The 57,671-nt window shown below is 59.8% G+C and carries 52 protein-coding genes and 1 tRNA gene (2 of these 53 cut by a window edge); 28 read left to right on the plus strand and 25 right to left on the minus strand.

Annotation, left to right across the window (positions count from 1 at the left end; all coding sequences use genetic code 11):
* Positions 1-653: the 5' portion of a LysR substrate-binding domain-containing protein gene (locus ACZ5C3_RS00255; protein ID WP_464034387.1), read on the minus strand. 259 nt of this gene lie to the left of the window's left edge; only the first 653 of its 912 coding nucleotides appear in the window; the start codon lies at positions 651-653; its stop codon lies beyond the left edge, outside the window.
* A 379-nt stretch (positions 654-1,032) separates the two neighbouring features.
* Between ACZ5C3_RS00255 and katG the strand changes: the two genes are divergently transcribed.
* The 3 genes from katG (at position 1,033) to ACZ5C3_RS00270 (ending at position 4,923) form a co-directional block, all read left to right on the plus strand.
* Complete coding sequence (katG, locus tag ACZ5C3_RS00260; RefSeq protein ID WP_464034388.1) at positions 1,033-3,216, plus strand: catalase/peroxidase HPI; 2,184 nt, start codon at positions 1,033-1,035, stop codon at positions 3,214-3,216.
* A gap of 382 nt (positions 3,217-3,598) precedes the next feature.
* The gene (locus ACZ5C3_RS00265; protein WP_464034390.1) at positions 3,599-4,234 is read left to right on the plus strand and encodes a hypothetical protein; all 636 of its coding nucleotides are present in this window, start codon (positions 3,599-3,601) and stop codon (positions 4,232-4,234) included.
* A gap of 92 nt (positions 4,235-4,326) precedes the next feature.
* The gene (locus ACZ5C3_RS00270) at positions 4,327-4,923 is read left to right on the plus strand and encodes a glutathione S-transferase family protein (protein ID WP_464034392.1); all 597 of its coding nucleotides are present in this window, start codon (positions 4,327-4,329) and stop codon (positions 4,921-4,923) included.
* Positions 4,924-4,955: 32 nt separating this feature from the next.
* Here ACZ5C3_RS00270 and ACZ5C3_RS00275 read toward each other — a convergent pair whose 3' ends face one another.
* From ACZ5C3_RS00275 to fabA, 4 genes are all read right to left on the minus strand, one after another.
* The gene (locus ACZ5C3_RS00275) at positions 4,956-5,423 is read right to left on the minus strand and encodes a DUF1579 family protein (protein WP_464034394.1); all 468 of its coding nucleotides are present in this window, start codon (positions 5,421-5,423) and stop codon (positions 4,956-4,958) included.
* A gap of 18 nt (positions 5,424-5,441) precedes the next feature.
* The gene (gene fabI, locus ACZ5C3_RS00280) at positions 5,442-6,245 is read right to left on the minus strand and encodes an enoyl-ACP reductase FabI (RefSeq protein WP_464044413.1); all 804 of its coding nucleotides are present in this window, start codon (positions 6,243-6,245) and stop codon (positions 5,442-5,444) included.
* Between the two features lie 133 nt (positions 6,246-6,378).
* Positions 6,379-7,602, minus strand: a complete 1,224-nt coding sequence (gene fabB, locus ACZ5C3_RS00285; RefSeq protein ID WP_464034397.1) for a beta-ketoacyl-ACP synthase I — start codon at positions 7,600-7,602, stop codon at positions 6,379-6,381.
* A 76-nt stretch (positions 7,603-7,678) separates the two neighbouring features.
* On the minus strand, positions 7,679-8,209 hold the full coding sequence (fabA, locus tag ACZ5C3_RS00290; RefSeq protein WP_464034399.1) for a 3-hydroxyacyl-[acyl-carrier-protein] dehydratase FabA: 531 nt from the start codon (positions 8,207-8,209) through the stop codon (positions 7,679-7,681).
* 220 nt (positions 8,210-8,429) lie between these two features.
* Here fabA and irrA point away from each other — a divergent pair, with 220 nt between their 5' ends.
* Positions 8,430-8,912, plus strand: a complete 483-nt coding sequence (gene irrA, locus ACZ5C3_RS00295) for an iron response transcriptional regulator IrrA (protein ID WP_464034400.1) — start codon at positions 8,430-8,432, stop codon at positions 8,910-8,912.
* Between the two features lie 82 nt (positions 8,913-8,994).
* On the opposite strand, the gene ACZ5C3_RS00300 is transcribed toward irrA, so the two are convergent.
* Entirely contained in the window at positions 8,995-9,522 is a 528-nt protein-coding gene (locus ACZ5C3_RS00300) for an SH3 domain-containing protein (RefSeq protein WP_464044414.1), read from the minus strand.
* A 278-nt stretch (positions 9,523-9,800) separates the two neighbouring features.
* Here ACZ5C3_RS00300 and ACZ5C3_RS00305 point away from each other — a divergent pair, with 278 nt between their 5' ends.
* Both ACZ5C3_RS00305 and ACZ5C3_RS00310 read left to right on the plus strand, forming a co-directional pair.
* Positions 9,801-10,805: a 2-hydroxyacid dehydrogenase gene (locus tag ACZ5C3_RS00305; protein ID WP_464038456.1), complete on the plus strand. Its 1,005-nt coding sequence runs from the start codon at positions 9,801-9,803 to the stop codon at positions 10,803-10,805.
* A 232-nt stretch (positions 10,806-11,037) separates the two neighbouring features.
* On the plus strand, positions 11,038-12,663 hold the full coding sequence (locus ACZ5C3_RS00310; RefSeq protein WP_464034402.1) for an NADP-dependent glyceraldehyde-3-phosphate dehydrogenase: 1,626 nt from the start codon (positions 11,038-11,040) through the stop codon (positions 12,661-12,663).
* 60 nt (positions 12,664-12,723) lie between these two features.
* Here ACZ5C3_RS00310 and ACZ5C3_RS00315 read toward each other — a convergent pair whose 3' ends face one another.
* Positions 12,724-13,521, minus strand: a complete 798-nt coding sequence (locus ACZ5C3_RS00315; RefSeq protein ID WP_464034404.1) for a HesA/MoeB/ThiF family protein — start codon at positions 13,519-13,521, stop codon at positions 12,724-12,726.
* A gap of 146 nt (positions 13,522-13,667) precedes the next feature.
* Between ACZ5C3_RS00315 and ACZ5C3_RS00320 the strand changes: the two genes are divergently transcribed.
* Positions 13,668-15,029: a peptidoglycan-binding protein gene (locus tag ACZ5C3_RS00320; protein WP_464044415.1), complete on the plus strand. Its 1,362-nt coding sequence runs from the start codon at positions 13,668-13,670 to the stop codon at positions 15,027-15,029.
* Between the two features lie 67 nt (positions 15,030-15,096).
* Here the strand turns inward: ACZ5C3_RS00320 and mutM are convergent, their stop codons facing one another.
* Together mutM and ACZ5C3_RS00330 are read right to left on the minus strand one after the other, a co-directional pair.
* Positions 15,097-15,978 carry a bifunctional DNA-formamidopyrimidine glycosylase/DNA-(apurinic or apyrimidinic site) lyase gene (mutM, locus tag ACZ5C3_RS00325; RefSeq protein ID WP_464034405.1) on the minus strand — a complete coding sequence of 294 codons (882 nt, stop codon included), beginning with the start codon at positions 15,976-15,978 and terminating at the stop codon, positions 15,097-15,099.
* 35 nt (positions 15,979-16,013) lie between these two features.
* The gene (locus tag ACZ5C3_RS00330; protein WP_464034407.1) at positions 16,014-16,388 is read right to left on the minus strand and encodes a glyoxalase superfamily protein; all 375 of its coding nucleotides are present in this window, start codon (positions 16,386-16,388) and stop codon (positions 16,014-16,016) included.
* 152 nt (positions 16,389-16,540) lie between these two features.
* Here ACZ5C3_RS00330 and ubiE point away from each other — a divergent pair, with 152 nt between their 5' ends.
* From ubiE to trxA, 11 genes are all read left to right on the plus strand, one after another.
* Positions 16,541-17,302, plus strand: a complete 762-nt coding sequence (gene ubiE / locus ACZ5C3_RS00335; protein ID WP_464044416.1) for a bifunctional demethylmenaquinone methyltransferase/2-methoxy-6-polyprenyl-1,4-benzoquinol methylase UbiE — start codon at positions 16,541-16,543, stop codon at positions 17,300-17,302.
* A complete protein-coding gene (ubiB, locus tag ACZ5C3_RS00340) occupies positions 17,299-18,870 on the plus strand; it encodes a 2-polyprenylphenol 6-hydroxylase (protein ID WP_464034408.1) in 1,572 nt (523 codons plus the stop codon). The genes ubiE and ubiB overlap by 4 nt, the downstream gene beginning before the upstream one ends.
* A gap of 76 nt (positions 18,871-18,946) precedes the next feature.
* A complete protein-coding gene (gene coaBC / locus ACZ5C3_RS00345; RefSeq protein WP_464034410.1) occupies positions 18,947-20,365 on the plus strand; it encodes a bifunctional phosphopantothenoylcysteine decarboxylase/phosphopantothenate--cysteine ligase CoaBC in 1,419 nt (472 codons plus the stop codon).
* On the plus strand, positions 20,362-20,820 hold the full coding sequence (gene dut, locus ACZ5C3_RS00350) for a dUTP diphosphatase (RefSeq protein ID WP_464034411.1): 459 nt from the start codon (positions 20,362-20,364) through the stop codon (positions 20,818-20,820). Before coaBC ends, dut begins: the two co-directional genes overlap by 4 nt.
* 152 nt (positions 20,821-20,972) lie before the next feature.
* Entirely contained in the window at positions 20,973-23,489 is a 2,517-nt protein-coding gene (locus ACZ5C3_RS00355; protein ID WP_464034413.1) for a PAS domain-containing sensor histidine kinase, read from the plus strand.
* Positions 23,486-25,009, plus strand: a complete 1,524-nt coding sequence (tsaE, locus tag ACZ5C3_RS00360; RefSeq protein WP_464034415.1) for a tRNA (adenosine(37)-N6)-threonylcarbamoyltransferase complex ATPase subunit type 1 TsaE — start codon at positions 23,486-23,488, stop codon at positions 25,007-25,009. Before ACZ5C3_RS00355 ends, tsaE begins: the two co-directional genes overlap by 4 nt.
* A gap of 141 nt (positions 25,010-25,150) precedes the next feature.
* Positions 25,151-25,471, plus strand: coding sequence for a PilZ domain-containing protein (locus ACZ5C3_RS00365; protein WP_464034417.1), 321 nt, complete (start codon positions 25,151-25,153; stop codon positions 25,469-25,471).
* A 170-nt stretch (positions 25,472-25,641) separates the two neighbouring features.
* Positions 25,642-26,364 carry a nucleotidyltransferase family protein gene (locus ACZ5C3_RS00370; RefSeq protein ID WP_464034419.1) on the plus strand — a complete coding sequence of 241 codons (723 nt, stop codon included), beginning with the start codon at positions 25,642-25,644 and terminating at the stop codon, positions 26,362-26,364.
* Between the two features lie 69 nt (positions 26,365-26,433).
* Entirely contained in the window at positions 26,434-29,604 is a 3,171-nt protein-coding gene (addB, locus tag ACZ5C3_RS00375; protein ID WP_464034421.1) for a double-strand break repair protein AddB, read from the plus strand.
* Complete coding sequence (gene addA, locus ACZ5C3_RS00380) at positions 29,601-33,104, plus strand: double-strand break repair helicase AddA (protein WP_464044417.1); 3,504 nt, start codon at positions 29,601-29,603, stop codon at positions 33,102-33,104. The genes addB and addA overlap by 4 nt, the downstream gene beginning before the upstream one ends.
* A 207-nt stretch (positions 33,105-33,311) precedes the next feature.
* Positions 33,312-33,632, plus strand: a complete 321-nt coding sequence (gene trxA, locus ACZ5C3_RS00385; protein WP_464034424.1) for a thioredoxin — start codon at positions 33,312-33,314, stop codon at positions 33,630-33,632.
* Between the two features lie 72 nt (positions 33,633-33,704).
* On the opposite strand, the gene ACZ5C3_RS00390 is transcribed toward trxA, so the two are convergent.
* The 11 genes from ACZ5C3_RS00390 to aroA form a co-directional block, all read right to left on the minus strand.
* Positions 33,705-34,949, minus strand: a complete 1,245-nt coding sequence (locus ACZ5C3_RS00390) for a bifunctional folylpolyglutamate synthase/dihydrofolate synthase (protein WP_464044807.1) — start codon at positions 34,947-34,949, stop codon at positions 33,705-33,707.
* A gap of 95 nt (positions 34,950-35,044) precedes the next feature.
* Complete coding sequence (gene accD / locus ACZ5C3_RS00395) at positions 35,045-35,959, minus strand: acetyl-CoA carboxylase, carboxyltransferase subunit beta (protein ID WP_464044418.1); 915 nt, start codon at positions 35,957-35,959, stop codon at positions 35,045-35,047.
* A gap of 65 nt (positions 35,960-36,024) precedes the next feature.
* Positions 36,025-36,861, minus strand: a complete 837-nt coding sequence (gene trpA, locus ACZ5C3_RS00400; RefSeq protein WP_464034427.1) for a tryptophan synthase subunit alpha — start codon at positions 36,859-36,861, stop codon at positions 36,025-36,027.
* Positions 36,858-38,075, minus strand: a complete 1,218-nt coding sequence (gene trpB / locus ACZ5C3_RS00405; protein WP_464044419.1) for a tryptophan synthase subunit beta — start codon at positions 38,073-38,075, stop codon at positions 36,858-36,860. Before trpB ends, trpA begins: the two co-directional genes overlap by 4 nt.
* Positions 38,072-38,752, minus strand: a complete 681-nt coding sequence (locus ACZ5C3_RS00410) for a phosphoribosylanthranilate isomerase (RefSeq protein ID WP_464034431.1) — start codon at positions 38,750-38,752, stop codon at positions 38,072-38,074. Before ACZ5C3_RS00410 ends, trpB begins: the two co-directional genes overlap by 4 nt.
* A 65-nt stretch (positions 38,753-38,817) precedes the next feature.
* Positions 38,818-39,213, minus strand: a complete 396-nt coding sequence (locus ACZ5C3_RS00415) for a lipopolysaccharide assembly protein LapA domain-containing protein (protein WP_464034432.1) — start codon at positions 39,211-39,213, stop codon at positions 38,818-38,820.
* A 93-nt stretch (positions 39,214-39,306) separates the two neighbouring features.
* Positions 39,307-39,627 (minus strand): integration host factor subunit beta, encoded by a 321-nt coding sequence (locus ACZ5C3_RS00420; RefSeq protein ID WP_464044808.1) that lies wholly within the window; start codon positions 39,625-39,627, stop codon positions 39,307-39,309.
* Positions 39,628-39,784: 157 nt separating this feature from the next.
* Positions 39,785-40,765, minus strand: coding sequence for a signal peptide peptidase SppA (sppA, locus tag ACZ5C3_RS00425; RefSeq protein ID WP_464034434.1), 981 nt, complete (start codon positions 40,763-40,765; stop codon positions 39,785-39,787).
* A gap of 340 nt (positions 40,766-41,105) precedes the next feature.
* Positions 41,106-42,806: a 30S ribosomal protein S1 gene (gene rpsA, locus ACZ5C3_RS00430; protein ID WP_464034435.1), complete on the minus strand. Its 1,701-nt coding sequence runs from the start codon at positions 42,804-42,806 to the stop codon at positions 41,106-41,108.
* A gap of 257 nt (positions 42,807-43,063) precedes the next feature.
* The gene (gene cmk / locus ACZ5C3_RS00435) at positions 43,064-43,702 is read right to left on the minus strand and encodes a (d)CMP kinase (protein WP_464034437.1); all 639 of its coding nucleotides are present in this window, start codon (positions 43,700-43,702) and stop codon (positions 43,064-43,066) included.
* Positions 43,699-45,036 carry a 3-phosphoshikimate 1-carboxyvinyltransferase gene (aroA, locus tag ACZ5C3_RS00440; protein ID WP_464034439.1) on the minus strand — a complete coding sequence of 446 codons (1,338 nt, stop codon included), beginning with the start codon at positions 45,034-45,036 and terminating at the stop codon, positions 43,699-43,701. Before aroA ends, cmk begins: the two co-directional genes overlap by 4 nt.
* A gap of 148 nt (positions 45,037-45,184) precedes the next feature.
* Between aroA and ACZ5C3_RS00445 the strand changes: the two genes are divergently transcribed.
* The 10 genes from ACZ5C3_RS00445 (at position 45,185) to ACZ5C3_RS00490 (ending at position 52,856) form a co-directional block, all read left to right on the plus strand.
* Positions 45,185-45,595, plus strand: coding sequence for a TIGR02300 family protein (locus ACZ5C3_RS00445; protein ID WP_464034441.1), 411 nt, complete (start codon positions 45,185-45,187; stop codon positions 45,593-45,595).
* A gap of 63 nt (positions 45,596-45,658) precedes the next feature.
* Positions 45,659-45,734: transfer RNA gene (locus tag ACZ5C3_RS00450), tRNA-Ala, on the plus strand.
* Between the two features lie 199 nt (positions 45,735-45,933).
* Positions 45,934-47,133 carry a CaiB/BaiF CoA transferase family protein gene (locus ACZ5C3_RS00455; RefSeq protein WP_464044420.1) on the plus strand — a complete coding sequence of 400 codons (1,200 nt, stop codon included), beginning with the start codon at positions 45,934-45,936 and terminating at the stop codon, positions 47,131-47,133.
* 211 nt (positions 47,134-47,344) lie between these two features.
* Positions 47,345-48,661 carry a sn-glycerol-3-phosphate ABC transporter substrate-binding protein UgpB gene (gene ugpB / locus ACZ5C3_RS00460; RefSeq protein ID WP_464034442.1) on the plus strand — a complete coding sequence of 439 codons (1,317 nt, stop codon included), beginning with the start codon at positions 47,345-47,347 and terminating at the stop codon, positions 48,659-48,661.
* Positions 48,662-48,718: 57 nt separating this feature from the next.
* Entirely contained in the window at positions 48,719-49,117 is a 399-nt protein-coding gene (locus ACZ5C3_RS00465; protein WP_464034444.1) for a VOC family protein, read from the plus strand.
* Positions 49,117-49,998 (plus strand): sn-glycerol-3-phosphate ABC transporter permease UgpA, encoded by an 882-nt coding sequence (gene ugpA, locus ACZ5C3_RS00470; protein ID WP_464034446.1) that lies wholly within the window; start codon positions 49,117-49,119, stop codon positions 49,996-49,998. The genes ACZ5C3_RS00465 and ugpA overlap by 1 nt, the downstream gene beginning before the upstream one ends.
* Positions 49,998-50,846: a sn-glycerol-3-phosphate ABC transporter permease UgpE gene (gene ugpE / locus ACZ5C3_RS00475; RefSeq protein WP_464034448.1), complete on the plus strand. Its 849-nt coding sequence runs from the start codon at positions 49,998-50,000 to the stop codon at positions 50,844-50,846. Before ugpA ends, ugpE begins: the two co-directional genes overlap by 1 nt.
* A 10-nt stretch (positions 50,847-50,856) precedes the next feature.
* On the plus strand, positions 50,857-51,954 hold the full coding sequence (locus tag ACZ5C3_RS00480) for a sn-glycerol-3-phosphate import ATP-binding protein UgpC (RefSeq protein WP_464044421.1): 1,098 nt from the start codon (positions 50,857-50,859) through the stop codon (positions 51,952-51,954).
* 162 nt (positions 51,955-52,116) lie between these two features.
* Entirely contained in the window at positions 52,117-52,542 is a 426-nt protein-coding gene (locus ACZ5C3_RS00485) for an Hsp20 family protein (protein WP_464034452.1), read from the plus strand.
* 50 nt (positions 52,543-52,592) lie between these two features.
* The gene (locus ACZ5C3_RS00490; protein ID WP_464034453.1) at positions 52,593-52,856 is read left to right on the plus strand and encodes a BQ00720 family protein; all 264 of its coding nucleotides are present in this window, start codon (positions 52,593-52,595) and stop codon (positions 52,854-52,856) included.
* 100 nt (positions 52,857-52,956) lie between these two features.
* On the opposite strand, the gene ptsN is transcribed toward ACZ5C3_RS00490, so the two are convergent.
* The 5 genes from ptsN to ACZ5C3_RS00515 all read right to left on the minus strand — a co-directional run.
* Positions 52,957-53,418: a PTS IIA-like nitrogen regulatory protein PtsN gene (ptsN, locus tag ACZ5C3_RS00495; RefSeq protein ID WP_424628735.1), complete on the minus strand. Its 462-nt coding sequence runs from the start codon at positions 53,416-53,418 to the stop codon at positions 52,957-52,959.
* Between the two features lie 139 nt (positions 53,419-53,557).
* Positions 53,558-54,172, minus strand: coding sequence for a ribosome hibernation-promoting factor, HPF/YfiA family (gene hpf, locus ACZ5C3_RS00500; RefSeq protein WP_464034455.1), 615 nt, complete (start codon positions 54,170-54,172; stop codon positions 53,558-53,560).
* Positions 54,173-54,243: 71 nt separating this feature from the next.
* Entirely contained in the window at positions 54,244-55,872 is a 1,629-nt protein-coding gene (gene rpoN / locus ACZ5C3_RS00505; protein ID WP_464034457.1) for an RNA polymerase factor sigma-54, read from the minus strand.
* A gap of 161 nt (positions 55,873-56,033) precedes the next feature.
* Positions 56,034-57,149 carry an LPS export ABC transporter ATP-binding protein gene (gene lptB, locus ACZ5C3_RS00510; protein WP_464044422.1) on the minus strand — a complete coding sequence of 372 codons (1,116 nt, stop codon included), beginning with the start codon at positions 57,147-57,149 and terminating at the stop codon, positions 56,034-56,036.
* Between the two features lie 150 nt (positions 57,150-57,299).
* On the minus strand, positions 57,300-57,671 hold the 3' portion of the coding sequence (locus tag ACZ5C3_RS00515; RefSeq protein ID WP_464044423.1) for an LptA/OstA family protein. 357 nt of this gene lie beyond the right edge of the window; only the last 372 of its 729 coding nucleotides appear in the window; its start codon lies off the right edge, out of view; the stop codon is at positions 57,300-57,302.

Raw genomic sequence — 57,671 nt, forward strand, 5'->3', positions numbered from 1 at the left:
TTTGTGCGGGCGCGCGGCACTGTCGCGCAGAATGCAAGCGCCTGATCACGCAAACAATGTCCGTCCTCAAGCAGGATCAGACGGCTTTGATCGATATCGTGGGCGGCGACACGCTTGTTCTCGGCACGAGTATCGTCCAGTGGCACTGCCAGCAGAAATTCGTCGTTGAACAGATGAATGGTCGCGAGGTCTGCTTCGTGGATTGGCAACGCCAGCATCGCCACATCGAGCGCGCCGCTTTTGACTTCGTCGAGCAACTGCCGCGTCTGGGTTTCGCGCAGTTCGAGCCGCAGTTCAGGGAAGCGCCCCTGCAAGCGCGGGAGGATTTTCGGCAGCACATAGGGAGCTAACGATGGAATGACTCCTAGCGTGAGACGCCCTACCAACGGCCGCGCTCGCTGACGCGCAAAATCCATCAGGTCGCGTGACTTGGCCAACACCTCGTCGCCACGTCGCACAATCTCCGCACCCGCTTCGGTCAGCGTCACATCACCAGGCCGACGCTCGACCAGCGCAAGTCCCAGCATTTTTTCGAGATCGCGAATCTGCATCGAGAGCGCCGGCTGGGTCACCGCACAATCCTCGGCAGCGCGGCCGAAATGGCCGTGCCGGGCCAGCGCGGACAAATATTTAAGCTGTCGCAGGGTGATCATATCGATCAGATAAACTTATCGAGACGCCAAAGCAAATCGACTGGACCTGATCTTAGATATCTTCCAAAATCTCACTTACGCGGTGAATGAAGGTCGCGCCTTGACCTCAGCTAAGCGACTGAAATCAGAGAGCTTTTGAACTCATCCCGGGTTCAGCCAGACCCGTTCACCGCCTGAAGCGATATAAGCTCTGCCGGAAGGAGATCGTCCCGCGCCAACGGCCATGCACGGCCGGCTACCGAATGCCGACACCCGGAAATAATCCGAGCGCTGATCTACCTGATTCAGCTAGCTCCGGCAGGCTCGCAGCTCATGGAAGTCAGAGTCATTCGATACGGATCACCACGAAGAAACTTGCAGAACAGCATTGGAGAGAATCATGGACAAGAAAACTGATGAGACGAGCACCGGCAAGTGTCCGGTCAACCACGGAGCGGGCGGCGGCACCCAGAGCAGCGCTTGGTGGCCTAACCAGTTGCGCGTCGACCTGCTCAACCAGCATTCGTCAAAATCCGATCCGCTGGGCCGGACGTTCAACTATCGGGAAGAATTCAAGAAGCTCGATTACGAAGCGCTGAAGAATGACCTGCGCAAGCTGATGACTGATTCGCAGAGCTGGTGGCCTGCCGACTTCGGACATTACGGTCCGCAGTTCGTCCGTATGTCCTGGCACGCTGCCGGCACCTATCGCCTGAGCGACGGTCGCGGCGGAGGTGGCCGTGGCCAGCAGCGCTTTGCTCCGCTCAACTCTTGGCCGGACAACGTCAACATCGATAAGTCACGCCGTCTGCTGTGGCCGATCAAGCAGAAGTACGGTCAGAAGATTTCTTGGGCGGACCTGCTGATCCTCACCGGCAACGTGGCGTTGGAGACGATGGGGTTTCGCACGTTCGGTTTTGCCGCGGGCCGCGAGGACACCTGGGAGCCGGATCACGACGTGAACTGGGGCTCCGAGACTGAGTGGCTGAAGCACCGACCGCTCGACAAGCTCACGACTCACCTCGGCGCCACCGAAATGGGCCTGATCTACGTCAATCCGGAAGGTCCGGGCGCCAATGGTGATCCGGTGTCCGCAGCCGCGTTCATCCGTGAAACCTTCGCGCGAATGGCGATGAACGATGAAGAGACCGTCGCGCTGATTGGCGGTGGTCACACCTTCGGCAAGACCCACGGCGCTGCGGCAGAGTCTCACAAAGGTCCAAACCCCGAAGCCGCAGACATCGAGGCGCAGGGCTTGGGCTGGGTCAGCAGCTACGGTTCCGGTAGCGCCGGCGATGCGATCGGCAGCGGTATCGAAGTCACCTGGACGCAGACGCCTGCGCAGTGGAGCAACTTCTTCTTCGAAAACCTGTTCAAGTACGAATGGGTGCAGACCCGCAGCCCTGCCGGCGCCATCCAGTGGGAAGCCAAGGACGCTGAAGCGGTCATCCCAGATGCGCACGATCCGTCGAAAAAGCACAAGCCGACCATGCTGACCACTGACCTGTCGCTGCGCATGGACCCGGCCTACGAGAAGATCTCGCGCCGGTTCCTGGAGAACCCGCAGGCGTTTGCTGAAGCCTTCGCACGTGCATGGTTCAAGTTGACCCATCGCGATCTGGGCCCGCGCGCGCGCTATCTGGGTCCGGAAGCGCCGAAGGAAGTGCTGATCTGGCAAGATCCCGTGCCCGCCGTCGATCATCCGTTGATTGACGAGGCCGATGTCGCCGCATTGAAGGCTAAGATAAAGACCGCCGGTCTGACCGTGTCCGAACTCGTTGGCACGGCCTGGGCCTCGGCCTCGACCTTCCGCGGTGGGGACAAGCGTGGCGGCGCCAACGGTGCGCGCGTCCGTTTTGCGCCGCAGAAGGATTGGGCAGTCAACGAGTCTGCGCAGCTTGCGAAGGTTATCTCTCGTCTCGAGGAGATTCAGAGGGAGTTCAACGCGTCGCAGTCTGGCGGCAAGAGGGTTTCGCTGGCCGACCTGATCGTGCTCGCGGGCAATGTTGGCGTCGAACTGGCGGCGAAAGCTGCTGGCCATGATGCGGCCGTGCCTTTCACTCCTGGCCGCACGGATGCCTCGGAAGAACAGACCGATGTCCACGCCTTCTCCGTCATGGAGCCTTTCGCAGACGGTTTCCGTAACTATGAGAAGGACGGACTCTCGGTACCGGCCGAGGTGGCCCTGATCGATAAAGCGCAATTGCTGACATTGACCGCGCCGGAGATGACAGCATTGATCGGAGGTCTGCGCACGATCAACATCAATACTGGCGGAGCCAAGCATGGCGTGTTCACTGACAAGCCGGGAGCGCTGACGAACGACTTCTTCGTCAACCTGCTGGACATGAGCACGCAGTGGAAGGCAATCCCTGACGCACAGAATGTGTTCGAAGGGCGTGACCGCAAGACCGGTGCCGTCAAATGGACCGGTACCCGTACCGACCTTGTGTTCGGCTCGAATTCGGTCCTGCGTGCTTTGGCCGAGGTGTACGCCAGTTCAGACGCGAAGGAAAAGTTCGCGAAGGATTTCGTTGCCGCGTGGACCAAGGTGATGAATCTCGATCGCTTCGATCTCAAGTGATCGCTGAACTTGGTTGACTGAACTGCAGCCCTCGCGACTTTGTCGCGAGGGCTGTTTCTTTTCCGGGTGCTGCATTCCTTTGGAGGGCCGCATCGAAGTATTGCCTTGGCGGGAACCGAACTCTAGGTTGCACGCGTCCTTGCCTGCAGCAACAGACCCTCCTCTGTGTCAGCCGAAGGCGAAATCTTCGGAGTCCACTATGGTTCGGCTGATCATTGCATTCCTTGTGTGTTGCTTGGCGACTCCGGGATGGACGCAAACTCAGCCATCGCCTCCCGCAGTCACCAAGCCGGCCGTCAAGAAGTCTGCACCGAAAGCCAAAGCCGCTCAGAAGCCTCCGCAGGCGACAGAGAGCGGCCCATGCCGCATCGGCGTTATCGCCATGATTGGCGAGAAAATCTCAGTTCAAAAAGTCGGCTTCACGGTGTTCGGCAATGAACTAAATGAGGTGGTCACAACCGGATGGGGCCTTGACGATCTCGTGGTCGCAAGAGTCCGAACCGCTGCTGGTGGGAGCGGTGTGCGGCGAGTTACTTACGCCAAAGACGCATTCGTCGGCGTCCGACTGCCTGGCTTGTTTGGAAGCACCAGCGCCGAACTCAAGAACGTTTTTCAACAGGTAACAGCGGGTCTAAGTTGTGAACGTTATGTGCTCGTAACACCTATTGCCAGCAGATTTAGCGGTACCAACCAGTCAGTTAGCGGCATTGGCTTGGTCCATTGGAACGCACTACCGAACCGAGCCTATATTTTCGCCCTGACACACATTTATGTCTTTGATGGCCGGAGTTTCGAGATGAGCAAGCATGGTGCGGCCTCGACCAACGAGGAGTCACTGATTTCTCGTGCGTTGATCATGGAACCTATTCGCGGACCTCATCGTCAGTTTGATGAAGCCTTGTTTCCCGCGACGCCGTCGGATGCCATCAACGACCCAAAATTCCGCGATGACACGCGCGCGCTTCTCGCAACGAGTCTCGACAGAACGTTGCCTGACTTACTGCAGCCTGGCAGATAACAACGCCGCTCCGAGAACGAGGCGGCGACGTCATTCAACAGCAACCGAATCTAAAGATAACCGGCGAAAGCGCTTACCTAGGGAGAAGCCAAATGATGCAGATCTATTGGTCGCCACGTTCCCGTTCATTTTCGGCTCTGTGGCTGATGGAAGAAGCGGGTCAACCTTACGAACGCGTCCTGACCGACATCTCGACCGGCGCGCAAAAGAAACCTGAATTTCTCGCGATCAATCCCATGGGTAAGGTCCCTGCGCTTAAGGACGGCGGCGTGACCATCGCAGAGGCCGCGGCGATTTGCGCCTACGTCGCTGAACGTTATCCGGAAGCCAAACTGGCGCCTCCGCCCGGCGATCCGCGCCGCGCGAAATATTTGCAATGGCTGTTCTTTGCGCCGAGCTGCATCGAGCCGGCATTGATCCAGATCTTCACCAAGATCGAAGTGCCGACCAGCACGGCTGCGTGGGGCGATGCAACACAAGTGTTCGACGTGCTCGACAAGGCACTCGAAAAAGGACCTTGGCTGCTGGGAGACACATTCTCCGCCGCCGACATCATCGTCGGGTCCGGCCTCAACTTTGCGGTAAGGCTTTTTAAGATGGTGCCAACACGCCCGTCATTCGATCGCTATATCGATGCGTGCGCCGCGCGGCCCGCGTTTCAGCGCGCCACCGTGATCGCAGCGGGATAATCGCGGCAGGAAGAGATGAAGCGTGATCGCCGCTACACCGTCTGGCCGATGCGACGGTAACGCCCTGTCATCACCACCGACCAGGTGGTGCCGCCATCGAATGAATTTTCGACTTGCGTCGCCAGAGAGTTTTCGGCCGGACTGAATGTGTGCCGCGCCATGCCGCGCGGGGAAGTGCGTATCAGGACGAGATCGGAGCCCACCCAGTCACCACGCGCGAGCGATGGCGGCACGAATCCGAAGCCGTCGAACCAGGCCATGACGTATTGGGCCGCTTCCGCGTCCCAAGTCAGTCGGGCGTGCGCCTCGAAGATCGTTTCACCATTGCTATGTTGCTTGTGATCAAGCGCAAGCCAGAAACCACCCAGCGTCATCGCGCCGGACAACTCAACGTCGGCTGTTCTTCCCGGCCCCCATTGTGTCGGCGCGACATCATCGCTCCCCACAAAGCGGCCCGAGAGGGCAGCAAGACGACGATGATGATCGGTCAGGGACGGCACGGCGGCTACGCAGACGAATTACGCTTCGTCAGCCTTCAATGCATCCGGATGCGGCATCGAGATGATGTTGTAACCAGAATCAACAAAGTGCGTTTCGCCCGTCACACCGCCTGACAGATCCGACAGGAAGTAGAGCGCCGTGCCACCGAGCTCTTCGAGAGTGACACCGCGCCCGAGCGGCGAATGCTTTTGCTGGAAGGCAAACATCGCGCGCGCATCGCCGATGCCGGACCCCGCCAGCGTACGAATCGGGCCTGCAGAAATCGAATTGATGCGGATTCCACTGCGCCCATAATCTGCGGCGAGATAGCGAACCGAAGCTTCCAGCGCCGCCTTGGCGACGCCCATGACGTTGTAGTTCGGCATCACGCGCGTCGAACCGCCAAACGTCAGCGTGATCATCGATCCGCCGTTTGGCATCAACTCAGCCGCGCGCTTTGCCACTTCCGTGAATGAGAAGCAGGAAATCACCATCGTGCGGGAAAAATTCGCGCGGGTGGTATCGGCATAACGGCCCTTCAGCTCGTTCTTGTCCGAGAAGCCGATGGCGTGCACCAGGAAATCCAGCGTACCCCACTTCTCTTTGAGTGTGGCGAACACAGCATCAACGCTCGCGATATCCTCGACATCACACGGCAGGACCAATTCTGCATTCAGTGACTCCGCCAGCGGTTTCACGCGCTTGCCGAGCGCGTCGCCCTGATAGGTGAACGCAAGCTCCGCGCCCTGTGCGGCGAGCGTCTTGGCGATGCCCCATGCAATCGAATGGTCGTTGGCGACGCCCATGATGAGCCCGCGCTTGCCTTGCATCAAATTGGTCATGTCAGATTTCCATCAAAGAGAAACGCGGGCGCGCCTATCAGCGAGCGATAACAATCAAGGTGCCAATTCCGGCGCATCTCGCCGGAATCAAAGACGCGAACGCGCCGACCCAGGACCGTGGCCGGCGCATCGATCACGCATCGAGCCGCTTGAAGACAAGCGTCGCATTCGTTCCGCCAAAGCCGAACGAGTTCGACAGCACCGTGCCGACTTTGACGTTATCGATGCGCTTGCGCACGATCGGCATATCGGCGAACACCGGATCAAGTTCGGTGATGTTCGCACTCTCGCAGATGAAACCATTGTTCATCATCAGCAGCGAGTAGATCGCTTCCTGCACACCGGTGGCGCCCAGTGAGTGCCCCGTCAGCGACTTGGTGGCCGAGATGGGCGGGCACTTGTCGCCAGCGCCGAAGACATTGCGGATCGCGTTGATCTCCGGCGGATCGCCGGCCGGCGTCGATGTCGCATGCGGATTAATGTAATCGATCGGCGTCTTCACCGTCTCAAGCGCCATCCTCATGCAGCGCTCGGCGCCCTCACCTGACGGCGCCACCATGTCGTAACCATCAGAGGTCGCGCCGTAACCGACGATTTCCCCGTAAATGCGTGCGCCACGGGCTTTCGCATGCTCGAGTTCTTCGAGCACGACCACGCCCGCACCGCCGGCAATGACGAAACCATCGCGGTTGACGTCATAGGCGCGCGAAGCCGTCGATGGCGTATCATTGTACTTGGACGACATCGCGCCCATGGCATCGAACAGGACCGACAGCGACCAGTCGAGCTCTTCGCAACCACCGGCGAAGATCACATCCTGCTTGCCCATCTGAATCGTCTCGTACGCATTGCCGATGCAATGGTTCGACGTCGCGCAAGCCGACGAGATCGAATAGTTCACGCCCTTGATCTTGAACCAGGTCGCGAGTGTCGCAGAAGCGGTTGATGACATGGCTTTCGGTACCGCGAACGGACCAACGCGCTTCGGGCCCTTGGTGCGCGTGATGTCGGCGGATTCGACGATGGTCCGCGCAGACGGCCCACCGGACCCCATGATGATACCGGTGCGGACATTCGACACGTCCGACGGCTCTAAGCCGGAATCCTGAATCGCCTGTTCCATGGCGACGTGATTCCATGCGGCGCCTTCCGCCAGGAATCGCATCGCACGACGATCGATCACCTCAGCAGGATTGAGCGTCGGCGCGCCATGCACCTGCGAGCGGAATCCCATCTTCGCATAATCTTCCGCACGCGAGATTCCGGGCTTGGCCTCGTAGAGGCTCGCAAGCACTTCCTGAGTGTTGTTTCCGATGGACGAGACAATGCCCATCCCTGTGACGACAACCCGTCTCATGATCGCTTCGCCCTCGTTATTTCAATTGCCCCGACAGTCCGACCAGGATGCGACAGCCCAATGAAGCAGCCCTGCATCATGTTCCCGGTTGCATTGCGGCGTCCTGCTGGAACAGCCCCACCTTCAAGTCCTTGGCGCGATAGATAATCTCGCCGTCAGATGAAAGCCACCCATCGGCGACACCAAGCACCAGCTTTGAGCGCATCACGCGCTTGATGTCGATGTTGTACACAACCTTGGTGATGTTCGGCAGCACTTGACCTGAAAACTTCAGATCGCCGAGACCAAGCGCGCGGCCGCGTCCTGCGCCGCCCGACCAGCCAAGGAAAAACCCTACCATCTGCCAGAGCGCATCAAGTCCGAGGCAGCCAGGCATCACGGGATCGCCTTTGAAATGGCAGCCGAAAAACCAAAGGTCTGAATTCACATCGAGTTCAGCGCGGACCAGGCCTTTGCCGTATTCACCGCCGTTATCGTTAATTTCCGTAATGCGATCGAACATCAGCATTGGCGGCAGCGGCAGTTGCGCATTGCCGGGACCAAACAACTCACCTCGACCGCAGGCCAGCAATTCTTCATAGGTATAGCTGGCTTGGCGATCTTTCATTTCCGGACCTCAATTTGGGATTTAAAGTGGTTTAGGACCTCCTAACATAGCCACGGCGGGGGTCAAAGTGGCCCGGAACCAGCTAAATTGGGTGGTTTTTACGCACTGCATAGCAGACCTAGTTGCGAAAAACTTGCATGTAAGTGCATCTTTTCTTATAGTTCTGGGAAATAGGGTTTTCCGGCCCCACTTGGGCCCCTCGTAGTGTTGAGTGATCTTGATGAACGATCTTACGACCACGGATAAGGATCATGACGAGGCGCACGGCCACATCCATGCGCCAATGCTGACTGGCTGTCCGTGGCATGACGTCAATGAGATGCTGCAATCGGTCGGCTTGCGCCCCACGCGCCAGCGTATGGCTTTGGGTTGGCTGCTGTTCGGCAAGGGTGGACGCCATTTGACGGCGGAAATGCTCTACGAAGAAGCCACGCACGCCAAGGTGCCGGTATCGCTTGCGACCGTCTACAACACGCTCAATCAGTTGACTGAGGCCGGCCTGCTTCGCCAGGTCAGCGTGGACGGCACCAAGACCTACTTCGATACCAACACCACCGCACACCACCATTTCTACATGGAGGGCAATCACGAGCTGGTCGATATCCCCGACCCCAATCTCGTGTTGCAGAAGATGCCTGACGTGCCGGAAGGCTACGAGATCAGCCGCATCGATATGGTCGTGCGTCTGCGCAAAAAGCGCTGATCGTTATTTCTCATTTTTCTAGATTTTGTCGCGCGGGTGAAAGCCCGCGCGTTTGATTTTGCAGTGAAAACTGCGTGGAACGTCAGTTCACCTTTTCATCGGCGTAAACGCCCCACAGCCGCTGCTGTTCGATCCAGCCGTCGAAGCCATCGCCCGTGACACGGCACCATCCGTCATTGCAGCGTTTAACCTGCGCGACCACGCCGGCCTGCAATCGCGCTGCAACAGCACTTTTCGGATCCGGGCTGTCATAAATAGATACAAGATCGCTCTTGTTTTTCATTGTGACCACCGCGGTCCGCTTTCCCGACAACAGCGAGTGATAAACCCAGCCTTCCGAGCCTTCCGAATCCCGGACGCGGCGCCAATTCTCGAATTCTGCGGTAATTTCCACCGGCAGGCCTGCGCGGGTGTAAATCCAGGTGACGTCCTGATCCTTGGTGGGACCAGCACGGACATTCACATGATCCGATTTCAGGCTGACATAACGCGGCACCGGCAGCCCGCTTGTTGTTGCCGGCATATCCTTGGCCGCGATCCCCGCTGTGCACATTGCAGCCCACAAGATGCTGACAGCCGCCAGCGACGCAAAACTCGACTTCAACCCCATTACGCTATCCCTGTACCGCGCCCCAGCGCCCCTTTCCCGCTGCCTGTCTGAGCTCTGCGACAATCCCGCTGATCACCCGCATGTGGAACTCGCGGGTTCTTGTCTTGGCGCGGCCTTCTGCTAGAGAGGGTCTCAACGCCAACCGCCTGAAATGCAGTACAAAGCTCCCCTGACCGGCATCGAATTTCCACCTTCGTGCAAGCCGGTTAATGTGGACTGAACAGCGCAGACGGAAGCATCTGATTGCGTAGGAATCTCAAGGAATTTGCGAGAGAATGATCTCGGGTAAGAAAAAGCCTCTGGTTGTGGTGACCCGGCGACTGCCGGACAGCACCGAGACTCGCATGCGCGAGCTTTTCGATACCCGCCTCAATCTCGACGATACGCCGATGACGGCTGAGCAGCTCGCCGAGGCCGTCCGGACGGCGGATATTCTGGTTCCGACCGTTTCCGATCAGATTACCGCAGAGATCCTCAACCAGCCGGAAGCGCGCCTCAAGCTGATTGCGAATTTCGGCAACGGTGTCGACAACATCGATGTGGCCGCAGCGCATGCGCGCGGCATCACCGTCACCAACACGCCGAAAGTTCTGACCGAAGATACTGCCGACATGACGATGGCTCTGCTCCTTGCGGTGCCGCGCCGGCTGGTCGAGGGCGCATCGATCCTCACCTCGGGCAACGAGGACTGGCAGGGATGGTCGCCCACATGGATGCTCGGCCACCGCATTGGCGGCAAGCGCCTCGGCATTATCGGCATGGGTCGCATCGGTCAGGCAGTCGCACGCCGCGCGCATGCCTTCGGACTGCAGATCCACTATCACAACCGCAAACCGGTCGCTCCGCAAATCGAAGAAGAGTTGGGCGCAACGTATTGGGACAGCCTCGACCAGATGCTGGCCCGGATGGACTTCATCTCGGTGAACTGTCCGCACACACCGGCTACGTTCCATCTGCTCTCGGCACGGCGACTGAAACTGATCCGCAAGGACGCCTACATCATCAACACCGCACGCGGTGAGGTGATCGATGAGGCAACCCTCACCAAACTGCTCGAAGAGGGTGAGATCGGTGGTGCAGCACTCGATGTGTTCGAACACGAACCCGCCGTGAATCCAAAGCTCGTCAGATTGGCCAAAGCCGGCAAGGTCGTGCTGCTGCCCCACATGGGCTCGGCCACCCTCGAAGGCCGCGTCGAAATGGGCGACAAGGTGATGATCAACATCCGCACCTTCCTCGACGGTCACCGCCCGCCTGACCGCGTGCTACCGGGTATCGGTTGATCGATCGATAGCTTACGTCCGGCGCAGCTTCCATTTGTCCGGCTTTCGCCATTCCGCAATGAAAGCAATGAAGGCGCGCAACGCTGGTGGCGCTGGGATAGTAGACAAACGGTGGCCACGGTCGGTGTTGAACCCGATCGTGATGCAATGCTGCCATCCTGCCTGACATCCTATTGTTGCCGCGTTACCCTACGATAATCCGACTCTACCGAGATGGTCGAAAGGGTACGCCGTGATTGACCAGCAATTTCTCAAAAGCCTTTTTCCAAAAGCCAGCGACATTCCTTCCGAGCATCGCCTTGATGCGCCGCTGCACCAGCGCACTACACTCGTTGCGGGAGAACTCAAACCGTGGAGCGGGAAGACTCAGCCGGTCATCTCGCCGATCCGGGTTCGAGAAGGTGACAACCTGACGTCCATCGAGCTCGGCAGCGTTCCACACGGCGGTATTCCCGAAGCCGAGGAAGCACTGGCGGCCGCGGTTGCGGCCTACGACAGCGGACGCGGTGTGTGGCCGACCATGAGTGTCGCCGAACGCATCGCCTGCATGCAGGATTTCACGAAGCAGATGGTCGCTCGCCGCAGCGAAGTGGTCAAACTGCTGATGTGGGAGATCGGCAAGAGCTTCTCCGATTCGGAAAAGGAATTCGACCGCACCGTCGACTACATCAAGGCGACGATCGATGCGCTGCGTGATCTCGACAACAACTCCTCACGCTTCCTGGTTGTCGAAGGAACCATCGGTCAGATTCGGCGCACCCCATTGGGCGTCGTCTTGTGCATGGGCCCTTACAACTATCCGCTCAATGAGACCTTCGCGACCCTGATCCCAGCGCTCATCATGGGCAACACGCTGCTGTTCAAGCCGCCGAAATTCGGCATCCTCTTGTTCGAGCCATTGCTTGAAGCCTTCCGCAGCGCGTTCCCGAAAGGCGTCATCAATACGGTCTACGGCAGCGGCGCCGAGGTGGTCCCCTATCTACTGGGATCGGGCAAGGTGAATACCTTGACCCTAATCGGCTCCAGCAAGGTGGCCGATCATTTGAAGAAGCTTCATCCGAAAGCCAACCGCCTGCGCGCCATTCTCGGTCTCGATGCAAAGAATGCGGCCATCGTTCTGGCTGATGCGGATATCGAGCTAGCGGTGAAAGAATGCCTGCTGGGCGCATTGTCGTTCAATGGTCAGCGCTGCACTGCCCTGAAGATGCTGATTGTGCATCAATCGATCGCGGACCAATTTCTCAAACGTTTCTCCGAAGAATTGGCGAAGCTCAAAGTCGGCATGCCGTGGGAAAAAGGCGTGAATATCACGCCGCTGCCCGAGCCCGACAAAACGGCCTACATGACCCAATGCGTCGACGATGCCGTTGCCAAGGGCGCCCGCATCATCAATCCCGACGGCGGCATGCACTACGACACCTTGTTTTATCCTGCCGTCGTCTACCCCGTTCGCGAGGGCATGAAGCTCTATCGCGAGGAACAGTTCGGGCCGGTGATTCCCGTGATGCCGTTTGAAAATATCGAAACCGCGCTCGATTACGTCATCACATCCGACCACGGCCAGCAGGTCAGCATCTTCTCATCCAGCCCTGAGATGATCGGTGCGCTGGTGGATCCCCTCGTCAATCAGGTGTGCCGCGTCAACATCAATTGCCAATGTCAGCGCGGGCCGGATGTCTTTCCGTTCACCGGCCGCAAGGATTCTGCCGAAGGAACGCTGTCCGTCACCGACGCGCTGCGTTCATTCTCGATTCGTTCGATGATCGCGGCCAAGCAGACAGACGCCAGCAAAAAGCTGCTGGACAGCATCGTGCAGAATCACGACTCCAAATTCATCAACACGGGATTCATCTTCTGAAATCCCGGTGATGGATTACTTCGTGCGGAGTTTTTTCTGCCCTTACGAAGGCGGGCACAATTACTTGTGCCCGCTGAGATCCCTGATAGTGGGATTGTCGCCATTCAATGGATTTGATGGATCGCGGGCGTAACGCAGCGTTTCGAACCGCATGGCGCGGGCATCGATCATCAGCAGGCGGCCGGCGAGGCTTTCGCCGAACCCGACGATCTCGCGAATCGCTTCCAGCGCCATCATCGAGCCCAGCACGCCCGCGAGCGCACCGAGCACTCCGGCTTCCTCGCATGTCGGCGTGGTGCCCGGCGGCGGCGCTTCCGGGAACAAGCATCTGTAGGTCGGATAGAGTTTTCCATCGTCCGCCGCACCACTGCGGATTGTCGTCAGCGATGCGTCGAATACACCCAGAGCGCCTGCGACCAGAGTCTTCTTCGTCAGGAAGCAGGCGTCAGATACCAGATAGCGCGTGGTGAAGTTGTCCGACCCATCGAGAACAACGTCATAATTGCTGATGATCTCGAGTGCGTTTAACGCGTTGAGACGCGTGGCGTGGGTGCGGAGCGTGACATGCGGATTCAGCGCCAAAATCTTGTCAGCTGCGCTGTCCACCTTTGGGCGTCCGATGTCCGGCGTCGCATGAATGATCTGCCGCTGCAAATTCGACAGCGACACTGTGTCATCATCGACGACCCCGACAGTCCCGACCCCGGCCGCTGCGAGATACATCAGCGACGGCGCGCCGAGACCACCCGCACCGATCACCAGCACGCGCGCGGCCTTCAGCGCCGCCTGACCGGGACCGCCGACCTCGCGCATAACGATATGGCGCGCGTAGCGCTCCAGTTCCTCGGATGTCAGCATGCGAATATCACCCGTCTGTCGTTTCCGCGTGGCCTTGCACCCCGCGTATTCGTTGATTCTAGTCGCCCCAATCGAACCATCTCGCGATTGTCGCGGACAAACCCTCTGTGCTTATACTGTCGTTATTCTTCGCTATGAGATTAATCATGAAATTGCCGTTCTCCACAGCATTGATGATGACCGCCATACTCGGTCCTGCGGCCGCGCAAAGTCCGTCAAAACCGTCGGATATCAAGCCCAAGCCGGTCGCAACCGTGCCGATCCGCCCTGACGGGACGACACCGGCGCCAGATGCCGCCACCAAGGCGAAGGAGCAGGGCGAGCGGCTATCGATCCAGTCCGATCTGGCATGGATTAACCTCTATAACGGTGCGATCAATGGCGAGGCGAGCGACCGTCTGGTCACCGCGATCAAGACATTCCAGAAACATCACAAGGCCAAGGACACCGGGACGCTAACGCCGCAGGAGCGCAGCACCCTGACATCCGAGGCCAAGAAGCTGCGGGACAATGTCGGCTGGACAGTCATCACGGATTCGCTGACCGGCTCGCGGCTCGGACTGCCCATGAAGTTGCTGCCGCAAGTGGTCAGCGACGTCAACGGCACCAAGTGGTCGTCCACCACCGGCGCCATTCAGGTCGAGTTGGCGCGGCGCAAGGAAGCTGGCGCCACCACCGCAACCGTGGCCGACAAGGAAAAGAAAGTCACGGACCGCAAAGTCACCTACAACGTGGTCAAACCAGATTTCTTCGTGCTCGCAGGCACCCAAGGACAGAAGAAGTTCTACATTCGCGGCCAGACCAAGAACGACGAAGTCCGTATCCTGACCGTTCAGTACGATCAGGCCACCGAAGGCACCATGACGCCAGTTACCGTGGCGATGTCGAGTGCATTCAATCCGTTCCCGATTCTGGTCGCACAAGCACCGCCGCCGCGCAAAAAGGTCGAATATTCAACCGGCATCATTGTCAGCGCAGACGGCGCTATCCTGGTGGACCGTCAGGCCACGGAAGCCTGCGATACCATCATCGTACCCACGTATGGGAATGCAGCGCGCATCGCCGATGACAAGGACAGCGAACTCGCGCTGATTCATATCTACGGCGTCAGCGATTTGAAACCTCTAGGGCTGGCGAACGGTGGTGCAGCCAAGCCGAATGTCAGCATCGTTGGGATCGCCGACCCGCAAAACCAGGCCGGACGTTCGGCCGCCGCAAGTCATGCCGCGACGATCACGCCAGTGGGGACGGATATCACCCTGTCGCCCGAGCCGGGCCTTGGATTCTCCGGCGCGGCTGCCATCGACAGTGACGGGAAGTTTGCCGGTATCACGCGGCTGAAGCCCGCGGTGGTTGCCGGACCCAACAGCGGACCATTGCCGGCGCAGGCACTGCTGGTGTCGGCCGATACTGTTCAGAAATTTCTGAAGGCCAACGATGTCCCTGTGCCATCAGGTCAGACCGATGCAAAGGCGTCGCTGTTGCGGGTGATCTGTATCAGGAAGTGACGATCGGAAAATCCATTCCCGATTTTCACTTCCGATACTTCACTTTTGTCGTGTTACTTCTGGCACTTCACTTTTGACACTTGGGGCACCAGAACGTCGAGCGACCGTTCTGCGTGAAGCGCTTGACGATACCGCTGCACTTTGACGTTTTGCACGGCTCGCCCTCGCGGTCGTACACCTGAAACGAATGCTGGAAATAGCCGAGTTCACCGTCAGTCTGGCGGTGATCGCGCAGTGACGAACCACCCGCCTTGATCGCAGCGTTCAGCACTGAATGGATGGCGGACACTAAACGCTTTGCATGATCCGTTGGCTCTCCGTTTTTTGTCGCCAGGGTCGACGCCTGCCGCTTCGGCGACAGATGCGCGCGGAACAGTGCTTCGCAGACATAGATATTGCCGAGACCTGCTACCACGCGCTGGTCGAGCAACGCCGCCTTCAGCGAGGTTTTCTTGCCCGCGCACGCGCGGGCCAGCATTGCGGCATCAAACTCATTTCCCAGCGGCTCCGGTCCAAGGCCGCGCAACAGCGGCTCTGTGTCTACCTCAATGCGCGGAATGACCTTCATATAACCGAAGCGGCGCGGGTCGTTGAAAGACACGGTTGCCCCCGACGCCATGTGAAACACCACATGATCGTGGGTGCGATCTTCGCTGCGCGGATAATGAAATTCACCCGGCGCGGTCTCGCCGGTAGCGAGCGCCACACGAAACGATCCCGACATGCCAAGGTGCATCAGCAGAACGTCGCCGGTCTCAAGGTCGGCCATGAGATATTTCGCGCGCCGGCCAAGGCTCGTGACGAGCATGCCATCAAGTCGTGACGTGAAGTCCTTTTGAAACGGAAAGCGCAGATCGCCACGCCGTGTCTCGACGCGGGCAATGCGCACGCCTTCCATCACCGGCTGCAACCCGCGGCGCACGGTTTCAACCTCGGGTAACTCAGGCATCGACTATCCTTGATGTCACGATCCGCCCTTAGCTCTTAGCTCTTGGACGTTTCGCTGAAAATGATGTGATTGGAAAACGGATCGTACACGGTCATGGTCGTGGCGCCCCAAGGCTGCTCTTCGAGACCCGGCCGCATGTAGTTGTAGCCCTTGGCCGCCAGCTCGGCGTGATATTCGGCCAAACCCGTCGTCTCGATGTTAACATGAATACCCGGCGAACCGGCACCGTGATGCTCGCTCAGGAAAAGCCGGGCGCCGCTACGCGACACCTGCATGAACAGCGGCAGCTCGGGCTCGAACCGGTGCTCGAAATCGACCGTGAAGCCGAGGTAATCCAGATAAAACTCGCGTGCCTTGCGGACATCGAATATCCGGAAGGTCGGGATGACACGGCTGAACTCGATGGGCATCGGCGATTCCTTCAGGCAACCGGCTGACGATTTGTCGCGTTAACCTTGACGCCATCCGGGGCCCGGATCGCGTGCAGCGGCAAGGTATGTAGCGCGTCACGGCGCGACAGGCTATGGTCCCGCCGCAAAAGCGCTTTTGGAATCGACACAGCATGGAACGGCCTGACGGAACGACGCATTTTGGCTTCCGGGACGTGAATCTCGGCGAGAAGCAGACGCTGGTGAACGACGTGTTTCACAGCGTGGCCAGACGCTACGATTTGATGAACGACCTGATGTCGGGCGGAATGCATCGGCTCTGGAAAGAAGCGATGATCACCGCGCTCAATCCCCCGCGGGATGATGCGCCCTTTGCGCTGCTCGACGTGGCCGGCGGGACCGGAGATATCTCCTTCCGTGCCGCCAAGGCATCCGGCTACGGCTTCCATGCCACGGTCTGCGACATCAACGCCGAGATGCTGGCGGTCGGACGTGAACGTGCGCAGGCACAGCATCTCGACGACCGCGTGTCGTTCGTCGAGGGCAACGCTGAGACGCTTGCGTTTTCCGACAAGAGTTTCGACGCCTACACCATTGCATTCGGCATTCGCAATGTGCCGCGCATCCCGCTAGCGCTTAAAGAAGCCTATCGCGTGCTGAAGCCCGGATCGCGCTTCCTGTGCCTGGAATTCTCGTCCGTTGATGTGCCCGGCCTCGACAAGATTTATGACCTGTTCTCCTTCAACGTTATTCCGCAGATGGGCCGCGCGGTGACGGGCGACGCCGAATCCTATCGCTATCTCGTCGAATCGATCCGGCAATTTCCGAGGCCCAACGCATTTGCGGACATGATCCGCGAGGCCGGATTCTCTCGCGTCAAATACGACATCATGTCCGGCGGCATCGTCGCGCTGCATTCAGGCTGGCGTTTGTGATCTCCGCGCTCATTCACACTGCGCGGCTGACACGCGCTCTCTACGTGTTCGCACGCGAGGGCGTGTTCGGTTTTGCCGATCCTTCAACGCTGCCACCGCAGGCACAATTCGCCGTTCGCATCGCGCGGCTGATCGAACGGCGTGGCGCCGCCACCAGCGGCCGCCTCTCGCGCGCACTGACACGCCTTGGCCCGACTTACGTGAAACTCGGCCAGTTCCTCGCCACCCGCCCCGACGTGGTCGGGGTCGCGATGGCGCAGGACCTCGAAAATCTTCAGGATCGCCTGCCGCCGTTCCCTCAGGCGCAGGCGGAAGCTGTGGTGACGGCAGCGTTCGACAAGCCTGTATCGCAGGTGTTTGCGAGTTTTGGTCCGTCAGTTGCCGCGGCATCGATTGCACAGGTGCATCGCGCCGAGATCGAGAAAGACGGCGTTCGCAAGACGGTTGCCGTGAAGGTGCTGCGGCCCAACGTCAACAGCCGCTTCCAGCACGACCTCAGCTCGCTGCTATTTGCGGCCCGCCACGCGGAAGCACTGTTTTCGGAAGCCAGACGATTGCGCTTTGTCGAAATCGTCGAAACGCTGTCGCGCTCGGTGGCGATGGAGATGGATCTGCGGCTCGAAGCTGCCGCGCTCTCCGAGATGGCGGAAAATACCCACGACGACCGTGAATTTCGCGTGCCGACGGTGGACTGGGATCGCACCACGCATCACGTGCTGACGTTGGAGTGGATCGACGGCATCGCGCTGAACGACCGCAAGAAGCTCGAAGCCACCCATGTCGACCTGCCCGATCTCGGCCGCAAGGTGATCCAGAATTTCCTGCGCCATGCGCTGCGGGACGGCTTCTTTCACGCCGACATGCACCCCGGCAATTTGTTTGTCGACGATTCCGGACGGCTTGTGGCGGTCGATTTCGGTATCATGGGGAGGCTCGGTCTCAAGGAGCGACAATTCCTCGCCGAGATTTTGCTGGGCTTCATCACGCGGAATTATCGCCGGGTCGCCGAAGTGCACTTTGAAGCGGGCTATGTGCCTGCGCATCATTCGGTCGAAAATTTCGCACAGGCTATTCGTGCGATCGGCGAACCAATTCATAACCGGGCGGCTGATGAAATCTCGATGGCGAAATTGCTGTCGCTGCTGCTCGAGGTGACCGGGCTGTTCGATATGCGCACCCGGCCCGAACTGATCTTGCTGCAAAAAACCATGGTGGTGGTCGAAGGCGTCGCGCGCGGCTTCGATCCTAAGCTCGATATCTGGACCACCGCCGACCCTGTGGTGCGTGAATGGATCGAACGCAATCTCGGTCCGCTCGGTAAGATCGAGGGCGCGGTGCACGGCGCCGGCGCGCTGGGCCGGGTGCTCTCAGGCCTGCCATCCATTGCAGCTCGCTCCGTGGCGGTGCTGGAGCAGTTCGAGACCATGACCCGCGACGGCTTGGTCTTGTCACCCCAGACGGTGGCCGCGATCGGCGCCGCTGAGGCCAAGCGCAATCGCTTGCAGACTGCGGCTCTCTGGGTCATCGCCCTGACATTCATTGGAATTCTCTGGAGCATTCGGAATTGATATCATTGCAGTCATGATTTGATTGCAATGATATCATAAGGTATTATCGGTCAACGGAATGCACCGGAGAATACCGATGGCCAGCCTGACCGTCCGGAAGCTTGATGAGGCCCTCAAAGCCAGCTTGCGGCTGCGCGCGGCCCAAAACGGCCGTTCGGTCGAGGATGAGGTCCGGATGATCCTGCGCGAGGCGGCGGAAGCTCCTGCGCCCTTAGCCGCACCCACTGTCCCGTTCGCAAGCGCATCCCCTTCACCCGTTAGCCACCGCAACGGAACAAAGCCGACGCTTCCGCGCGTGACGCTGATCATCGGTGGCGGCATCGCCGCCTACAAAACACTCGACCTGATCCGACGTCTGAAAGAGCGCGGTATGCACGTCCGCTGCGTGATGACCCGTGCAGCCCAGCAATTCGTGACGCCACTGACTGCCAGCGCGCTAGCTGACGAGCGCTGCTACACGGACCTGTTCGACGCTCAGAGCGAATTTGACGCCGGTCACATTCGTCTCGCCCGCGATACTGATTTGATCGTTGTCGCGCCTGCCACCGCGGACCTGATGGCCAAAATGGCGCAGGGCCACGCCGACGACCTCGCCACCGCCATTCTGCTGGCCACCAATCGCCCGATCCTGGTCGCCCCAGCGATGAATCCATTGATGTGGGCGAATGCGGCGACGAAGCGCAACGTGGCCCAACTCGCCCGCGACGGTGTGAAGTTCATCGGTCCGAATTCGGGAGAAATGGCGGAAGCCAACGAGGCCGGCGTCGGCCGCATGTCCGAGCCGACTGAAATCGCCGTCGCCGCAAACGAGATGTTGCGCCCGCCACGCCCGCAACCACTCGCGGGCATCAAAGTTCTGGTGACCGCAGGGCCGACCCACGAACCGATCGATCCCGTGCGTTACATCGCCAATCGATCTTCGGGGAAACAAGGCTATGCCATCGCAGCCGCTGCTGCCGATGCCGGCGCGGAGGTCACGCTTATCTCTGGCCCGGTCGATCTCGATGATCCCTCTGGCGTGCGGGTCATGCGTGTGGAATCCGCACGCGACATGCTGACGCAAGTTGAAAAGGCGTTGCCGGCTGACGTCGCGATTTTTGCCGCTGCTGTCGCCGACTGGCGAGTCGCGAATGCCGGCGAACAGAAAATCAAGAAGACCTCAGCGGGCATGCCGCCGCTGCAGTTGGTCGAGAATCCCGACATCCTCGCCACGATCGCTCAACTCAAGCAAAATCGCCCAACACTCGTTGTCGGTTTTGCCGCAGAGACCGAGCACTTGATCGATAACGCGACAGCAAAGCTCAAGCGCAAAGGTAGCGACTGGATCGTCGCCAATGACGTATCACCCGCCACCGGCGTGATGGGCGGTGACCGCAATACCGTGCATATCGTCACCCATGACAAAATCGATTCGTGGCCGGTGATGACGAAGGATGAGGTCGCCATCGCATTGGTCGCGAAGATTGCTCAGACCGTAGGACAACAGCCCGTATGACGAACGCCATCACCATCGATGTTCAACGACTGCCTCACAGCGAAGGTCTTGAATTGCCGGCCTATCAAACTGCGCATGCTGCCGGACTGGACCTGCTCGCTGCAGTCGCTGAAGACAAGCCGGTGACTCTGACGCCCGGGCAGCGCGCTCTGATTCCGACCGGGCTGATGATCGCGGTCCCTCCCGGATTTGAGGCACAGGTGCGGCCACGCTCGGGCCTCGCTCTCAAGCATGGCGTGACGGTGCTCAACGCACCTGGCACTGTGGATGCGGACTACCGCGGCGAAGTTGGTGTGCTTTTGATCAATCATGGCGACGCCACGTTTACGATCCGGCGCGGTGAGCGAGTAGCTCAGATGGTCATCGCACCCGTCACACAGGCAAATCTGGTAGGTGTCGAGTCGTTGCCGTCCACTGCTCGTGGTAGCGGCGGCTTTGGCTCGACCGGGCGATAATCTCATCACGTCATCGCCGCGAATCAGCGCAACGATCGTCCGCGAAAGTCATTATTTCGCAGCCAGATTCACGTTCACGGTCTGGACTCTTACCCGACGAGTCCTGTCGGGGGTATTGTCGTTCGATTCGTGACCGGCGGTTGGGATTGATCATGTCAGGCGTGATCGGGAGGATGCGGCGGAGCTTGCTGTCGTGCACCTCGATTGTGCGCGGGGGCCTCGTTGCCTTGAGCGCTTCGATATTGCCCGGCGTTACGCCGGCGCTCGCGGCTGAGCATGATTTCCTCAACACCACGCTTTCCATTTTCGCAGATCTTAACCGGCAAGAGCTTGCTGCACTGATCACAGCAACGGCCGTGCTGGGATTCTCCGTCGTCGCGGCCATCCTATTGATGCGGACGCGCGTCGGTGCCGCCCGCACCGAGGCCAAACTCCGGTCCGACAATCAAGCCCTGCAACTGGAGGCGGATCGGTTCCGCGCCCTCCTGTTCGCCGAACCTCAGATCCTGATCTCGTGGGCAGCAGGTGATGATCGTCCCGATATCAGCGGCGATATTGCACTTGTGCTGCCGCAAGGCGTCGAGCAGCCGCAACGCATTCTCGCGTTCGGAAGCTGGCTGCTGCCTGAACAGGCGCTTGAAATGGATCATGCTGTCGATGCGCTGCGTGAGACAGGCGAAGGCTTTCAACTCAATCTCACCACCGCAACGGGTCGCACAATCGAGGCGATGGGCCGCGCCATCGGCGGGCAGGCGATTGTCCGGATTCGCGAACTATCGGGAGTCCGAATGGAACTCGCCGATCTCGGCATCCGGTACAATCACCTGACGGAAGAAACGGGTGCGCTTCGCGCCTTTGCTGGAGCAGCGCCATTCCCCCTGTGGGCAAGGCGCAGCAATGGGACGCTCAGCTACGCCAACGCGGCCTACGCACAGGCTGCAGACGCAGCCTCCGCCGCCGACGCGATCGATCGCAATCTCGAACTGCTCGACCGCGAAGATCGCGAGATCATGGCGCAGACGCTGGCGGAGAAAGACGGATTTGCCGCGCGCGTTCCGATCGTCACAGGCGGCCAGCGGCGTATCTTCGACATTCAGGCGCTGAATATCCCGGGCGGACAAGCTGGAATTGCCATTGATGCCACCGAAGCTACCCAGCTTCGCGCCGCATTGAACCAGATGGCGGACGCACATCGCCGCATGCTCGATCAATTGTCATCGGGCGTGGCAGTCTTCGATGCGCAACGGCGGCTGACGTTCTACAACGACTCGTATCGCAGGCTTTGGGATCTCGATCGCGCGTTCCTCGATAACAATCCTGACGACTCGAGCGTGCTCGACAAGCTGCGCGTCACGCGCAAGATTCCCGAGCAGCCCGATTTCCGCGCCTGGAAGAACAAGTTGTTCGAGGCCTACCGCGCCATCGAGCCGGCAAAGGATACGTGGTATCTCCCTGACGGCCGCGCACTGAGCGTCGTTACCACACCCAATCCCGAAGGCGGCGTCACCTATCTGTTTGACGATGTCACTGAAAGCCTCAAGCTGGCACGGCAGAACGATGGCTTGATGCGCGTCCAGCGCGAGACGCTGGACAATCTTGCCGAGGCCGTAGCGGTGTTCGGCAGCAACGGCCGCGCGCAGCTCTTCAACCCGCCATTTGCACGGATGTGGAGACTATCTCCCGACGCACTCGCCCAGCAGCCGCATATCGAGACCATCGAACAATGGTGCCGCCCGCTGTTCGATGACGATGCCACCTGGCAGACGCTACGCGCCGCGATCACCGGTATCGATGACCGTGGCTCGGTGCCGCTCAAGATCGAGCGCAAGGACGGCAGCGTGCTGGATTGCATGACGATGCCGCTGCCTGATGGCGCGACCATGCTCACATTCCAGGACGTCACGGACACGGTCAACGTCGAACGAGCCCTGCGTGAACGCAACGAGGCGCTGGAAACAGCCGACCAGATGAAGATCGATTTCGTTCATCACGTGTCGTACGAACTGCGTTCCCCGCTCACCACGATCATCGGCTTTGCACACTTCCTGAGCGACCCGACCACTGGCCCGCTGACGTACAAGCAAAGCGAATATCTCAGCTACATCACTTCTTCGACCAACGCGCTGCTCGCCATCATCAACAACATCCTTGATCTTGCGACCATCGATGCTGGCGCGATGACGCTCAACCTCGGACCGGTCGATGTAAAGAAGACCGTGACCGAGGCCACCGCCGGCATTCAGGATCGCCTGGCCAACGAACACATCCGCCTTGATGTCGATATCGATCCGGCGATTCACGATTTCATCGCGGATGAACGACGCATCGTTCAGGTGCTCTATAATCTGCTCGCCAACGCCGTCGGCTTCTCGCCCGCACAGAGCACCATCAGATTGCGCGCCCACCTCACCGGCGGCAGTGTGGTGTTCTCGGTGTCAGATTCCGGTCCCGGCATTCCAGAAGGTGTCAAGGACAAGGTGTTCGACTGGTTCGAAAGTCATGCCAACGGCTCACGTCATCGCGGCGCCGGTCTGGGCCTGTCGCTTGTCCGCTCCTTTGTCGAATTGCATGGCGGCAGGGTCCACGTCGATTCCATCGTCGGAAAAGGCACGACTGTGACTTGCGAATTCCCGATCGACCAAACCGCCCACCGCAACGCCGCTGAATGAACGAAGATCCGACATTCTCCGTTGCGCTGGCGAATGAAACCGCGACCGCGCATCTGATGGAGGATCTGGCGCTGCTGCTCAGCGCTGGCGATACAGTGACCCTGTCGGGCGATCTCGGGGCAGGCAAGACAGCCGCTGCCCGCGCACTGATCCGCTATGTGGCCGGCGATGAAGACCTTGAGGTGCCGAGTCCCACATTCACGTTGGCACAGGCTTACGATCTTCCAGCCTTTCAAATCCTGCACGCAGACCTTTATCGTGTCACTGATCCGAGCGAGCTTGAAGAAATCGGACTTTCGCCCCTGCCGGACGGCGTTGTGGCCCTGATCGAATGGCCGGAACGCGCGCCGGATCTACTGCCAATCAACAGGATCGACATTACTTTTAGTCACCGGCCCTTGGTCGGCAGTCATGCGCGAGCCGCAGAGTTTCGTGGCTATGGCGATGGCGTCACAAAAGTGCGGCGCCTCGCAGCATTGCACAATTTGCTGAACCTTTCGGGGAACGAGGACGCGAGACGGCAACGCATGCCGGGCGACGCCTCGACGCGATCCTACGCGCGGCTGCTCAAAGGCAACCACTCAACTATTCTGATGAATTCGCCGCGACGCCCAGACGGCGCGCCAATTTATAACGGCAAATCCTACAGCGCAGCGGTTCATCTTGCCGAAGACGTCAAACCGTTCGTCGCTATCGCCAACGGATTGCGCGAGCGCGGCTATTCCACGCCTGCGATCCTGCACGCGGACATCGATGAAGGGTTTTTGATCACCGAAGATTTCGGCCGCGCCAGCTTTGTCGCGGGCGATCCCCCCACACCGATCGCCGAACGCTATCAGGCCGCCGTCGATATGTTGGCAGCGCTGCACCGCAATCCGCTGCCGGAGACGCTGTCGCTTGCGCCACATCTCGATTACCGCGTGCCCCCTTTCGACGACAACGCGATGCTGATCGAAGTCGGTTTGATGCTGGAATGGTATCTTCCAGATAAAGGCGTGACGGTGACGGACGAGATGCGGATCGAATTCGTTCAACTGTGGGATGAGCTTTTCGAGAAGCTCGCCACCACGGGCAAGACATGGATGCTGCGCGACTTCCATTCGCCCAATCTGATCTGGCTCGGGCAGCGCAGAGACATCAGCCGTGTCGGCATTCTCGATTTTCAGGATGCGGTCCTCGGCCCACCCGCCTACGATCTGGTCTCGCTGCTTCAGGACGCGCGGATTGACGTCCCCGAGGACATCGAAATTCCGATGCTGGCGCATTATGCGCGGAAGCGGCGCACCGCTGACCTGCACTTCAATCCGGCCGCTTTTGCGGAAGAATACGCGATCATGTCGGCCCAGCGGAACACGCGGCTGCTCGGCACCTTCGCGCGCCTGAACCGGCGCGACAACAAACCGCAGTACCTGAAGCACCAGCCGAGAGTTTGGACCTACCTCAATCGGGCGCTCGCCCATCCGAGTCTGGCGGCGTACCGCGACTGGTGCACGGCCCATGTCCCGCCGCCGGGCGTCTGATTGAAATCGCTACAGTTTAAAGCTCAAGGTTTACCGGTTGTTAGCCACCTCGTCGCTACTTTAGAGGTGATCATCTGCGTCTGTGCGCAATCCTGATGCAGCACGGCGCGATCGGCCTGAGACTGAACGGAGTAGCGACCCATGGCTGAACGGCAACGAGGCGACCGCGTAGTGTTCGAACGTGGTTTCGCGGCGTCCTTGATGGGCATTGACGGCACATGGCGCCGCAACTGCCTGGTAGAGGACGTTTCCGAAACCGGTGCCAAGCTCACGGTCGACGGCTCGGTTGAAGGTCTGAATCTCAAGGAATTTTTCCTGCTTCTGTCATCGACCGGACTGGCCTATCGCCGCTGCGAGCTGTCCTGGGTGAATGGTGGACAACTCGGCGTCAGCTTCCTCAAGCCATCCGACAAGAAGAAAGCTAAACAGCGCCCGAACTCACAACAGATCGTGGAAGTCTGACACGGTTAGACTTAGGCGTCTGGCGCGAGTCGCAACGCTGTCACATTGTGCGATTACTGCCTGAGTGTACCGATGTGCCCCCGTAATGCGGATGGTATCGTCGACTTTTACCCGGTTCCCGAAGTACCTTTCTGGCTGCTGCGGAAGCCGCCTCTGAGACGCACCCGACGATGCCCACCAAGCCAACCACCGCCATGATCCTCGCCGCCGGGCTCGGCCTGCGGATGCGGCCCTTGACCGAAAAGATGCCAAAACCGTTGGTATCCGTCGGTGGAAAGCCCTTGCTCGATCATGTGCTCGACCGCCTCGCCGATGCGGGAGTGAGCAAGGCTGTGGTCAACGTGCATTATCTGCCCGACCAAATTGTGCAGCATGTCGCTCAGCGCACCCGGCCGCAGGTGATCATCTCCGACGAGCGTGATGTTGTGCTCGGCACCGGGGGTGGTGTGGTGAAGGCGCTGCCGCTGCTGGGCAGCGAGCCATTCTATCATTTGAATTCCGATACCATGTGGATTGATGGCGTGCAGCCGAATCTGCTGCGTCTCGCCGAGGCTTTTGATCCTGCAAAGATGGATATCCTGCTGCTGATGGCGCCAACCGCTCTCAGCACCGGCTACACGGGATCAGGCGATTACGCCATGCAGACCGACGGAACCTTGCGTAAGCGCAAGGAGCATCATGTTGTGCCGTTCGTCTATGCCGGCGTCGCCATCATGTCGCCCGCAATTTTCTCCAACGCACCAAAGGGTGAGTTCTCGCTGACCAAGATTTTCGATGAGGTCAATGAGCGGGAACGGCTGTACGGACTTCGCATAGACGGCCTCTGGATGCATGTCGGCACGCCGGACGCCGTAGAAGCCGCTGAAGAAGCCCTTCTCACCAGCGTCGCATAACAGACCCTCACGACTCCCTCTGCCGTTAACGGCATGCCATGATGCGCCCTATCACGAATCGGGACGTTTATGCGCGTTTTCAATGTGCCGTCATCGGCACCGTTTCTTCGCACAATTATCGCAGCTCTTGTCGACGGCCAGCTGGTTGACGGCTTCGATGCGCGCGCGCATCCCGACCGGCTCGCGGACGTTACGCTGTATCTGCCGACTCGGCGTGCCGGCCGCATGGCCCGCGAAATTTTCCTCGATGTGCTGAATACCGACGCCGTTCTGCTGCCACGCATCGTCGCGCTTGGCGCGGTGGATGAGGACGAACTCGCCTTCGCGGCCGATGAGATGGGCGGATCGGCAACGCTGGATATTCCGCCCGCGCTCGACGGACTCGAGCGGCGTCTGGTGCTGGCCAATCTCGTGACCGCCTGGGCGACCCGGTTGTCGCCGCACGATCCAGCCTCCTCGCCGCTTGTCGCCGGTGGCCCTGCTTCCATGCTGGCGCTCGCAACCGATCTGGCGCGGTTGATGGACGACATGGCCACGCGCGATGTTCCATGGACAGCGCTTGATGGGCTCGTGCCGGACGAGCTTGACCGTTACTGGCAGCTGACGCTGCAGTTCCTGAACATCGCCAAGGACACTTGGCCCGTCATCCTCGGCGCGCACGGCAAAATCGAACCGGCCATACGGCGCGACCGGCTGATTGCGGCAGAAGCCGCCAGGCTAGCCGCGTATCCGAAAGGCCCTGTGATCGCAGCCGGCTCCACGGGCTCCATGCCCGCCACGGCGAAATTCCTTCATTCGATTGCGAAGTTGCCGCAAGGCGCTGTCGTTCTGCCCGGTCTCGATACCAGCCTTGACGACGCCGCTTGGGCATCCATCGGAGGCACTGAAGCGGCTGACGGGACATTCTCCACATTGGCCTGGAGCCACCCGCAATTCGCGCTGCATAATTTGATCACGCGCGTGTTCGGCATCACACGCGACGACGTCGTGACCTTGGGTTCGCCTGCACCGTATGGTCGCGAGACCCTGACATCGGAAGCCATGCGGCCGGCTGCATCGAGTGCGCTCTGGCACACGCGCCTCGAAGACGAAACCATCGCACAGGAGATCGCCAACGGGTCCAAAGACCTTGTCGTGATCGAAGCAGCTAATCCTGAGATGGAAGCGCTCGCAATCGCAGTCGCCATGCGCGAGGCGCGCCACCAGAATATTACCGCAGCGCTCGTGACGCCGGATCGCACGCTTGCACGGCGCGTGATGGCCGCGCTGGGACGCTGGAATCTCGAATTCGACGATTCGGGCGGTGATTCGCTCATGGACACGCCCGCGGGAATTTTCGCGCGGCTCGCCGCAGAGACGGTCGCTGACGGATTAGCGCCCGCGACGTTGCTCGCACTCTTGAAGCATCCCCTGTTTCGCCTTGGATCTTCACAAGGTGCCTGGGCGGCCGCAGTTGCCGATATTGAGTTAGCGCTGTTGCGCGGAACACGGCCTGCGCCGGGCAGTGCGGGGCTGGCACGAGATTTCGCGCGTTTCCGCGATGAACTCGCTAAATTGCGCCGCAAGGAAACCTCGACGCTTCATGCTTCCGAGCCGCGTGTGCAGCTCACTGATGTCCGCCTTACCGCCGTGCAGACACTCATTGAGCGTTTAGCAAACGCTTTCAAGCCGCTCGAAGAGATCAAGACCGGCAAGCCGTGCGATTTCTCCGACCTCGCGGCACGCCACCGTCAGATGCTGATGGCGCTGTCGCGCGACGATAAAGACAACATATGGGCGTTCGAAGAAGCCGACGGCGACGGACTGTCGCGCGCGTTCGATGAGTTGCTCGGCGTCGCGGATGAAAGCGAAGCTTTACCGGCGAGCGGTCTCATGGTTCAGCTCCGCGATTACCCAGAGGTGCTTCAGACTGCTTTCGGCGAGCAGATTGTACGCTGGCCGCAATCGCCCGCGACGCAGTTGCGAATTTACGGTTTGCTCGAAGCACGTCTCACCGAATGTGACCGCATCATCCTCGGTGGACTGGTGGAAGGCGTGTGGCCGCCGCAGCCGCGCGTCGATCCATGGCTCAGCCGCCCGATGCGGCATCAGCTTGGCTTGAATTTGCCGGAACGCCGCATTGGTCTGACCGCGCACGACTTCTCGCAGCTGTTGGGAGCGAAGGAAGTGATTCTGTCCCATGCGGCGAAAGTTGGCGGCGCACCGGCGGTGGCCTCGCGTTTCCTGCACCGGCTCGAAGCGGTCATGGGCAAGGAGCGCTGGAGCGCTGCGAATGAAACCGGCGCGAAATATGCGCGATACGCGGACGAGCTCGACCGACCACATCAGGTCCAGCCCGTCGCCCAGCCGGAGCCGAAGCCTCCGATTGCGCTGCGCCCAACCAAGATGTCCGTCACCGAAATCGAAGACTGGCTGCGTGACCCTTACACGATCTACGCAAAGCGTATTTTGAAACTCACCCCGCTCGATCCGGTGGACATGCCGCTTACAGCGGCAGATCGTGGCTCGGCCATCCACGAGGCCCTGGGCGAATTCACCAAGCAGTTTGCGAACGCTTTGCCTGACGACACCGCCGCCACGTTGCGCAAGATTGGCTCAACATACTTTGAGCCTTTGATGGAGCGCCCTGAAGCGCGCGCGCTGTGGTGGCCGCGCTTCCTGCGTATCGCGTCGTGGTTCGCCGGTTGGGAAGTTGATCGCCGACTGAATGTCACCGGCCTTGAGGCCGAAATTCGCGGCGAGATTCCCATTCGCCTCAGTGGTGACCGAACATTCATGTTGTCCGCGCGGGCAGACCGCATCGAGCGCCGGACGGATCGCACTTACGCGGTGCTCGACTACAAAACCGGCCAGCCTCCGACCGGCAAGCAGGTGCGCATGGGCCTGTCACCGCAGTTGACCCTCGAAGCAGCTATTCTGCGCAACGGTGGCTTTGAGACGATTCCCGCGGACTCGTCCGTGAGCGAGCTCGTCTATGTCAGGCTCAGCGGTAACAATCCGCCGGGAGAATCAAAGATCCTCGAACTCAGGATCAACAAGAGCGACGAAGCACAATTGCCCGATGACGCCGCAGATGAAGCCCTGCGCAAGCTTACAACGCTGATCCGAAAGTTTGAAAACGTAGAGCAGCCCTATCGCTCGCTCAGCCTGTCGATGTGGTCAAACCGCTACGGGGTGTACGACGATCTTGCACGCATCAAGGAATGGTCCGCCAGCGGTCTCGGTGGAGGCGACGAATGAGCGGTCCTCGCCTCAACATTCCCAACGCCGTTCGCGATGCCCAGACCCGCGCCTCGAACCCCGAAGCATCCGCCTTTGTCGCGGCTAACGCTGGCTCGGGCAAAACCCACGTTCTGGTGAACCGAGTCATCCGTCTGCTGCTCAACGATGTGCCGCCGGAGAAAATTCTCTGTATCACCTTCACCAAGGCGGCGGCGGCCAACATGGCGCAGCGGGTGTTCACGACGCTGGGGCACTGGGTGACGCTGTCGGATGACGAGCTGGATGCCGCCATCGTGTCGACCGGCGCGCCGAAGCCGGGCGTGGCCATGCGCCTACGCGCGCGCCGATTGTTTGCCTCCGCGCTGGAAACGCCAGGCGGGCTGAAGGTGCAGACGATCCACGCTCTATGCACGCGGTTGCTGCAGCAGTTTCCGTTCGAGGCCAACGTGCCCGCGCGTTTCTCGGTGCTGGACGATCGCGATCAGAACGACATGATGGAGCGGGCAAACCTCGGGGTGTTGCTGGATGCATCGGCCAATCCGGACAGCGCGGCCGGTCGCGCGCTCCAGATCGCCATGTCAACAGCTGCTGACGTGACGTTCAAGGACGTCGTACGTGAGGCGTGTCTCAGTCGCGATCATTTCATGGCGTGGTCCGACAGCGCAGGCACCGTCGAGACCGCAATAGGCCAAGTCGCGATTGCCCTTGGTGTCGATGTCAACGAGCGCATCGAGGATGTCGAGCGCGATATCGTGGATGGACCCAATCTTCCTCGCAGCGAATGGCAGGCTGTGGCCGCCGCGTTCGATGGCGGAAGCTCAACCGACGTTAGCCAGGCGATTCGCTTCCGGACGGCCAGGGAGCTGACCGGAAGCGCGCAGGTCGATGCCTATCTCGATGTTTTTCTCACCGATTCGAAAGGTGTCACCGGCCCGCGCAAGACGCTGATGACCAAGCCACTCGGCAAATTGCATTCATCATTGGCTGCGCGGCTAGACGCTGAGCAAACGCGCATTCTACAACTGGATGCGAAGCGGCGCGCCGTGATGCAGCGTGACCGCACATACGCTTTGCTCGTGATCGCCAGTGCCGTCGCAACGAACTATCGCCGCGAGAAGCAGGAGCGCGGCCTGCTCGACTATCACGACCTGATCGACAAAACCTACGACCTGCTCAACAGCGTGTCGGCCGGCTGGGTGCATTTCAAGCTTGATCGCGGCATCGACCACGTCCTGATCGACGAGGCTCAGGACACCAGTCCGCGGCAATGGGACATCATCGATCGGCTGACGTCGGAATTTACGTCCGGCGCGGGTGCCCGCGACGGAATTACGCGCACGATATTTGCCGTTGGTGACGAAAAGCAGTCGATCTTTTCTTTCCAGGGTGCAGCGCCGCGCGAATTTGATTCACGGCGCCGCGATATCGAGCGACGTTTCAAAGCCGCAGGCCTCGCCTTTGAGCCGGTGTCGTTCAAACATTCGTTTCGTTCGGGCTGGACCATTCTGAAATCCGTCGATTCCGTGTTCCGCGAACCCGGCATCTACAAAAGCATCCATGCCGTGGAGAACGCCTACCCGGTGCACGATGCACTTGGCGACGCCGCACCCGCGCTGGTCGATCTCTGGAAACTTGAAGAGCCGGACACGCGGGAGGCCATTGAGGGCTGGGACGCGCCCTTCGATGCAGTTTCCGAAACCAGCCCGGAAGTGAGACTGGCCCAGCGGGTTCAAGGTGAAATCAGATCCCTGATCGACGCGGGCACCATGACGGGCTCGGCGAACCGACGCCGGCGGCTGCGCTATGGCGATGTGCTCATCCTGGTGCGGCGGCGTGGAAAAGCATTCGACTCCATCATCCAAGCGTTGAAGCACGCAGGCATTCCTGTTGCGGGTGCCGACCGGCTGAAACTGACCGAGCATATCGCGGTTATCGACCTGATGAATCTGGCCGACGCGTTGTTACTGCCAAGCGACGATCTGGCGCTCGCGGTGGCACTGAAGAGCCCACTGTTCGGCCTCAACGACGACGACTTGCTCAAGATTGCGCCGAACCGCAAAGGCTCGCTGCGTGATGCACTCGCCGAACACGCGAAAGAAAACGACAGGCTCCGGCTCGCCCTGAACCGCCTCGAAGATTGCGAAAAGCGGTTCACGCAGCAGACGCCGTTCTCGTTCTACGCGTGGCTGCTCGGCGGCGACAAAGGGCGCGCGCGGATACTGGGACGGTTGGGGCTGGAGGCCAACGACGCTCTGGACGAGTTTCTCGAACTCGCGCTCACCTACGAGCAGAAGGCCCCGGCCTCGCTGCAGGGCTTCATGGCGTGGCTGCGGGCCGCCGACACAGAAGTCAAACGCGACATGGAAATCGCGCGTGACGAGGTTCGCGTCATGACAGTTCATGGCTCGAAGGGGTTAGAGGCCTCTGTCGTGTTTCTCGTCGACACGACGACGTCGCCTTCGGACACCCAGCGGATGAATCTGATCCGCATGCCGCAAGGCAACGCGGCGCCTGACGCTCCCGGCGTTGTCCTCTGGGCGGGACGGAAGGCCGACGATCCTCCGGCGGTGGCGACAGCCCGTGCGGCGATGAAAGACGACACCGAGGACGAATATCGACGCCTGCTTTACGTCGCCATGACCCGCGCCGCCGACCGCTTGATCGTCGGCGGCGTGCTGCCCGGCAACCGCAATGCCGTCCGCGAGCTCTCCTGGTACGACCTAATCACAAAAGGACTATCCGCCTCCGACCTGCAGCATCAGGAAATCCAGACAGCCTCGGGTCCGGTGCAACGCTACTCGCGCCTTGAGGATATCGAGCCGCCAGCGGGCGTCATGTCCGTCCAGGACAATCCGCCGCCTGAACCCTTGCCGACGTGGCTGGACCAACACGCGCCACCGGAAGCCCCTGCGGACCTGTTGCTGCGTCCGTCCGATTCCGCGGACAGTGATGCCCACGCAGTCGTCACCGAGGAAACACGGCGGGCTCGCGAACGCGCCTTGAAGCGCGGAACTTTCACGCACCGCCTGCTCCAATCGCTCCCGGATGTCCCTTCCGAGCGGCGCGCAGAGGCCGCGAGGGCATTTCTGGAGCGGAATGCAAGAGACTGGTTTGACGCGCCGGAACGGGACGCCCTCCTCCAGCAGGTGATCACGCTGATCGAAAACCCGGTCTTCGCGGCTCTGTTTGCGCCTGGCAGCCGAGCGGAGGTCTCCATTGCCGGGCGCATCGAACGCCGCGGCAGGCCGCCAGCGCTGGTCTCCGGCCAAGTCGACCGGCTGGTGGTGACGGAGAGCGAGGTGTTGATCGTCGATTACAAGACCAACCACAACCCGCCGCTCGCGGTCGCCGACGCGCCCCAAGCCTATGTCCGGCAGCTGGCGCTCTACCGGCGCGTGCTGAGAAATCTTTATCCAGCCCGATCCGTCCGCTGTGCATTGCTGTGGACCGAGACAGCGCAGATGATGGAAATTCCACCGGCCGCGTTGGACGCAGAGCTGCAATTGCTGATTTCTTAGGGCACGATTCAGCCTAACCCGGCTGCCGGACTCAGCTTAACTCGCTGAATTGACCCATGTTCTGGGCGTATGTGCATGCATTTGCATGAAAACACATCTCGGTGACCCAGCCTTGACCCCGCAAGGCCGCGTTCATAGGTTGATCTTACGTTTTACAGGGCGCGCGATTCTTCAAAGGCGCGCTTCTTCCATTCAACGAGGCAGATCATGAGTGTGGGCAAGGTTTCGGACGCCGATTTCGATGCAGAAGTTCTCAAGGCGGACGGCCCAGTCGTCGTCGATTTCTGGGCGGAGTGGTGCGGCCCCTGCCGCATGATTGCGCCCGCGCTTGACGAAATCGCCGGTGCAATGGGCGACAAGGTCAAGATCGTTAAACTCAACGTCGACGAGAGCCCGAAGACGGCGTCGAAGTACGGCGTGATGTCGATCCCGACCCTGATGATCTTCAAGGGCGGCGAGATGGCTTCGCGTCAGGTCGGCGCTGCGCCGAAGCAGAAGCTTCAGCAGTGGATCAACGGCGCTGTTTAATCGTCGTTTGATTTGAGATTTGAAAAACGGCCGGCTTACGCTGGCCGTTTTTTTTGTGCAGGCGGTCCGGCACTATTGAGGATATGTGCCGTTCTCGCGCAGGACATGACCCGCAAGATAAAGCGAGCCGGTGATGAGAATGCGAGGGGGCACCTCGTAGGCAAGCTTCGCAATCGCTTGTAGTGCGGCTTCGACACTGACAGCGGTTTCAACACGCATGCCAAGCTGGCGCGCGGCATCCGCCAGCGTATCAAGCGGCATGGCGTTGTCCTCGCCGGGAATTTTCACCGCGATGATGTGCCGGGTGAGACCGGCGAAATTGGCGAGGAAGCCTTGCGCATCCTTGTTGCCCATCATCCCCGCGATCACGACGAGCGGACGCGGGACACGCTCTTCCAGATCGCCCAGCGCATCCGCCACCACCCGTCCGCCATCGGGATTGTGCCCGCCGTCGAGCCAGATCTCCGCGTCCGGCGGGCCTGCACTCACCAGCGCGCCAGCGGCAAGCCGCTGCATGCGCGCGGGCCACTCCGCACGCGCGATGCCACGCTCAAACGATGCAGAATCGATCTTGAAGGCGTCGATCGCGCGCAACGTGGCAATCGCCAGCCCCGCATTGTCGAATTGATGCCGTCCGAACAGCCGCGGCGGGACGAGATCGAGCAATCCCCGTTCGTCCTGATAAACCAGCCGTCCATGCTCGACGTTGACATGCCACTGCTGCGTCGCGGCATGAAGCTCGGCTCGCGCACGCTTTGCGCTCTGCTCAATCACGTCGGCTGCTTCTGGGGCCTGTTCAGCACAGATCACCGGCACGCCGCGCTTGATGATCCCAGCCTTCTCAGCCGCAATTTTTCCCAGCGTATCGCCGAGGAATTCCAGATGATCCATGCTGATCGGCGTAATCACGCTGGCCAGCGGCTTGTCGATGACGTTGGTTGCATCGAGACGGCCACCGAGGCCGACTTCGAGCAACACCACATCCGCCGGATGTTCCGCGAACAAATGAAACGCCGCCGCGGTCTCGATTTCAAAAATCGTGATCGTCTCGCCGCCATTCACACGCTCGCAGTGATCTAGAGCCGCGCGCAGCTCTTCGTCGGTGACGAGAACTCCGCCGCCGACCCTTCCGAGACGAAAACGCTCGTTGAAGCGCACGAGATGCGGCGATGTATACACATGGACCCGCAAGCCCGCCGCTTCCAGAATCGCTCGCAGGAAGGCGACCGTCGATCCTTTGCCATTGGTGCCGGCAACCTGAATGACCGGCGGAATTCTTTTTTCCGGATGATCGAGACGCTCAAGGATGCGCCACATGCGATCAAGCGTCAGATCGATACGCTTGGGGTGCAGCGAGGCGAGACGCGCAAGAATGTCGTCGTAGGACGGCGTCGATTGAGCGGGCGACGAGGTCACGCGGGGGACGCAGCCGCGGGCGCGTCGATTACTGGCGGCGGGGCCGCTGCAAAACCTGCCGCCGCCGGTGTCTTGGTCAACAAACGGCAGAGCCGCGCCAAAGTGGCGCGCAGGTCATGACGGTGCACCACCATGTCCACCATGCCGTGCTCCTTCAGGTATTCGGCACGCTGGAAACCTTCGGGCAGCTTCTCGCGGATCGTCTGTTCGATGACGCGCGCACCGGCGAAGCCAATCAGTGCTCCTGGCTCGGCGATCTGCACGTCGCCCAGCATCGCGTAAGACGCAGTAACACCGCCCGTCGTCGGATTCGTCAGCACAACGATGTAAGGCTGCTGAATTTCGCGCAGCATCTGAATGGCCACCGTCGTGCGCGGCATCTGCATCAGCGAAAGAATGCCTTCCTGCATACGTGCGCCGCCTGAGGCGGCGAAGATGATGAATGGCGATTTCTTCTCGACCGCAAGCTCGAGGCCTTTGACGACGGCTTCGCCCGCCGCCATGCCGAGCGAACCACCCATGAAATCGAAGTCCTGAACCGCGACAACGGCCGGATTGCCTTCGAGCTTGCCGTAACCAACCTTCACCGCGTCGTTCAGGCCAGTTTTGGTGCGGGCGTCCTTGATGCGATCAACGTACTTACGCTCATCACGAAATTTGAGCGGATCGGCAACAACCTCCGGCAACGCCACGTCGAACCAGGTTTCATTGTCGAAAATCGACTTCAGCCGCGCCACCGCGCCCATGCGCATGTGATAGTTCGAACCGGGAATGACGAACTGGTTCTGCTCGACATCCTTGTAGAACACCAGCTGTCCGGAATCCGGACATTTGATCCAGAGGTTTTCCGGCGTTTCTCGCTTCAGGATGCTGCGAATCTTCGGCCGGACGACGTTGGTCAACCAGTTCATGTCTAAACTCCATGCGCGCCCCGCTTATGTGCGGTCTGGCGCCCTCGCCCACAAGGGGACCAAAACTATTCAGCGGCCTGCTTTGCGCCGCGCACGCCTTGGGCAAGCGCGGCTGTCAGGTCGGCCACCGCGGACACCGTCTTGGCCGTTGCGCGGCCCTCAGCATCGAGGGTTGCCTTCAGCGCATCGATCAGCGCCGAACCGACTACAGCCCCATCAGCAGTCTGCGCAATGCCGCGCGCTGCCTCCGGTGTCCGGATGCCGAACCCGACGCAGACTGGCAGATCCGTGTGACGCTTGATCCGAGCGACGGCGTTCGCGACTTGCGCGGTATCCGCACTGCCACTGCCGGTAATGCCGGTAATCGACACGTAGTAGACGAAACCCGACGTGTTCGCGAGCACGGCAGGAAGACGTTTGTCGTCGGTCGTTGGTGTTGCGAGGCGAATGAAATTCAACCCTGCTTTCATCGCCGGCAGGCACAGCTCGGTATCTTCTTCCGGCGGCAGATCGACAATGATCAGGCCATCGACGCCAGCTGATTTCGCATCGCTCAGAAACTTGTCGACGCCGTAGATGTAGATCGGATTGTAATATCCCATCAGCACGATCGGGGTCGCCGCATCCTCGCTGCGGAATTCACGTACCACATCGAGAGTCTTCTTCAAAGTCGTACCGGCTTTGAGCGCGCGGAGACCTGCCGCCTGGATCGCGGGACCATCCGCCATCGGATCGGTGAACGGCATGCCGATCTCGATAATGTCGGCTCCTGCCTTCGGCAGCGCCTTGATGATGGCGAGCGATGTTGCGATATCTGGATCGCCGCACATCACAAACGTGACGAAGGCGGAGCGGCCCTGCTTTTTCAGCTCGGCGAAGCGTGTGTCGATACGCGTGGTCACTTCTTCTTGCCTTTCAAAATCTCCGTGATCTGCGGAATGTCCTTGTCGCCGCGGCCGGACAGATTGACCACCATCAGATGATCCTTCGGCCGCTTCGGCGCGAGCTCCATCACCTTGGCGATAGCGTGCGCGGATTCCAGCGCCGGAGGAATGCCCTCGAGGCGCGACAGCAGCATGAAAGCATCAAGCGCCTCATCGTCGGTCGCGCTGAGGTAGGTGACGCGGCCGGTCTCGTGCAGCCAGGAATGCTCGGGCCCGATGCCCGGATAATCGAGGCCTGCCGAGATCGAATGCGCGTCCTGGATCTGGCCGTCATCGTCCATCAGCAAGTAGGTGCGGTTGCCGTGCAGCACGCCTGCCCGACCGCCCGCGATGGATGCTGCGTGCAGATTAGTGAGACCGTGTCCGGCCGCCTCGACGCCAAAAATCTCGACGCTTGTGTCATCGAGAAACGGGTGAAACAAGCCCATCGCGTTCGAGCCGCCGCCGATGCAGGCCACCAGCGAATCCGGCAGGCGACCTTCGGCCTCCTGCATCTGCTTCTTCGTCTCGTCGCCGATGATGGATTGGAAGTCGCGCACCATCATTGGATACGGATGCGGGCCCGCGACCGTGCCGATGCAGTAAAACGTGTTGTGCACGTTGGTAACCCAGTCGCGCAGCGCCTCGTTCATGGCATCCTTCAGCGTGCGCGTACCCGACTGCACCGGCACCACCTTTGCGCCCAGCATTTCCATGCGGAACACATTCGGCGCCTGCCGCGCGACGTCGACCGCGCCCATGTAAACGATGCACTCAAGCCCGAAGCGCGCACAGAGTGTTGCGGTAGCCACACCATGCTGACCGGCACCAGTCTCGGCAATGATGCGCTTCTTGCCCATGCGCCGTGCGACCATGATCTGGCCGAGCACATTGTTCACCTTGTGCGAGCCGGTGTGGTTGAGCTCTTCGCGCTTCAAATAGATCTTCGCGCCGCCGAGGTGCTCGGTGAGGCGCTCTGCAAAATAAAGCGGCGAGGGGCGGCCGACATAGTCCTTGAGATAGCCGTTCATCTCGCGCTGAAACGCGGGATCAGCCTTGGCGTCGGCGTAGGCCTTCTCCAGATCGAGGATCAGCGGCATCAATGTTTCGGCAACATAGCGTCCGCCGAAAATGCCGAAATGGCCGCGCTCATCGGGACCCGAGCGGAAGGAATTGGGGAGAGGTAGGCTCATACGCGACTCGCGACTTTCAGGTTTGCAGACATGGTTTCCGCTTCGCGTGCGGCACGGATGAAAGCGCGGATCATGTCAGGATCTTTCACCCCCGGGGCGCTTTCCACGCCCGAGGAAATGTCGACGCCGCCGGCGCGCGTGACACTGACCGCTTCCGTGACATTGCCGATGGTCAATCCGCCCGACACCATGAACGGGACGTCAAGCTTGATGTTTTCCAACAGATGCCAATCGAACGGTACCCCGAGCCCGCCCGGGCGCGTGGCATCTTTCGGCGCACGCGCATCGAACAGGATACGATCAGCAACCGCAGCATAGCCCGGCAGCCCTGCAAGGTCGGCCGCAGTGCCCACTGGAACAGCCTTCATTACGGGCAATCCAAACTTCTGTTTGATGTCGCGAACACGCGCCACGCTCTCGCTGCCGTGAAGCTGAAGCAGCCCCGGCCGCAGCGCTTCGATGCAATTCTCGAGTGTCGCGTCGTTGGCGTCGACCGTAAGCGCCACCTTGACGGCGCGCCCGTTGACTTGCCGGCCAAGCTCGCGCGCGGTGCCAAGATCGACATGGCGCGGCGACGCCTCAAAAAACACGAAACCCACCATGTCCGCGCCAGCATCCAGCGCCACCTCAAGAGTGTCGCGCTTGGACAGGCCGCAGATTTTCACCACAAGTGACATGGCTTCGGGACAAGGTTGGGCCAATGGCCGCAGATAGGACAGGGGACCGGCAATTGAGGCGGGTTCTACAACGTCGCGCCGTGCTTGTCTCGCCCGACGGACCCGTATTGTGGGATGGTGCCGATCGCTGGAACCTGCCGGCCTCCGCTCGATCCTGCCGGCGTCCGTTCACGCAAATCTGCCAGCTGGGCTCGGGCGTGGCGGGCTTCCGCTTCATTCAGCTTGGCCGCCTTCCGCCACCGGTGCTGGCCAAACCAGGTCGCGATGCTTCCCGCAATGACGCCGAAAATTGCGGCGGCAATAATAACGATGAACAACGGCAGGGTAATGCCTAGCGACGGATCGTTTGAATCGAATGGGTCAAACGATAACGTGATCAGTTGACGGTTCGCCACGGCGAACACCACGAAGATGATCGCGAGCGGCAGTATCACCAAAGCATTGACGATCTTGCGGAGCATGCGAATCCTCGCAAAAGTCAGCGGGTCCTGGTCCCTATCAACGCAGGGACAGCGCCATAAGCGAACTCAGGAAGACCCGCAAATAGAGGCCAATCAGGCAGAGGCGCCAGCCTCTTCCGTATCATCGCGGTTGAGCCGCTCACGCATTTCCTTGCCGGTCTTGAAGAACGGCACGCTCTTTTCCTCGACCGGCACATGCGCACCGGTGCGGGGATTTCGACCCGCGCGAGCAGGACGATGCTTCACTGAGAATGCACCAAAGCCGCGCAGTTCTACACGGTCGCCACGCGCAAGAGCGGCGACGATTTCATCGAGAATGGCATTCACGATGTTCTCGACATCCCGCTGATACAGATGCGGGTTGTGCTCGGAGATGCGCTGAACGAGTTCGGATTTGATCATCGACTGTTGGATCCGTGCGTGCGGGTCATCATTTCCTTGAAAAAGCCGCGAACTGTCAAGTCGCTAATTCAAGGCAAATGGCCGCTAAATACGTGACAGGGACAAAGTTTCGCGTTTGGCTTCATCGCCGCGCTGCGGCAAGCAACGGCTGAAACCAGATTCATGACAATCAATTCGATGCATTGGGCTGCCACAGCGCCAGCATGCCATCTAGACCAAAGCGATCGACAGCACGCACCACACCTGACTGTTCAAGCTGCCGCGCAAACCTGCTCAGACCGAGGGTATCGAGCGTAAAAGATGCTGCGGCACGCAGGAAAGTCATGTCTCCGAAGCGCGGCGTCATCTTGTAATCCCTGACAGGAAGCTCGGAGGAGATTTTTTTCTGCGCCACAAGCCAAGCCACAGCAGTCTTCTCATCGCCGAGCTGATCAATCAACTTGAGGGAAACGGCCTGCCGGCCAGTGAAGACCCGGCCATCAGACACGGTTTGCAGCATCGTATCGTCCATGCTGCGACGCGTTTTCACAAGATCGCGAAACCACGCGTAGGAATCCTTCACCAACGCATCAAGCGCCTCCCGCGCCTCCGGGCTGGTTGGCTCGTAGCCATTGGGTGCGGCCTTCAGAGGCGATGACTTCACCTCCTCGACTTTCACGCCGACAGTTTTCATCAGCTCCGAGAAATTCGGGTACTGAAACAGAACGCCAATCGAGCCGACCAGTGAACTCTGCTGCGCGATGATCTGGTCGGACGCCAGGGCTGCGATGTAGCCGCCGGAGGCGCATAGACCTTCGACCACCACCACGAGCGGCTTCTTCGCCTTCAGGCGCGTCAGTGCGTCGTAGAGTTGCTCTGAACCGGCAGTGGTACCGCCGGGCGAATTGATATGGACGATGACGGCAGCGGCCGACGACTTCTCCAGCCGTTCGAGCGCCTCGACCCGCTCCTGGTCACTGCGGATCAAGCCATCGATCTTGACCCGCGCAATCGCGCTTGAGCTGCCAAGCGCATTCCGTCCGGCAGGCGTACCAAGTGCAGCAACTGCGACCACCGCGGCGATGATCCCCAGCGCGGCAATGATGCGCCAGAACGTCAGCTTGCGACGAATGCGGCGGCGATCGACGATCGCATCGGAATCCAGCGACATGGGTTTTCTCCTGAACCGTCGAATGGTGTGAAAGCCTTATGGCTTGAGAGCCCTAGTGTGGTGGTCCAGAAGCTCGCTACGGGATGCGCTGCATTATGAGGCGAACTTCGGATTCGGGACACCAGGGGCTTGAAAGGCCTCGATGTTCTGAGGCCTCAGCCTTGCTATCCGGTAACTTCAATACATCAATTGCTGTCTAATTTGAAGAAAGCATGGCGCACGGATGCGCGGCAGCGCTGCACGTCCAAAAGGCATAAAAGGAAGGCAAATAAAAAGGGCTCCGGAAAATTCCGGAGCCCGATTTATGACAGAACGACAACCCGTCGTTCGATTATCGCACTTACTTGTCGCGCTTCTTGAGCGCGTTGCCGAGAATATCGCCCAGCGTCGCGCCCGAATCGGACGAACCGTACTGCGCGATGGCTTCCTTCTCCTCAGCGACTTCAAGCGCCTTGATCGAGACCTGCACCTTGCGGGCCTTCTTGTCGAACTGGATGACGCGAGCATCAACCTTTTCGCCAACCGCAAAGCGTTCAGCGCGCTGATCGCCACGGTCACGCGCCAGTTCTGAGCGCTTGATGAAGGTGGTGAAGTCGGTGCCGGTGATCTGAACTTCGATACCGGTGTCCTTCACTTCGAGGATTTCGCAGGTCACTACGGCGCCCTTCTTGACGTCGCCTGGCTCGGCGAACGGATCGCCTTCGAGCTGCTTGACGCCAAGCGAGATGCGCTCCTTCTCGACATCCACATCGAGAACGACGGCCTTGACCATGTCGCCCTTCTTGTAGTTGTCGATGACCTGTTCGCCCGGGAGCTTCCAGTCGAGGTCGGAGAGATGGACCATGCCGTCCACTTCGCCTTCGAGGCCGAGGAACAGACCGAACTCGGTCTTGTTCTTGACTTCGCCCTCGACGGTCGAACCGACCGGGAACTTCTCGACGAACACTTCCCACGGATTGCGCATGGTCTGCTTGAGACCGAGCGAAATACGGCGCTTGGCGGAATCCACCTCGAGCACCTGCACTTCGACTTCCTGCGAGGTCGAAACGATCTTGCCGGGGTGCATGTTCTTCTTGGTCCACGACATCTCCGAGACGTGGATCAGGCCTTCGATGCCCGGCTCCAGCTCGACGAATGCACCGTAGTCCGTAATGTTGGTGACGCGTCCGGTGAAGCGCGAGTTCAGCGGATACTTCGCCTCGATGCCCTGCCATGGATCGTCCAGCAGCTGCTTCATGCCGAGCGAAATGCGGTGGGTCTCGTGGTTGATCTTGATGATCTTCACCTTGACCGTCTGGCCGATGGACAGCACTTCGGTCGGGTGATTGACGCGGCGCCATGCGATGTCGGTAACATGCAGCAGACCGTCGATACCGCCGAGATCAACGAACGCACCGTAATCGGTGATGTTCTTGACCACGCCGTCGATGACCTGACCTTCTTCGAGGTTCTGCACCAGTTCCTGACGCTGTTCGGCGCGGGTCTCTTCGAGAACCGTGCGGCGCGACACCACGATGTTGCCGCGGCGGCGATCCATCTTGAGGATCTGGAACGGCTGCGAGTTGTTCATCAGCGGAGCGACGTCGCGGATCGGACGAATATCGACCTGCGAGCGCGGCAGGAAGGCCACGGCGCCGTCGAGATCGACAGTGAAGCCACCCTTGACCTGATTGAAGATGATGCCGTTGACCTTCTCGTTGTTGTTGAAGGCCTTCTCGAGCTTGCCCCAGCTCTCTTCGCGGCGAGCCTTGTCGCGCGACAGTACAGCTTCGCCAAGTGCATTCTCGATCCGGTCGAGAAACACCTCGACCTCATCGCCGACCTTAAGGTCGCTCTCACGGCCGGGGCCGTTAAATTCGCGGAGAGCCACGCGGCCCTCAGTCTTCAGGCCGACGTCAATGACGGCCATGTCCTTCTCAATCGCAACAACCTTGCCCTTGATGACAGAGCTTTCCTGCAGATTGCCGCCTGCGAAGGACTCATCGAGCATCGCGGCGAAATCGTCGCGGGAAGGATTATATGAACTAGCAGTCGAAGCCATTTGTTCTCCAAATGCGGGGTGCCGGCAGCGGGGTTGATGGCGTATCGCGCGTCCAGTGTCAGAGGTCCGCAACCTTTGACGACCGCCTCGCAAACTTTCATCTGCGAGAACGGGCCGGCGGGTGCCTGCACGAACGATACGGTGATTGACGCGCTTCCGCGCGTTACGTGGAGTCCAAGGCCCAAGGTGAACAATCAACCTCAAAGCAGCCGACGTTCGAAGACCTGGAGCGGGCATTCCTCCAATAACGGCAGGGACTATGCCCTCGGCCGGCCCGCTCGAACGGCCTCGACAATGTCGATGGCAGCCTGAACTCCGCTCTCTATATCCAAATGAGAGTTATCCAGCAAGTATGCATCCGGAGCCGCCTTTAAAGGCGCCGCAGCCCGATTTTTGTCGCGTTCATCGCGCTTTAGGATGTCCGCAAGGACGGCAGCTTCATCTACCGGCTCACCCCGCCCTCGCATCTCCAGGGCCCGCCTGCGGGCCCGCACTTCGGGGTCCGCAACCACAAAAATCTTCACATCTGCGTCGGGGCAGATCACTGTTCCGATGTCCCGACCGTCGAGCACAGCCCCTGGAGGGCCGGCGGCGAAGTTGCGCTGGAACGTCAGGAGCGCGGCGCGAACCGACTGGTGGACTGAAACCACCGAGGCGGCCTCTCCCACCACCTGAGTCTTCAAAACAGGATCGCCGAATGCCGCCGGATCAAGCTCCGCTGCCAGGGAAGCCGCATACGCCTCGTCCGTAAGGTCACCACCCGCATCCATCACCGCCTTGGCCACGGCGCGGTAGATCAACCCGGTGTCGAGGTGGCGAAAGTGGTAATGCGCGGCAAGGCGCTTACCGAGGGTGCCCTTGCCGGAGGCTGCCGGCCCGTCGATTGCGATGATCATGCGAGGTCCGCTCCCAGACCGCGCATCATCGGAATGAAGTCCGGGAAGCTCGTGGCAATGAACGTGGTGTCGTCGACCTTGACGGGCGCATCCGCAGCCGTGCCCATGACCAGTGCCGACATCGCAATACGGTGATCCATGTGGGTGGCGACGAGGCCGCCGCCCGGGACATGGCCCTTGCCGACCACGATCATGTCATCGCCGGAAATTTCGACCTGCACACCATTGACGCGAAGCATGTCCGCAGTGGCTTCCAAACGATCGGATTCCTTCACGCGCAGTTCCTGAAGACCACGCATCGTCGTGGTGCCTTCAGCAAAAGCTGCGGCGACCGCGAGCACGAGATATTCGTCGATCATCGACGGCGCACGCTCAGGTGGCACCATGACGCCACGCAACTGAGACGCACGGATACGGAACTGCGCCATCGGTTCCCCGGTATCGTTGCGCTGATGGCTTTCTTCAATGGACGCACCCATTTCGCGCAACGTGGTGAAAAGCCCTGTTCGCAGCGGGTTTGTCATCACGTCGGTCAACACGACGTCCGAACCCGGCACGATCAGCGCGGCAACGATAGGGAAAGCCGCGGATGACGGATCAGCAGGCACGACGACGGTGGCCCCACGCAACTCCGGCTGGCCGGTGAGCGAAATTTTACGGCCATGAGTGCCTTCATTCGTTGAGACGACATGCGCCCCGAAGTGGCTCAGCATCAGCTCGGTATGATCGCGGCTGGCTTCCGTCTCGATCACCGTGGTCACGCCCGGCGCTGATAGACCTGCCAGCAGAACGGCTGATTTGATTTGGGCCGAAGCCACCGGTGTCCGGTAGACGATCGGCAGCGGCTCGCGCGCGCCCTGCAATGTCATCGGCAGCCGGCCGCTGTCGCCGCTTGACGTCACCTTGGAGCCCATCAGTTCCAGAGGGTCGAGAATCCGGCGCATCGGGCGTTTGCGCAGCGATGCGTCGCCATCGAAAGTCGCCTCGATCGGACTACCGGCCACCGCACCCATGGCGAGACGACATCCCGTGCCGCTGTTCCCGAAATCCAGCGGTGCCGCCGGCGCCTTGAAGCCCCCGACGCCGACACCGTGGACCGTCCAGGTACCCTCGCCCGTGCGTTCCACCTGTGCCCCGAGCGCCTTCATGGCCTTGGCGGTATTGAGAACGTCCTCCCCCTCCAGAAGCCCGGAAATGCGGGTTTCTCCCACCGCCAGCGCCCCCAGAATGAGGGCCCGATGGGAGATCGACTTATCGCCGGGGACGCGGACACGGCCGCTCAGCGGGCCGCTGGACCGCGATTGGAGCGGGGTAGGCTGGTCAGAATGGGACAATTTCAGGATCCTTTACGCAGGGCGGCTCCTACCATGAGACTGAGAGGACGTCACGACCCGGTCATTTATCATTCAAACCGCTATTGACAGCGGCGTCGCAACTAGCCAAGTGAAGCTCCGTTTTTCTCGACATTCCAGGACTCCGCCCGTGGCCAAAGCCGATCTCGGAACCAAGCGCATTTGCCCAACGACAGGCAAAAAGTTCTATGACCTGAACAAGAATCCGGTGATTTCGCCCTATACCGGTGAAGTCGTTCCGATTGCCCCTGCACCGGTGACGCGGGGACGAAGTGAGGCGGCGCGTGCGTCTGCAGCTGCTTCTTCTATCGTGCCAGAGGCCGCGGAGTCCGAAGAGTTGGTCTCGCTCGAGGAGGCCGATGCCGAAGAGAATTCCGGCAAGGTCAAGGCGGCGTTGCCGGAATCCGAGGATGACATCGAGGTGGATGACACGATCGATGACGACGATGACGATGATTCAACCTTCATCGCCGAGGACGAAGAAGACGATGAAGACGTGACCGACATCATCGGTGACGTTTCTGGTGACGAAGAGACTTGAGATAAACCCTCAAGTGTGATCTTTCACGATTCCCCGCGCGGACTGCTTCGCGCGGTGAGGTTCGGGGCCATAGCTCAGCTGGGAGAGCGCTTGCATGGCATGCAAGAGGTCGGCGGTTCGATCCCGCCTGGCTCCACCAACCGCCTCTCGATACGGGAGCGGATATTCGCTTCCTGAACATTTTTTTTTGAATAGCTCCCGACGGGCGCTCGCTATCCGCATAGCTCCCTGTGCGCACCGATATTGACGGCGTCGTTCAAATTCTTTCAATGTGACGAACCCACAACAAGTTGTGACGGCAACACGTTTCAGTTGTCCCGCAGATCAAAGGTTCACCGATGACACTACCAGGCGCCGGAGCGATAGCCGGATTGCGTGTGATTGACCTGTCACGCGTGCTCGGCGGTCCCTATTGCACGCAGATTCTCGCGGACCACGGCGCAGATGTCATCAAAGTTGAACCGCCGGCCGGCGACGAGACCCGTGACTGGGGCCCCCCGTTTCACGAGGACGATGCAGCCTATTTCCTTGGTGCAAATCGCAACAAGCGCTCGATCGGCCTCGACCTCGCATCGGAAGGCGGACGCGCGGTGTTGATGAAGATGCTCGAGACAGCCGACGTGCTGATCGAGAATTTCAAACCGGGCACGCTCGACAAATGGGGCATCGGCAACGATGTCTTGCGCGCGCGATTTCCGAAACTGATTCACTGCCGCATTTCAGGTTTCGGCGCGGACGGACCGCACGGCGGTCACCCAGGATATGACGCGATCATCCAGTCGATGGTCGGATTGATGGCGGCGACCGGATCGCAGGAAAGCGGCCCGACGCGCATCGGCGTCGCGCTGGTGGACATGGCGACCGGCCTCTATGCGGCTGTCGGTATCCTGATGGCGCTTGCGGAGCGCGAAAAGTCAGGGCTTGGCCAGTTTGTCGAAGCGACGCTTTACGAAACGGGGCTCGCGATCATGCATCCGCATACCGCGAACTTCTTCATGCACGGCAAGCCTCCGGCGCTGACCGGCAACGAGCATCCCAACCTCGTGCCCTACGCGGTGTTTGCAGCACGCGACGGAAACATCTTCATGGGGGTCGGCAACGACGCCACCTTCCGCAAGCTGTGTAAGGAACTCGGCAAGCCCGAGCTCGGGACCGATCCGCGCTTTGCCCGTAATCGCGACCGCGTCGAACATCGCGATGCGCTGCGCGCCGAGCTCGAAGCGATCCTCAAGCATCACGACAGCGAACCGCTCTGCCGTCGCTTGCTTGCGGCCGGTCTGCCCGCAGGCCCAGTACAGTCCATCGACAAGGCCCTGGCCAACGAGCACACCAAGTACCGCGGCGATATCATCGAAAAGGACTGGTACAAGGGCGTTGCCTCTCCCGTCCGCTTCGACCGCACGAAGGCGTCGCTGCGCCGCGTTCCGCCGAAGTTCAGCCAACACGCTGATGAGGTGCTCGCGGAGTTTGGTTACTCGGCCAAGGACATTGCCGATCTGCACGCAGCGGGGACAGTGGTCAGCCAGCGCAAGCGCTGACCGCCCATCGCGACGCCGAAAGGAGCCATAAGGGCGAGGGTTGATGACCCTCGCTTTTTTTCGCGCATGCGCAGGTTTAGGCGCGCCCAAAGTTCAAGTCATTTAGGGCTTCCCTCGGGCAACCTTCCCCGACTACCATTCCACGTCACTTGCACGTCATCCGGCGCTGTTACGGCGCAAAACGATGATGACGGCTTCAGGGAGAACATCGATGACAATGCGCCAGATTGGCTTTGGCTTGGCGACTTCGACCCTCATGGCACTTGCGACACCGGCGCAAGCGGTGACTGAAATTCAGTGGTGGCACGCCATGACCGGCGGCAACAACGACGTGATCGTCAAGCTCGCAGAAGAGTTCAATGCCTCACAGAGCGACTACAAGGTCGTGCCCTCCTACAAAGGCAGCTATCCAGACACGATGAATGCCGGCATCGCCGCGTTCCGCGCCGGCAACGCGCCGCATATCCTGCAAGTGTTCGAAGTCGGCACCGCAACCATGATGTCTGCCACCGGCGCCGTGAAGCCGGTCTACAAGCTGATGGCCGAGGCCAACGAGAAGTTCGATCCGAAAGCCTATCTTCCGGCCATCACCGGTTACTACTCGACATCGAAGGGAGAGATGCTGTCCTTCCCCTTCAACTCGTCATCGATGGTCATGTGGATCAACAAGGACGCGCTGAAGAAAGCCAACATCGCCGAGATTCCGAAAACCTGGCCCGAAGTGTTCGATGATGCCAAGAAGCTGAAGGCGGCCGGTTACGCCACCTGCGGATTTTCAACCGCGTGGGTGACTTGGGCCAACCTTGAACAGCTCTCGTCGTGGCATAACGTTCCTCTCGCTAGCAAAGCGAACGGTCTCGACGGTTTCGACACTGTGCTCGAATTCAACGGCCCGCTGCAGGTGAAGCACCTTGAGAATCTGGTCGAACTCCAGAAAGACAAGACCTACGATTATTCAGGCCGCACCAACACTGGTGAAGGTCGTTTCACCTCAGGCGAATGTCCGATCTTCCTGACGTCATCGGGCTTCTTTGGCCAGGTGAAAGCAAATGCGAAATTCGACTGGACCAATGCTCCGATGCCTTACTATCCGGATGTGAAGGGAGCGCCGCAGAATTCGATCATCGGTGGCGCCTCGCTGTGGGTCATGGGCGGCAAAAAGCCTGATGAATACAAAGGCGTCGCCAAGTTCCTCGCCTTCCTCTCGGATACAGACCGCCAAGTCGCGATCCACAAGGCGTCCGGCTATCTGCCCATCACGAAAGCCGCATACGCCAAGGCGAAGGAACAAGGCTTCTATAAAGATCAGCCGTATCTTGAAACGCCACTGCTCGAATTGACGAACAAGGAGCCGACCGAAAACTCGCGCGGGCTTCGTCTGGGCAACATGGTGCAGCTGCGCGACATCTGGGCCGAAGAGATCGAAGGCGCCTTGGCCGGGAAGAAGACCGCCAAGGAAGCGCTCGACGCGGGTGTCACGCGTGGCAACCAGATGCTGCGCCAGTTCGAGCGCACCGTTGCGAAGTAATCCTGGAGAGGGCGAGACAACTCTTGTCTCGCCCCTCGTTTTTGCTTTGATTGTTCAATGAAGCTCACCACTCTCATTCCCATGCTGAGTGTGTCCGACCTCGAACGGACAATGTTGTTCTATGGCGAACAACTCGGCTTCGACGTTCTGAACAGCTTTGGTGACACCGAACCCAGATGGTGCATGCTCGGGCGTGACAGCGCGCGGATCATGTTCAATCAGCCTCCACAAGAAGAGCTGGACACGATTCCTCAGCGCGCCAAGGATTTTCAAGTCTTCTACTTTTATCCAGACGACGTCGCGGCCCTGCATGCTGCATGGAAAGGCGCAGGATTACAGGTCAGCGAGTTACGCGTGACCGATTATCACATGAAGGAATTCGAACTGCGTGATCCTGACGGCTACTGGCTGTGGTTCGGACAGGAAGCATCCGATCCACCGACCGGGAATGCGTGATGCAGAAGCAGAGCGTATTCCAATCTCGCCTGCTGCCGTTCATCCTGCTGATCCCGCAGGTCACGATTGTGCTGATTTTCTTCTACTGGCCTGCGGCGCAAGCCGTGTGGCAGTCCTTCCTGTTGCAGGATGCCTTCGGTCTCTCGACCACCTTTGTCGCGTTTGAAAATTACACCGAGCTGCTTCAACAGCCGGAATATTTCAATGCAATCGTCAGAACTTTCGCTTTCTCGGCAGCCATTGGCGGCGCATCGCTCTCGATTGCGCTGCTGCTCGCGGTGATGGCGAACAAGCCGCTGCGCGGCGTCACCATCTACCGCACGTTGCTGATCTGGCCCTACGCGGTCGCGCCAGCGATTGCGGGTGTGCTCTGGATCTTCATGCTGCATCCTTCTCTGGGGGTGCTTGCGCGCGGGCTTCGCGCGATGGGCATCGACTGGAATCCGCTGCTCAACGGCAACCACGCCGTGATCCTCGTGGTGGCGGCGGCGACCTGGAAGCAAATCTCCTACAACTTCCTGTTCTTCCTCGCCGGCCTGCAAGCAATCCCCAAAAGCGTGCTGGAAGCTGCCGCCATCGATGGCGCAAAGCCGATGCGGCGTTTCTGGACCGTGACGTTTCCGTTGCTGACGCCAACGATCTTCTTTTTGATCGTCGTCAACGTGGTCTATGCGTTCTTCGACACCTTCGGCATCATCGATGCCATGACCGGCGGCGGCCCGGCGAAGGCGACGGAAACGCTTGTTTACAAGGTCTATCTCGACGGTCTGCTCGGCGGAAATCTCGGCAGCTCCGCAGCGCAATCCGTTATCCTGATGGTCATAGTCATCGCCCTCACCGCGATTCAGTTCCGGTACATCGAACGCAAGGTCACGTACTGATGGTCGAGCGCAAGGGCATCCGGCGTTACGTCGCGCATCTCATTTTGTGGATCGGCATCGCCATCGTGGCGTTCCCGGTCTATCTCGCCATCGTCGCATCCACCCAGGAAGCTGCGCAAATCGCCAATGGACAGATGTCGTTGCTGCCAGGTGGGCACTTTCTCGATACCTACTATAAAACGATTTTCGTCGGCACCAGTGGCTCGACCCGCGAACCGGTGGGCGTGATGCTGTTCAACTCCCTGGTGATGGCCCTGTCGATCGCGCTCGGCAAGATCGCGATTTCTATCCTGTCGGCTTACGCGATCGTGTATTTTCGCTTTCCGTTCCGGATGTGGGTCTTCTGGTTGATCTTCATCACGCTGATGCTGCCGGTGGAAGTCCGCATCTACCCCACCTACAAGATCGCGGCCGATCTCAGCCTGCTCGACAGTTATGCCGGGTTGACATTGCCGTTGATCGCATCGGCGACGGCCACCCTTCTGTTCCGGCAGTTCTTCATGACCGTACCGGACGAATTGCTGGAAGCGTCGCGCATCGATGGCGCGGGACCATTTCGTTTCTTCAAGGATACGCTGCTGCCACTGTCCCGCACCAACATGGCGGCGCTGTTCGTAATCCTCTTCATCTACGGCTGGAATCAATATCTCTGGCCGCTTCTGATCACGACGCGCGACGACATGCAAACCATCGTCATCGGCATCCGCAAGATGATCACCACATCCGACGCGCTCACCGAATGGCCCGTGGTGATGGCAACAGCCGTGCTGGCCATGCTGCCCCCGGTGGCCGTTGTGATTCTGATGCAGAAGCTGTTCGTGCGCGGCCTCGTCGAGACTGAGAAATAGGATCTAGATTATGGCGAACGTCGTTCTGCGCGATGTGCGGAAAATTTATCCAGGCGGCGTCGAGGCCATCAAAGGCGTCGGGTTCGAGATCGGCGATGGACAGTTCTGCGTGCTGGTTGGTCCATCCGGATGCGGGAAGTCCACGCTGTTACGTATGGTCGCGGGATTGGAGACGATCACCGGCGGCACGATCGATATCGGCGGCCGCGTCGTCAATGAGCTTGAGCCCGCTGAACGCGACATCGCCATGGTGTTTCAGAACTACGCGCTCTATCCGCATATGAGCGTGTACAACAACATGGCGTATGGCCTGCGAAATCGCGGCATGCCGAAGCCCGAGATCGACAAACGGGTGCGAGAGGCCGCACAGATTCTCGAAATCGCACCCATGCTCGAGCGTAAGCCGCGGCAACTGTCAGGCGGGCAGCGCCAGCGCGTCGCCATGGGGCGCGCCATCGTACGACAACCCAAGGTGTTTCTGTTCGACGAGCCGCTATCCAATCTTGATGCCAAGCTGCGCGTCGCCATGCGCGTCGAGATTCGTAAACTGCAGCGCCGCCTCAACACCACGTCGATCTACGTGACCCATGACCAGCTGGAGGCCATGACGCTCGCCGACATTCTTGTCGTGATGAACGGAGGCGTGGTGGAGCAGATCGGCAAACCGCTGGATGTTTACAACAAGCCCGCCACGACATTCGTGGCATCTTTCATCGGCGCCCCGCCGATGAATTTGCTGCCGTTGAAAGCCAACGGCTTGAGCTCGCAACTCTCGAAGTTGCAATTCGATGCTCCCGACGATGCCGTGCTCGGGGTGCGGCCGGAAGACCTCTCGATATCCGATCATTCGGCATCGGGAAGCCTCGGCCTTGAGCTCATCATCGATGCGATCGAGCGGGTCGGCCCGGAAACTTTCGTCTACGGCACACGCGCGCATGACGGCGCAGCCCAGGCAATCAGCCCGAAACCGGGGGAACTGCCGCCGGGTGAAATTATCGTGCGGTTGCCCGGTGAGGCGGTTCCGGTGATCGGCGAACGCCTCCAGGTCGTCGCGCCCCGCACCAAACTGCACCTGTTCGGTGCCGGCGGGCGCCGAATTGGCGATTAAGCCCGGAAAATCCCCTATTTTTCCAGTTGAACGGCCAATTCGACCTTCTTGAACAGGTCCGGCACCATCTCCATATTGATTTCTAGCCGGCGGGCCGCAAAGCCACCGGGTGGGCGCCGAAAGGGCCTTAACTGTCAAAGTCGCTTCGAGAGGACTTTGTGAATGTCTCGTGTTCCTTCGCTATCGAGTCCGTTTCTTTTGGGATTCGACGAGATCGAGCGTGCGCTTGATCGAGTCGTCAAAGGTGCGGACGGTTATCCTCCTTATAACATCGAACGGTGCAACCGTGGCGAGGGTCAACCCGAGCGCCTGCGGATCACCTTGGCGGTTGCGGGGTTTACCCGTGATCAGCTCGATGTAACCACGGAGGAGAACCAGCTCGTCATCCGCGGACGGCAGCAAGACGACAAAACCAGGCAGTACATCCATCGCGGCATTGCCGCGAGGCACTTCCAGCGGACTTTCGTGCTGGCAGATGGAATGTATGTGCTGGGCGCAGATCTGAAAAATGGTCTGCTGTCGATCGACCTTGCCCGGCCCGAGCCTGCACGGGTGATTAAGACAATAGCGATCAATGAGCACGAATAATGGAACAGAAGCGGACTCGACCGCTTAGTTAACTGTGAGGAGTCGAGACCATGACCGAAGCTAACGTTATCTTCGAGGCTGATGTCTCTCCCGAGACGCTGGCAACACTGGGCGAGGGACATATCGCCTACGTCAAACAGATTCGCTCAGAGGACGTGCCGGGCCTTTTCCCGCAGGCGCCACATCTCGCGCCGGGAATGAAGCTGTTCGCGCTTCATGCCGCCGATGGCACGCCGATCATGCTGACAGATAGCCGCGAGGCGGCAATCGCCAACGCATGGAGCAACGAGCTGGAAACCGTCAGCGTCCACTGAAGACGCCCGACAAAGCTCACGAAACGAAGCGGCAGTGCGATGAGCGCTGCCGTTTTTATTTTGGTCGCTTTTATTTGTCGGCTTGGTTGACGATTGATGATCAGGCTGCGGTCGCGGGCGGCAATGCCAGCACCGAATACAGCGCCTCGGCGTCACGTGACGCGCGCAACTTCTTTGCGATTTCCTGATCGCGCAGCAGGCGCGCAATTCGCGCAAGCGCCTTGAGATGATCGGCGCCCGCACCTTCCGGTGCGAGCAGCAGAAAGATCAAATCGACCGGCTGGCCGTCCATGGCCTCGAAATCAATCGGGCGTTCCAGCCGCGCGAAAAGCCCTGACAGCTTCTCAAGCTTCGGCAACTTGCCATGGGGAATGGCAACGCCATAACCAACCGCCGTCGTGCCGAGCTTCTCCCGCTGCAGCAAGACCTCGAAAATCGCCCTCTCGTTTTGTCCGGTCAACACAGCAGCGCGCGCAGACAATTCCTGCAACGCCTGTTTTTTGCTGTTGACCTTCAACGCAGGGAGAATCGCCTCTGGTGCGACCAGATCGGTAATCGTCATAGGGCGTTCCGAAGGTGAGTAAGCCGTTGGTATGGTTAAAAGATCGATCTCAGACCGAGCTGCGTCAAGAGCTATTGGAACCAAATGTGGTCCGCAGCCCCTTGAAGGCGGCGGACCATAGTTAGGCTGTCGCGAGGCGTCAATGGCGCACCGGTTCGTTGTTGGCCGGCGGATCGACCCAGCCGACATTTCCGTCCGCTCGCCGGTAAATCACGTTAATCCGGCCACTGCTGCCATGCTGAAACACCATGACCGCAGCGCCCGTCATATCGAGTTCCATCACGGCTTCGCTCACGGAAAAACGTTTCAGCGAGGTGGTCGCTTCAGCGATGATGACGGGATTGAATTCTGTGACGTCTTCTTCGCCTTCCGGCATCGCTTCGATCACATAGCTGGACGCATCAATGCCGCCACCATTGAGTTCGGACATCGCGGCAGATGCAGCGTGTGCCTTGCGCGATGATCGATCCTTCAGACGGCTCTTGTAGCGCCGTAGACGCTTTTCAATCTGCAGCAAAGCCTGATCCGCACTGGCGTAAGCGTCACCGGCCATAGCGTCGGCTTCGAGGGTAATTCCGGAATCCAGATGCAGCGCGCAATCGGTGCGAAAACCAAAGCCGTCTTTGCAAAGCGTGATGTGGCCGGAGTAATTGCCATCGAAGTACTTTCGCAAGACTTCTTCGGTCCGCTCGCTGATGCGCTCACGCAGAGCTTCGCCAACACTGATGCTTTTTCCAGAAACCCGAAGTGTCATGTCATGCCTCACTTGCTTTTCGGACTCGCAATTCGACTGGAATGTAAGGGTTCTGCTAATCGCTGCTCCCGTCAAGCCGTAGCGGTGTCGCGGGATCTGTCTCCAGCGGGAAGTGCTGCGCCAAGCATGCCCTGCTTGTCGCGCCGTCGTTGAACTGAGGAGGGGATGCGCATGGCTTCTCGATATTTCGCAACGGTTCGCCGGGCGATATCAATGCCGTCACTGTGCAATCGTTCCACGATCGTGTCATCCGACAAGATAGCCGAAGGACTTTCCGCATCGATCAACTGTTTGATGCGGTGCCGCACGGCTTCGGCCGAGTGGGCGTCGCCGCCATCGGCGGACGCAATGGACGCCGTAAAAAAATACTTCAATTCGAACGTGCCGCGGTTCGTCGCCATGTACTTGTTGGCGGTGACGCGCGAAACGGTCGATTCATGCATCTGGATCGCGTCGGCAACAGCTTTCAAATTCAGCGGCCGCAAATGGGCGACACCCTGTGTAAAGAAACCATCCTGTTGACGTACGATCTCCGTGGCAACTTTCAAGATCGTCCGCGCCCGTTGATCAAGTGCGCGCGCCAGCCAGGTCGCGTTTTGCAGGCAATCCGTGAAATATGACTTGTCACCATCCTTACGAATGGTCTTCGACAATTCCGAATAATAGACTTGGTTAACCAGTACCTTCGGCAAGGTGTCGCTGTTTAATTCAACATGCCAGCCGCCGTCCGGACCAGGACGCACATAGACATCAGGTACAACCGTCTGCGCCTTGGTCGAGCCGAACTTCAAGCCGGGCTTTGGATCGAGTTGACGAATTTCTCCGATCATGTCGGCAATATCTTCGTCATCGACGCCACAGATTTTGCGCAGGGATGCGATATCCCGCTTCGCCAGCAGATCGAGATTCTCCACCAGCGCCTGCATCGCCGGATCGTACCGATCGCGCTCGCGCAATTGAATCGCGAGACATTCACTCAGATTGCGCGCGCAAATCCCGGGCGGATCAAATGTCTGGAGAGCCGCCAACACCTCTTCGACAGCCTCGCGTGAGGCGCCAAGTTTGTCATGCGCGTCGCCGAGATCCGGCGGCAAATACCCGGCCTCATCAACAAGGTCGATGAGATACTGCCCGATCATGCGGCGCGACGGATCGGAAAATGCGACAGCCAGTTGTTCCGCAAGATGGCTGTTGAGGGTCACTTCGGCGGCGGCGAAGGCTTCCAGATTGTAGCCATCGTCGTTTGATGCGCCACCTCCCCACTCCGTATAGGCGGTTGGCGCTGCATCCTGCGCGTTCCGCGCGGCAGCTTCGGCTGGCTCTTCGGAAAAGACATTTTCCATACCGGTGTCGAGCGTGTGCTCGATTTCAGTACGCGTCCCAAGATCGCGATTCATCCAGTCTTCGGGCGCGGACTCAAACCCGTCTGCCGCGCCGTCCGGGCCCTCGCCACCCGCGTAATCACCATCATCTGCGCCGGAAAATTCGGCTTGTTCCCTATCGGCTCCGCCAGCTTCTCCGGAGTCGGCGGGGCCGTCATGGTCAGCCCGCTCAAGCAAAGGATTGCGCTCAAGCTCCTCTTCGACAAAGGCCACCAGATCAAGATTTGAAAGCTGCAAGAGCTTGATCGCCTGCATCAACTGCGGCGTCATGACCAGCGATTGCGACTGGCGGAATTCTAATCTCTGCGTAAGCGCCATAAACGAGACTCGGCCCCAAAAGTGGTCCGTTTCTTGCTTAGCGTCTTCCGAGGGAGAAGTACACGACTTGACGAATTGATATTTCGGACTACGGGCGATTCTGAGACAGCCGCAGATAGCTCAGAAATAGCGATAACGCCGCCAAATTCTGACAGGGGGTATTAGAGGCGGAATTCCTCGCCCAGATAGAGCCTGCGAACGTCGGGATCGTTGACGATTTCCTCCGGATTGCCTTCCGTCAGAACTTCGCCCGCATAAACGATATAGGCGCGGTCAGTCAGACCCAGCGTTTCGCGGACATTATGGTCCGTGATCAAAACGCCAATCCCGCGATTGGTGAGGTGGCGCACCAATTGCTGAATGTCGCCAACGGCAATCGGATCAATGCCGGCGAACGGTTCGTCGAGCAGCATGTAGCTCGGGCGCGACGCCAGGGCGCGCGCGATTTCGACACGACGTCGCTCACCGCCCGACAGCGCAATCGAGGGCGATTTGCGCAGCCGCGTCACATTGAATTCCTCGAGCAGCGAATCCAGTTCGCGCTCACGCTTGCGCTTGTCAGGCTCAACGACTTCAAGCACCGCGCGAATGTTATCTTCCACCGAAAGGCCGCGGAAAATCGACGTTTCCTGCGGAAGGTAGCCGATGCCGAGGCGTGCGCGCTGATACATCGGCAATTGCGTCACATCATGCCCGTCCAGTTCGACGCGACCGCGGTCGGGCTTGATCAGACCCGTGATCATGTAGAACACGGTGGTCTTACCGGCGCCATTCGGCCCCAAGATACCGACGGCCTCACCACGGCGAACATAGATGCTCACGCCGTGGACAATCTTGCGCGTGCCAAAACTCTTCTCGACGCCGTGAATCGCCAGGTAGCCCGCATGCGCGGCCCGGGGCGCTGTCGTCGGAGGAGATGCGCTCCGTGTCCGTGGGGCTTCATTCCGTGCTGGCTGCTCCCGCGACACCGCTGGCTCGCGCGGGGCTGTCCGCGGAATAGGCGGCGCGTCGTGCGCGAAATCGGATGGATCGTAGACATCCGGCAGCGGCTCGCGCGCCACAGCCGCAACGACCTCCCGCCTGACGGGGGCAGCAGAGGGGTCCCGCGCCGGCTGACGCGCTGCGGGCGCGGTCGGCTTCTCGCCAACCACGGATCGGAACATATCCCCCATCCGCTCGCCCAAGGACGTGATGTCCTGACGCGAACGGCCAAACCCCTGTCGGCCAGGGGCCGGGCCGCGGTTGCGGCCACGAAACATGCGGAACAAATCCACCATACCCGCTTCAATCAGCCTTTAGAGCGTCGTCGCATTGCTTGCGCGGTTCCAACAATATTCCAGTCAAAAGCCCCGCCCTGTCCTGTCAGCATGCGCTCGTTCACGCTCTCAAGTCAGCGGCTAGAGTGATATAGGCTCGATACGGCAGGTTCAACCTTGCCGCCGTGTTGAGCTATTCAAGTTATTGAGCTTCAAAGGTTTTCCAGGCTGAGTATCCCGTCCCGGTGTGGGTGCGGCACCCCCGCCAGGGGCCCCGTTCGTAGTCGGAGAGGATTGGAAGACGCCCTGAACGCGCGACTTCGATTCCACCCGGGATACACCTGTCGTGAGATCAACAACCAGACGATCACCTTTCAGGACATTCTTTTCCTTGGTGAGCAGAACGTTGCCAATCATCGTCACCGTATTGGCGCGCATGTCGAACACACCGGTGTCCCCCGTCACGGTCGAATCCTTCTGGGTGACGATGACACCACCTTTTGCTTCAAGTTTTCGGATGGACGAACTGCCGCTCGGGCCCGG

It is taken from the genome of Afipia dichlorophenoxyacetatis (genome assembly GCF_055386385.1).

Excerpts from the sequence above, each read along its gene's own strand:
- katG (WP_464034388.1), top strand. The coding sequence starts at position 1,033 with ATGGACAAGAAAACTGATGAGACGAGCACCGGCAAGTGTCCGGTCAAC.
- ACZ5C3_RS00265 (WP_464034390.1), top strand. The coding sequence starts at position 3,599 with ATGATTGGCGAGAAAATCTCAGTTCAAAAAGTCGGCTTCACGGTGTTC.
- ACZ5C3_RS00270 (WP_464034392.1), top strand. The coding sequence starts at position 4,327 with ATGATGCAGATCTATTGGTCGCCACGTTCCCGTTCATTTTCGGCTCTG.
- fabI (WP_464044413.1), bottom strand. The coding sequence starts at position 6,245 with ATGACCAATTTGATGCAAGGCAAGCGCGGGCTCATCATGGGCGTCGCC.
- fabB (WP_464034397.1), bottom strand. The coding sequence starts at position 7,602 with ATGAGACGGGTTGTCGTCACAGGGATGGGCATTGTCTCGTCCATCGGA.
- fabA (WP_464034399.1), bottom strand. The coding sequence starts at position 8,209 with ATGAAAGATCGCCAAGCCAGCTATACCTATGAAGAATTGCTGGCCTGC.
- irrA (WP_464034400.1), top strand. The coding sequence starts at position 8,430 with ATGAACGATCTTACGACCACGGATAAGGATCATGACGAGGCGCACGGC.
- ACZ5C3_RS00300 (WP_464044414.1), bottom strand. The coding sequence starts at position 9,522 with ATGGGGTTGAAGTCGAGTTTTGCGTCGCTGGCGGCTGTCAGCATCTTG.
- ACZ5C3_RS00315 (WP_464034404.1), bottom strand. The coding sequence starts at position 13,521 with ATGCTGACATCCGAGGAACTGGAGCGCTACGCGCGCCATATCGTTATG.
- ACZ5C3_RS00320 (WP_464044415.1), top strand. The coding sequence starts at position 13,668 with ATGAAATTGCCGTTCTCCACAGCATTGATGATGACCGCCATACTCGGT.
- mutM (WP_464034405.1), bottom strand. The coding sequence starts at position 15,978 with ATGCCTGAGTTACCCGAGGTTGAAACCGTGCGCCGCGGGTTGCAGCCG.
- ACZ5C3_RS00330 (WP_464034407.1), bottom strand. The coding sequence starts at position 16,388 with ATGCCCATCGAGTTCAGCCGTGTCATCCCGACCTTCCGGATATTCGAT.
- ubiE (WP_464044416.1), top strand. The coding sequence starts at position 16,541 with ATGGAACGGCCTGACGGAACGACGCATTTTGGCTTCCGGGACGTGAAT.
- coaBC (WP_464034410.1), top strand. The coding sequence starts at position 18,947 with ATGGCCAGCCTGACCGTCCGGAAGCTTGATGAGGCCCTCAAAGCCAGC.
- dut (WP_464034411.1), top strand. The coding sequence starts at position 20,362 with ATGACGAACGCCATCACCATCGATGTTCAACGACTGCCTCACAGCGAA.
- ACZ5C3_RS00355 (WP_464034413.1), top strand. The coding sequence starts at position 20,973 with ATGTCAGGCGTGATCGGGAGGATGCGGCGGAGCTTGCTGTCGTGCACC.
- tsaE (WP_464034415.1), top strand. The coding sequence starts at position 23,486 with ATGAACGAAGATCCGACATTCTCCGTTGCGCTGGCGAATGAAACCGCG.
- ACZ5C3_RS00365 (WP_464034417.1), top strand. The coding sequence starts at position 25,151 with ATGGCTGAACGGCAACGAGGCGACCGCGTAGTGTTCGAACGTGGTTTC.
- ACZ5C3_RS00370 (WP_464034419.1), top strand. The coding sequence starts at position 25,642 with ATGCCCACCAAGCCAACCACCGCCATGATCCTCGCCGCCGGGCTCGGC.
- addB (WP_464034421.1), top strand. The coding sequence starts at position 26,434 with ATGCGCGTTTTCAATGTGCCGTCATCGGCACCGTTTCTTCGCACAATT.
- addA (WP_464044417.1), top strand. The coding sequence starts at position 29,601 with ATGAGCGGTCCTCGCCTCAACATTCCCAACGCCGTTCGCGATGCCCAG.
- trxA (WP_464034424.1), top strand. The coding sequence starts at position 33,312 with ATGAGTGTGGGCAAGGTTTCGGACGCCGATTTCGATGCAGAAGTTCTC.
- ACZ5C3_RS00390 (WP_464044807.1), bottom strand. The coding sequence starts at position 34,949 with ATGTGGCGCATCCTTGAGCGTCTCGATCATCCGGAAAAAAGAATTCCG.
- accD (WP_464044418.1), bottom strand. The coding sequence starts at position 35,959 with ATGAACTGGTTGACCAACGTCGTCCGGCCGAAGATTCGCAGCATCCTG.
- trpB (WP_464044419.1), bottom strand. The coding sequence starts at position 38,075 with ATGAGCCTACCTCTCCCCAATTCCTTCCGCTCGGGTCCCGATGAGCGC.
- ACZ5C3_RS00410 (WP_464034431.1), bottom strand. The coding sequence starts at position 38,752 with ATGTCACTTGTGGTGAAAATCTGCGGCCTGTCCAAGCGCGACACTCTT.
- ACZ5C3_RS00415 (WP_464034432.1), bottom strand. The coding sequence starts at position 39,213 with ATGCTCCGCAAGATCGTCAATGCTTTGGTGATACTGCCGCTCGCGATC.
- sppA (WP_464034434.1), bottom strand. The coding sequence starts at position 40,765 with ATGTCGCTGGATTCCGATGCGATCGTCGATCGCCGCCGCATTCGTCGC.
- rpsA (WP_464034435.1), bottom strand. The coding sequence starts at position 42,806 with ATGGCTTCGACTGCTAGTTCATATAATCCTTCCCGCGACGATTTCGCC.
- cmk (WP_464034437.1), bottom strand. The coding sequence starts at position 43,702 with ATGATCATCGCAATCGACGGGCCGGCAGCCTCCGGCAAGGGCACCCTC.
- ACZ5C3_RS00455 (WP_464044420.1), top strand. The coding sequence starts at position 45,934 with ATGACACTACCAGGCGCCGGAGCGATAGCCGGATTGCGTGTGATTGAC.
- ugpB (WP_464034442.1), top strand. The coding sequence starts at position 47,345 with ATGACAATGCGCCAGATTGGCTTTGGCTTGGCGACTTCGACCCTCATG.
- ACZ5C3_RS00465 (WP_464034444.1), top strand. The coding sequence starts at position 48,719 with ATGAAGCTCACCACTCTCATTCCCATGCTGAGTGTGTCCGACCTCGAA.
- ugpA (WP_464034446.1), top strand. The coding sequence starts at position 49,117 with ATGCAGAAGCAGAGCGTATTCCAATCTCGCCTGCTGCCGTTCATCCTG.
- ugpE (WP_464034448.1), top strand. The coding sequence starts at position 49,998 with ATGGTCGAGCGCAAGGGCATCCGGCGTTACGTCGCGCATCTCATTTTG.
- ACZ5C3_RS00480 (WP_464044421.1), top strand. The coding sequence starts at position 50,857 with ATGGCGAACGTCGTTCTGCGCGATGTGCGGAAAATTTATCCAGGCGGC.
- ACZ5C3_RS00485 (WP_464034452.1), top strand. The coding sequence starts at position 52,117 with ATGTCTCGTGTTCCTTCGCTATCGAGTCCGTTTCTTTTGGGATTCGAC.
- ACZ5C3_RS00490 (WP_464034453.1), top strand. The coding sequence starts at position 52,593 with ATGACCGAAGCTAACGTTATCTTCGAGGCTGATGTCTCTCCCGAGACG.
- ptsN (WP_424628735.1), bottom strand. The coding sequence starts at position 53,418 with ATGACGATTACCGATCTGGTCGCACCAGAGGCGATTCTCCCTGCGTTG.
- hpf (WP_464034455.1), bottom strand. The coding sequence starts at position 54,172 with ATGACACTTCGGGTTTCTGGAAAAAGCATCAGTGTTGGCGAAGCTCTG.
- rpoN (WP_464034457.1), bottom strand. The coding sequence starts at position 55,872 with ATGGCGCTTACGCAGAGATTAGAATTCCGCCAGTCGCAATCGCTGGTC.
- lptB (WP_464044422.1), bottom strand. The coding sequence starts at position 57,149 with ATGGTGGATTTGTTCCGCATGTTTCGTGGCCGCAACCGCGGCCCGGCC.